Consider the following 54,083-nt stretch of genomic DNA (forward strand, 5'->3'; position numbering starts at 1 on the left):
GGGAGCGAGGTTGCAAGGATGGTGAACCCCTTGATGGCATTGATCCGTCTGACTGATCCCTGTGGTCTTTGAGCGCCCTGTAGCGAGCGCACTTTCGGTAGGAGCCACAGGAGCAGTGGACCGCCGGCAAGCGCGGTCACTGATCCCGTCGGGAAGGTTTCGCCGCTGGCGCCCGCAACGGTCTGCACTACGCCATCGCAGAACCAGAGAAACAGGCCACCCGCCAAGGGCGAAAGCGCAAGGGCGGCAAGCGGGCTGCGAACACCGCAACCCCGCACCAGCGCGGCAGCGACAAGCCCGACGAAACTGATCAGGCCGACGTTGGCCGCAACCATACCGGCAAGTAGCGTCGCCAGAACTGCGACCGCCAGCCGCACGCCGCGCAGGTTAATGCCGAGCGAGCGGGCACTTGCATCGCCAAGCCCGAGGATCAGCAGGGGTCGAAGGAGAACTGCCGCAGCCGCCATCGCAAGAAACAGTTGTAGCGACAGGGCGTTCAATACCGACCAATCCTGCTGGCCGAGCGAGCCGCCATTCCAGGTCACCAGCGACATGAGATACTCGCCCTGTGCAAGTGTGAGAGACGCCGAGAGCGCTGCAGCTGTGACGCCCACCAGCATCCCCGACACAACCATCGTTACCGGTTCGAAGGATGTGCGCCATGCAAGCGCAAAGACGATGAGCGCGGCGATCGCCGCGCCCGACAGAGCGACAAGGGCACGATGCCCGTCGAGCAAGGCCGGGAAAAACAGGGTTGCGATGACGATGGCCAGCTGTGCGCCGGCTGATATTCCAAGTGTCGAGGGATCGGCGATTGGGTTGCGCAAAAGCTGCTGCAGGAGGGCGCCGGACAAGCCAAGGGCCGCCCCTGCTACTAACGCGACACCGGCACGCGGAAAAAGTCCGTGTAACAGGATGATTTCGTCCAGCCGTGCCGGCCCCAACGAGAAGATCGCAGTCGGCCATTGCGAAATGGGAACCGCGGCCGAGGCCGTGAAAAGGAAAAGGCTGGCTGCTGCCAGAAAGCCTGCAAGCGCAAAGAGGGAAGGCCGCATCATTGATCTCCCTCACCCGACGCCGCAAGCGTCTCGTGAAGCAGCCTTGCGAAGCGTAACCCGGCGAGAACCCCGCCATAGGGATTGATATTGGGAAGGGTAAGAAGCCGACCCTCCCTCACCGGTGTAAGCGCGTTCCAGATCATGCTTGCCCGAAGGCCGGCACGCGCCTCGACCGGGATTGCCGATATGATGACAATCCGTGCGTCTTCCTCTTTCGCCAATTGCTCGATCGGTACGGGAGCCGCAAACGTGTAACGCGACCTGTCCGGCCAGGCATTTCGAAGCCCAAGTCGCGACAGCACATCGCCGAACATGCTGTCGGACCCAAAAACGCGGACGTGGCGCGCATCTCCCACATTGACGAGATAGATCGGCCGTCTAGCAAACCGCGCGAGGCCGGAACGGTATTCGGCAAGCCGGCTCTCGATCTCAATCAGCACGGACGTGGCGTCTCTCTCGGGTCCAAGCCGGGCCCCAAGTGCCGACACGGCAGCGCAGGCCTTTTCGAATGGCGGCTCGCCTTTGACGTAAAAGGGCAGTGAAATAATCGGCGCGATGCGCTCCAGCGCTGCCTGATGCCGCGTATAGAAGGGCGAAAGCAGAATGAGATCCGGCTTGATGACGCTCAACAGTTCGAAATTCGGCGTTCCCCGCAAGCCGAGATCGATGACGCCGGCCGGGATCTCCGGTTCGATCGCATCCTTGCGAAACTGGATAAGCTCCGTCGCGGCGACCGGCATGACGTCTAGCGCAATCGAGGTTTCCAGCATTGCCCAATCGATCGCGGCCAGGCGCGGCATATCTGCCGCAGCCGCGAAACGCGTGGTCAAAACCGTTGCGGCGGCGCCGAGAAACAAATCCCGGCGTCGCAAAATTGTTGAAATGCCCGTCATCCAGCCGCTACCAGGTGAAGCTCAGCTTTCCCATGACGGTACGGCCGTCGCCATAGTAGCATCCAAATGAACTGCAGCTTGCCGCATATTTCTCATCAGCGATGTTCTGGACATTGAGCGAGGCCTTCAAGCCATCCTTGTGGTAGGTGAGCGCTGCGTCAAACAGCGTCACGCCATCGAGATCATAGGTATTGGCGCTGTTACCGTAACGCTGGCCGACATAACGCACACCGCCACCGACACCGAGCCCTGCCAGTGCCGTATCCTCCTGGAACGTGTAGTTGAGCCACAGGCTCGTCGCATTACGCGGCACGTTCTCAACCCGGTTGCCATTATCGGCACCGGCGCCGATTTCGGCATCGGTATAGGTATAGGCGGCGTGAAGGTCCAACCCCTGCGCCAGACTGACGACACCCTCCAGTTCAAGACCGCGGACGTGGACCTCGCCGATCTGGCTCGACACGCCGCCGACTGTGCGCAGAACATTTTTCTGTTTCAGATCGTAGAGGGCCGCCGCGAAGAACCCGTCCCACCCGTCGGCCTGATACTTGATGCCGGCTTCCCACTGCTCGCCCTCGGTCGGCTTGTAGGGATCACCGGTTACCGTGCTGGCACCGGAAACCGGTTCGAAGGAGGTCGCATAGCTGACATAGGGCGCAATGCCGCCATCGAAGAGATAGCTGATGCCGGCGCGGCCCGTCAGTTTGTGGTCATTTTGGTCGAGCGACCGCGAGACGCCGGTCAGGCCATTGCGCGAGGTGCCGGACGTCGACGCCCAATCCTGCCGCAACCCCAATGTCGCACGCCAGCGATCATAAACCAGCTCGTCCTGCACGTAGAGGCCGGCCTGCGAAAGGTCGCTGTCCACCCGCGTATCGAGCGTCGGTGAGATCAGGCTGATCGGTCCCCCGTAGGACGGGTTCAGAACATCGAGCGGCGTCGCCTGGAAGAAGCGCGTGCGAACGTTGTTGTCGAAATAGCGGTAGTCGAAGCCGAGGAGCACCTTGTGCTCCAGTTCTTCGGTCGAGAACTCGGCGGTCAGGTTGTTGTCGACATTGAATGTGTTGAGATTTTCATTCTGGAAGGTGGCATTACGGCGCAAGGTGCGCCCGTCAGCGGCAAGCCCCAGCGTCGACATGCCGAGCGACTGGTAATCCCAGTCGAGATTGGAATAGCGGACGTTCTGGTGGAAGGTCCAAGTCTCGTTGAACCGCTTTTCGAACTCGTAGCCGAGATTTGTGAGCGTGCGGCTTGAGTGATCGAAGCTCTTGTCTCCGACGTAGAAATCTCGTGGCAGCTTGAAGGCCGAACTGTCGATTACGTATTGCGGCGGCAGACCGGATGGCGTGCTCGGGTTATCATGCTGGACGCTCGTCAGAATGGTGAGTGATGTATCCTCATCGGGCTTCCATGTCAGTGCCGGCGCGATGAAATAGCGATCATTGTCCAGCTCGTCGGTTTGCGCGCCAGCCACCCGGCCAAGACCGGTCAGCCGATAGGCCAGATCGTCTTGCCCCGGAACGATGCCGCCGAGATCGAAAAAGGCGCCGTAAGTGTCATAGCTGCCAACTTGAGTGCCGACCTCACCAAAGTTGTCGAATTTAGGCCTCTTGCTGATCTGGTTTATGATGCCACCTGGATTGCCCTGGCCATACATGACCGAAGCCGGCCCACGCAGCACATCGACACGCTCAAGACCATAGATTTCGATCGGCGGTGCACCAGCCGTCCGCATCAACCTCAAGCCGTTGAGATACTGGATTTGGCGGCCATCGAAGCCGCGTACGATCGGCGAATCGAAACGCGGATCAGAGCCGTAGGGTTGTCCAAGAACGCCCGGCGTATAGTTGAGGGCCTGCCCAAGCGTCTGCGCCGCCTGCGCGTCCATCTCGTCCCTCGTCACCACTGAGATTGACTGCTGCGTTTCGAGTATGGGCGTGCCGGTCTTGGAGGCAGTGGCGCTGGTCTTTGCGACAAAGCCACCGACAGGGCCGCGCAAATCCGTATTTGCCTCACCCTGCAAAACGATCGGGGCCAGCGTGGTGCCCTGCGCTTCCTGCGCGTGTGCAATCTGGCCAGCGGAAAGAGCCGAAACAAGGGCTGTCGTGACGAAGAAATGAGATTGGATGAAACGCATGCCGCCCCGGAATAATCTAGACTAAATTATTCATCTTTCTATCGACAGCGCGGAGACAAATCCAATAAATGGGAGTAGCAATTTTCAGAACTTTAAATTCTGAAATAAAGACCCGAAGGCAACGAGTGACCTATAGCCGATGCAGATAACCGGCAGACAACGCGCCACCAATTTCGCACTGAGGCATCTAAGATACTTCGTCGCTGTGGTTAAGGAGCGAAATTTCGAGCGCGCCGCAGCAAGGCTCGGCATTGCACAGCCCGGAGTTAGCCAGCAAATCATCGCTCTGGAGGCAATCGTTGGGCTGCCGCTTCTTGATCGCAGGAAGCGCTCGGTGAAGCTGACCCCGACCAGGAACGCCCTGTTCGAAGATGCGGTGAAAATCGTCGCGCAGCCAGATGCGACGCTCACTCAGCTGAAGCGCCTTGGCTGGGGAGAAACAGGCAGGATCACCATCGGCTACGTGGCGTCTGCGGCCTATTCCGGCATCCTGACGGAGTCGCTCGCCTCCTTCCGGCGGGCTCTGCCGGATATCGAGCTGCATCTACTCGAACTGGAAATGCGCCAGCAATTGGCAAAGATTAGGCTAGGCGAACTCGATTTCGGCTACATACGCCTGCCTGCCGCCATCCCTCTTGAACTCAATGCGACGATCGTTCTCAAGGAGCGATTGGTCGCAGCACCGCAGCGAGCATGGTCGCCTGAGACTACAGGCGCCATGCTCGCACATTTCGATCCGGTCTAGCTGACAGCGGCAGTGCTCTGAGCCGTGGGCACCAAGCCATAGGATGCCTTGACCAAGTCGGCCGCTCTCTCACCGATGACTACGCAGGGTGCCATGGTGTTGCCGGTGGTGATCCGAGGCATAATTGACGAGTCAGCGATGCGTAGGCCGTCAATGCCGTAGACCTTTAGTTCGTGGTCAACCACAGACATGCTGTCGCGCCCCATCTTCGCTGTGCTGGTCTGGTGCCAATAGGTAACTGCCGATTGCCGGATGAACTCGATCATTCCTGCCCTGTCGCGCGCTCCTGGAGCTGTTTCTCCCGTCACCAGGGAAGAGAAGGCATCGCCGTTTCCAAGCTCGCGGCATAGGTCTACGGCGATCAAGGCAGCTGCGAGATCTTCCGGCTCGCTGAGAGAATTCGGTTCAATCAGCATGGGATCGTTCACATCAGCCCCGGAGAGCCGCAGCCGGCCGCGGCTTTTCGGCTGGGCGAGACCGTTGAACATTGTCCAGCCATGCTCGGGCGTCTCAAGACCGGTCTCTGCCGGCGAAGGAACGGCAAACTCCAACTGGCACTGAAGAATGTCCGGCTGGGTAAGCTGCGAATTGCTCCTCCAATAGAGTTTCGCTTCGCAGCCGGTACCGCCGACGGCCTGCGGCTCTCGATACGACCACGTACAACCGAAAGCGAGATGATCCTGATGATTGCGGCCAACGCCCGGAAGATGCTGGACAAGAGGAATGCCATGCGTGTTCAGCTCGTCTTTCGGACCGATGCCCGACTGCATGAGCACCCTCGGTGTATTGATCGCGCCGAGCGACAGGACTGTCTCGCACTGGGCCGTAAACAGACGGACCTGGCCATCGACAACGACCTCGACACCGGTTACGCGCTTGCCATCGAAGATAAGGCGCGAGACCAGCGCGTCGGTCAGCACCGTTAGGTTAGGCTGCGACATCAGCGGGCGCACATAGGATCCAAACACCGATTCACGCTTGCCGTCCCGGATGCGGAGTTCAGCAATTGATGCACCGCCCGGGCCTTCCATCATCTCACCGTTCGGCGTGTCATAGACGGGGATGCCAATCGTGGAAGCAGCACGCAACATAGCCTCGGCCACCGGCTGCGGAGCACTCGGCTGCGCGACGTATGCCGGACCTCCTACCCCTCGGCGTAGGGGGTCGGGCGTACCCTGCCAGTTTTCGATCCGGCGATAGTAACGGAGGACGGATTCATAACCCCAGGACTCGTCACCGGCCTCACTCGCGAAGTGATCCCAGTCCCCCTTATGGCCCCTCGCCCATACCAGGACGTTGATGCTCGACCCACCACCCAGGCCTTTGCCCATGCTCAGAGGAAGGCGTCGTCCATCCAGGCCAGGTGTCGGTTGACCAACAAAGCCCCAATCCCGGTTCGTTCCGAGATTAAGCGGCCACATGGCCGGGTTCGAGACGGTTTCTGCTTCATCGTCTCCACCAGCTTCAAGTAACAGAACGCTGGCATTGCCGTCTTCGGCCAGTCGCGCAGCGACAACCGAGCCACTAGAACCAGCGCCGCAGACGATAAAGTCGAAAACCTCACTGACTTGGCGCTGTCGGATTGATGTAGGTTCTGGTCCTTTTTGCTCATGAGTATTCAGCTTCACGTGGCTACCTCCGTGAATCGTTTCAAAGATAATTGAAAAAAGGCTGCAGGATCATAAAGCGAAGGCGCGACGGATTGCTCGGAGGCTGACCGGCGAGCTCTATCGCCTGAACCCTCGCCGCTCAACGCGAAGTGGTCGTCACCGGGGCAGTCGCTGTCCCGGTGACGACGCGTTCTCCGGCATTACTGCTTGGCCGAAACAGCCTTGGCGGCCTGATCTATTGTGTCGGCGACCACAGTCGGCTGCGTCATGAACAGGGCGTGGCTCGCCGATACCTTGATGATCTTTGCCTTGATGCGTTCCGCCATGTGGATCAGCATAGCCTGATCGAAGGCCTTGTCTTCGGTTGCGATGACTGCCCAGTTCGGCTTGGTGCGCCAGGCAGCGTTTTCGAGCTTCGTGCCGAAAGCGGCCATATTGATCGGGACCTGCGCATCCCGCATGAATGCCACGTCGGCGTCGCTTACGTCATGAGCGAAGCCGGCTTTGAATTTCGCAGGGCTGACATAGCCAAAACCGTCTTTCGTCGTCTCGATGACGAATTCTGATGCAGGCGCGAACCCTTCATATTGCTGGGCCGTCGTCTCGCCGGCATCTGGCGAAAGTGCAGAAACATAGACGAGGCCCGCAACCTTCGGATCGATGCCTGCTTCCGTGATAACGGTGCCGCCCCAGGAATGCCCGACCAGAATGACCGGACCATCCTGGCGTTCAAGCGCCCGCTTGGTGGCGGCAACATCATCGGCGAGAGACGTCAGCGGGTTCTGCACGATCGTGACGCGATAACCCTGCTTCGTGAGAATGTCGTAAACACCCTTCCATCCCGAGCCGTCCGCAAATGCGCCATGGACGAGCACGACGTTTCTGACGGACTGGGTTGCGGGGATGGGATCGGCGGCATTTGCCGGGATTGTGGTGGACAAAGCAGCAACTGCTGCGATTGCGGCTATGGTGGTCATGGTCTTGCTGGTCATGTTTCTCTCCTCTTATTTCGTGATAATTATTATCGTGATATATTTAAGCTGTCAGATATTAGTCATGTCGTCAACATAATTATTATCGCGATATTGGTTTCTGCGATTACACTTGTTATATGAAGCTGGACAGGAGTTCCGAATGACCAAACGCCATAACGATCCACCGCCGCTAAAAGACCAGCTATGCTATGCGATCTACACCGCCGGCATTGCCATCCAGCGCGCCTACAAGCCGCTCCTCGATGAGCTTGGCCTGACTTACCCTCAATATCTCGTCCTCAACGTGCTTTGGAGCGAGGATGGGCAAACGGTGGGTTCCATCGCCAATGCCCTCGCCCTGGAATCCAGTACGCTTACGCCGCTTCTGAAGCGTCTCGAGGTATCTGGGCTACTGCAAAGGACCAGAAACTTGAGCAACGAGCGGCAAGTGCTGGTCGCCCTGACCGACGAAGGCCGCGCCTTGCAGCACAAGGCTGGCTGCCTCAGTGATACCCTGCTTGCGGCCTCGACCCAGACACCGCCGGAATTGGCCGCCCTGAACCGCGACGTTCGTCATCTCCGCAATGCGATCTATTCCCAGATCGGCGGGTGGGACGCACCCGCCTGATCAAAAACTTGTGCCAGACCTCAGACTGTCGGGACGGTGCCCCCATCGATGACGAACTCTGCACCGTGGACCGCAGCTGCGCGATCCGAAGCCAGATAGGCGATGAGGTCGGCAACCTCACGTGGCTCGGCCGGACGCCCGATCGGAATTCCGCCGAGACTGTTCAAAACACCCTGTCGCGCGTCCTCGATTGTCCCGCCATTGGCGGCCTGCAATCGCTCAAGCAAATGGACTGACGACTCGGTCATGATCCAGCCGGGAGAGACCACGTTGACCCTCACGCCCTTTGGCCCAAGCTCCTTGGAGATCGACTTGCTATACGTCTTGAGTGCGGCCTTGGCAGCCGCATATGCAGTCGTGGCCTCGGGTAGAGGAAGTACGGACTGGATGGAGGTGACGTGCACGACGGCACCCGCACCCCGTTTGATCATCTGCGGGATCACCAGACGATCAAGACGGACCGTTGCCAGAAGGTTCAGGTTCAGTTCGGCCAGCCAGTGATCGTCCGTTAGCGCGACAAATCCACCGCCTGGCGCCGAAGATCCACCCATGACATGAGCCAGAATATCAATCCCGCCTAGGCGCTCGAGCGCCGCCTTGGCCACGCGCTCCCCGCCCTCGGCCGTGGTCAGGTCCGCCTGGACGAACTCGACGCCGTGGATCGGCTCGGGAGTTCCACGGGCGGCTGTGATAACTTGCGCGCCGCCGGCCAGGAAACGCTCGACGGTGGCGAGGCCCGCACCCTTGGTGCCGCCGCTGACAAGCACGCGTTTTCCTGCGAACTCGGTCGGATCGGTTTTTAGGGTCATGCCGTGATCTCCAGGTCTTTGATGAGGTTGTTTTCGAGCGTGAAGCGATAGGTGAAGCGGATCGGGCTGCGCGGAAAGTCGCCATGGGCGGGGCCTTCGACCACCACGTGATCGCCCTCATCGCGAACGGTATCGGGCGTAAAGATTGCCTTTACGGGAATCACCGCCTCTTCAAACAGACACCGTAGCTCGACATGGCCTTCGTGACGCACACCGTTCTCGTGGACGATGGTATCGGCCGCGAAAGGTCTCAGCATCCCGTTCACATCAAGCTGCGCATTGGCCTCGATGAAATCCGCGATTGGTCTTGGTAGAGCCTGCGTCATGAGCTTTCTCCTTTGGATGCCCAATAGCTAGCACTGGACAATAGCGCGGATAAGTGGGACGAAATCTCACGACGTGATGAACAGATCGGGACAATGGATCAGGCAAGCCTGAAGGAACTTGAAGCAGCTATTGCAATCGCGCGACGCGGGACATTCCGTGCCGCATCGATCGATCTTGGCATTTCAACGACCGCTCTGAGCCATACGATCGGCAGGCTTGAAGCTTCACTCGGCGTGCGACTGTTCAACCGCACCACGCGCAGCGTATCCCTGACGGATGCTGGCCGGCTGTTCATGGAAAACGTTGCGCCATCGCTTCAGGATCTCCATGCAGCTTTGGAGGTGGTTCGTGAGCAACGCGAGACGCCGTCAGGGACGATTAGGATCAATGCAGCGCCTTTTGCCGCTCGCGCCATCATTTCACCGCTCGCACTCGAATTCTTGCGCCGCTATCCCGACATGCATGTCGACATCGTTACGGAGGGGAAAATGGTCGATATCGTAAGAGACGGTTTCGATCTGGGCGTCAGGGTCGCAGGTCTGGTGCCCAGCGACATGATTGCAGTCTCGCTCGGCCGGCCGCAGCGCCATGCAGTTGTCGGTACACCTAAATATTTTGAGAAGCACGGGGTGCCAGCCGTTCCGCCAGATCTTCTGAACCACCGCTGTATTCGCGTTCGGTTGCCCGATGGCTCTCTATATCGATGGCAGTTCGAGAAAGACGGAGAGCAGGTACAGGTCGACGTGAGTGGCCCCATTACCCTCGATGAGGCGAGCTTGACGAGAACAGCCATTCTGGAAGGTGCCGGGATCGGCTACACCTTTGAGCAGGACATTTTGCCAGATATCGATACGGGTCGAGTAATTCGCATTCTGAAGGCCTGGACGCCGCCATATCCGGGGCTGTGTCTGTATTATCCGGGGCGCCGAAATTTGTCTGCCGGCGTGCGGGCTTTCCTGGATCTTGCGCGCGAATTTTCGCGAAACGGTAAAGAATGACACGTCCTCGATGTCTTCGCCTTGAAGGGATGCGAACCGTCGGCCACTTCAATTCCGACATTGAGGCAGCTAATGTTTCTTCGCGATTTCAGTGAATTAGCACGTCAGCAGAGCTAACGCGCAGGCTCCCCATCACCCCATCGCAAATTCCTGCTTGCGATTGGCCCATCCGCACACCCGCTGCTCGATGACCGCAAAAACGCTATAGAGCGCGATCCCGAGAAACGCCAAGGCGAACAGGCCCGCGAAGCCAAGTGGTACATCGAAGCTTGAGGTCGCCATCATTATCACCGTGCCAATGCCGAGGTTCGAAGCAACGGTCTCAGAAAGGACCGTGCCGACGAAGGCCAGCGTGACCGCCACTTTAAGCGAGGCGAAGAAATAAGGCATGGCGCGGGGAAGGCTGACATTCCAGAGCACCTGCATGCGCGATGCCCCAAGCGCCTTCAGCACGTCTTCCATTTCCGGCTCGGTGGTTGCAAGACCTGTCGCCACGTTGACCACGATCGGGAAAATGCAGGTCGTCAGCGCGGTGAGGACCGCCGGAACCGTTCCCGAGCCAAACCAAAGGACGAAAATCGGTACGACCGCGACTTTGGGAAGGGTCGAATAATTGTTGTCAGAGCTGCCAGCTACCGAAACGGTCAGGGAAGCCTCTGATCCGGCTGACCGTCTTCCGGCCACACAACGCACTGCCGCAGGCGAACAGCATGAGGTCAGGCTGAGCACTGGTGTCATACATGTTGTTTTCCATGCGGAACTGAGCCGGTGGGGTGCGAATAACCGGCTCAGTTCCGCGTGGAAACGTATGGCCCGCCCTTCGTCGATTACGAACGATCGAGCGTGCCCGTGGAGGGATCGGCAGCCTGCTTCTTGCCGCTCGACGTGGATCAGCCTGGGTCTCGGTCGGATCGGTCGGGACCGGGTTCAAGGAACGCGATGCGGTCTATCTCAAAACGACGCTCGACAAGCTGAAGACGAAACAGCCGGTCGTGCCGATGACGGGAAAGAACCTCGTGTTCGCGCAGCCGACCTTGATTGCCGAGATCGAGTTTCGCGACTGGACCGATGACGGCAACCTTCGCCATGCCTCTTACAAAGGTTTGTGCGATGTTCAGGACAATGCCGCAGTTTTTGATATCGAGGACAAGCCCTGAAACGAAAAAGCCTGCCGCGGGAGGTGCGGCAGGCTTTTCGAATGAAGTGAACGACGACTGGGAGGAGGATGCCGCCATTCTGTCAGGAGCCCTTGGGAGGAGGAGTAGGCCACCTGAATGACGAAGCTTCGCGGGAGGAGGTGCGTCGCTTCGTTGGACATCATCTAAACCGCCCAACGCTGCTTCGAAAATAGGCGATGCGACAGAACAGCTATGCCCGAAGCACATACCGAGCTAGCGGTGGTCAGGTTGCCGCCGGCCAGTCGTTCGCAGGCTCGTCAATCACACCGGGCTCATCCGCAGGATCTGGGTCCTCGTTATACGCGCGCCGCATATCTGCCAGTTCCTTCTCCATCGCCGCGATCACCTCGGGCGTTTTCGATCCGGCGGTTACGTAATAATCGACGAGCTGTTCTAACTTAAGGCGAAGATCGCCTGCGATACTGGTCATGGTGCCACCCTCAATGTTTGGCCGGTCGATGATCACCCTTATCGCCCTCGCCCGGTTTGGCCACGGTTTTGGCCTTCTGGCGCTTGTCGGCCGAAAGCGACCGCCCAACGTCGACGCTCCCCTTGAACCGGCCCTTCTCGTCACGGCGGACGTAGCGCTTGTCGGTCCCGGTATCGATCAGCTCTCTCTTCGACATCTGAAGTCTCCGTCGGTTGCGATATGCGAATAACTCGCGCGCGGCCGAAAAGATGCATCGAATCCAGAGGCTTGATTTGAATCTCATGGTTGTGGTGGAAAAATGAATCAAGCCATTGAAAATGATTCATTTTTCGAATCGGAACTGAGTGACGACTGACGCAGTTGAATCGCATAGATTGCATCCTGTGCGAGGAGCTCGATATGGCCGGTCAGCGTGCTCAGTGGAAAGGTTTTATCAAGTTCGGTGAGGTGTCGTGTGGCGTAGCGCTTTACACCGCCGCCTCGACCTCCGAGCGGATCACCTTCAACACGATCAACACCGCGACTGGAAACCGGGTCAACCGCGTGTTCATCGACAGTGACACGGAAGAGACCGTGCCGAAAGAAGCCCAGACCAAGGGTTTCGACATCGAGAATGGCCAATACATTATCATTGATCCGGATGAAGTGGCAGCCACCATTCCAGAAAGCAACAAGACGCTGGAGGTGGAAGCCTTTATTCCCTGCTCCGACGTCGACGATATCTACTTCGACAAGCCTTACTACCTTACACCGGATAAGATGGGCACGGATGCGTTCGCCGCTCTGAGGGACGGCATGCGCGAGTCCAAGGTTGCCGCAATTGCGCGGACCGTGCTCTTTCGGCGGATGCGGACCGTTCTCATCCGGCCGCACGGCAAGGGTCTGATCGCCACCACACTGAACTATGATTACGAGGTCCGCTCGTCGAAGAAGGCGTTTGAGGACATGCCGAAGATCAAGATCCAGGGCGAGATGCTCGATCTCGCCAAGCACATCATCTCGACGAAGAAGGGCGATTTCGATCCGGCGGTCTTTGATGACCGTTATGAGGCGGCACTCGCCGAGCTGGTGAAAGCCAAGATCGAAGGCAAGGCATTGCCCAAGCGCAAGAAAGTCGAGGTCTCCAAGCCTAACGATCTGCTCACGGCGCTGCGCGAAAGCGCCGGCCTCGGCAAATTCAAGGACGACAATTCGAAACGCACTGCAGCCAATGCCAACACAGGTGCTGGCAGGCAGCGCGCCGCGCACGGGGTGGCCAAGGGGTCCGCCGCTTCAAAAGCCGCCCCGCAGAGCAAGGCTGGATGAGGAGAAAAGTTCATGGCACTTCGGCCCTATTGGAAAGGCTATCTGAAACTTTCGCTCGTCACCTGCCCGGTCTCGATGATGCCGGCGACGTCGGAAGCAGAGAAAGTTCGGTTTCATACGCTGAACAAGGAGACTGGCAATCGCGTCGTCTCCCAGTACATCGACTCAGTCACCGGCAAGCCGGTCAAGGACGACAATGAGGCCAAGGGCTATGCCCGCGGCGAGAACGATTATATCATTCTGACCGACGACGATCTTGATGCGGTGGCGCTTGATACGGTGAAGACCATCGATATCGACAAGTTTGCACCCGCTGACAGCATCGAGTGGGTCTATCTGGAAAAACCGCATTACCTGATGCCGGACGATCCGGTCGGGCATGAAGCCTTTGCCGTGATCCGGGATGCAATGAAGGCAGACAAGGTCGTCGGTATTTCGAAGCTGGTGATCGGCCGCCGCGAGCGCGCGGTGGTGCTTGAGCCCCGCGACGATGGCATCGTGCTCTGGTCGCTTCGCTTCGGCGATGAGGTACGGCCAGAGGAAAAATATTTTGAGGATATCGATGCCGAAGCGGATAGAGAACTCATTCCCCTCGTCCAGAAGCTGATCAAGCAGAAGACGGCGCGGTGGTCGCCGGCAATGGTCAGCGATCCAATCCAGGAGAGCCTGCTCAAATTGATTGAGCAGAAGAAAAAGCAGCTTAAGGCAAAGAAGCCCTCCAAGGGCAAGAAAGCGGAAGCGGAGGCACCAGCTTCGAATATCGTGAACATCATGGACGCTCTACGGAAGAGCGTTGAGGCAGATCTCAAGAAGAAGAAAGCCAGCTGATATGCAGGAAGATACCGAGATCCGTCTGTGTGAACCCGCACCGTTCATTCATTTCGAGAACGGGCAGATCGCCGTCACCGATGGCTCATCCGTCTGGCTGGTCATCGTCACGTGCGAAGCGATGAAGGCAACAGCGGCTCCACCAGAGAAATCTTTGCGGCGGCTCATCCGCTACGCCGAATTTTATCGCGACTTGGCGGCGACTGGCATAAGACGCGGCGAAGATGTAGATGGGAAGGTATGGGTGCGCGAAAGCGACGTACTCGCCGCCCGAGCATCGCGTCGCGCGATAGCCCAGGATCCGCGGGCGTTGGATAGCGTTTGAGCAGCGAGCGTCCTTCATTCCCTCGCACGCCGGACGGTCGATATATGGTCGTGCGTAGTCGGCTTTGGCGGGTCAGCAATCCACATTTAGCAGATTCCGAACGACAAGCGCTCGTCTCGGAGCTGATGGCTGCACGTAGGGCTGTCAAAGATGCGAAAGGTGATGTCGAGAAGGCGAAGATTGCTCGCCAGCGCGTGGAAGCCGCGAAAATCTGTCTCGGGGAACGTGGCCCCGTTTGGTGGAGCGATGGTGAGCCGGACTACAATCGAAAGTTTGCCAGGAACACGCCATATCGGGATTGGTTCGAAAGCTTGACGCGGTTGCCTTAAGGTCTAGACCCGCCCGACGGGTTAGAGGGAGCCGCAAGGTTTTCCGGCTCACCCTGGGCTGGCGCCGACACAGATGCGATCGTTCGAGGATCTGTCGCGGGGCCGATCAGGTAACTTGCTGCAATCGCCGCGACGACAACGATCATAGCGGTTGCTCCGAGCCGGGCTATCCGCTTGTTCGTCCGGTTGGTATCACTCATCTCGCCTCCTCATACTCATACTCAAACTGCTCTTCCTTTGGACACAGCCTCAACTCCCCGGCGACGGTTCTGCCGCCCCTGCGCCAGCCTGCCCGGTGTTCGGTACATCTTCGCTGCGGGTTGTTTTATCCCCGCTCCCTCTCTCTTCCTGCCGCTTCAGATCGCGCTCGATGGTCTCGCGCGAGCCTTCAGCAGGATCCTGCTCAGGGTGATCTTTCGGGTCGGTCATCTTCGTATCTCCTCTGTCTGTGCCGAACCCGATCCACGGCCGAAAAGTTCCGCCAGAAGACGCGGATTGATTTCGTCATCTTCAGTGCTTGACTGCGAACTGGCAGGCGAGATCTCTTGGTTATGAAACGGATATCCCCGCCCACGACCTACCAGCAGCCTGATCGATTCCTGCAATGTCAGGAAGCGATGGCGGGCGGGTTCACCAATGTCGCTATGGCCGCTGTTGAAGCCGCCTGGAAGCCTGAAGACGTTGCATGGGCTATGGTGGAGTTGGCCGATCATATGATGCTGGGCGTTATTGCCAATCGCGACCTCGACCAAGACCTTTCGATCCTCAGGAGACGATGACTCGATGTGCGGAAGGTTTACGTTCGAGCATGAGTGGCCCGGCCTTCCTTGATCTTTACCAGTTGCCCGCGGAAGAACGCGGTCGCAATACACAGGCTCGCGCCAACATTGCTCCGATACAGGATGTGCTAATCGTTCATAACGATACCGATGGCCGTCAGGAAGCAGAGACTGCTCGCTGGTGGCTGGTGCCGTTCTAGGCAAAAGAACTGCCAAAGGGCGCAATGTTTAACGCTCGGATTGAGACAATCGGGACGTCGCCAGCTTTTCGAGATACTGCGAATTCGACGACTGCAAGGAATGGGGATGCTACGGCTTTGAGAAAAGCCGTACCGTCACGTGCTGGTTCTGCTCCGAGCACCAGCCTCGCCTTTATCGCGGACTGCCTCGGCATGGTGAGGCAAGGCTCGCTGCAGCCGAGATCGCCGACATACTGAAGTGAATTACCCACCAGGCCGGAGAATTGCGTGGACTGGGTTGTTTAAATGCAAGCGCATGTGCCAACTTAAACAATCGTCTAGGAGGAGGTGAACGGATGAAACCATGGATTTTGTCTGCGGCTTTGGTTGCCGCGTTGGGAACGTGCACGGTTGGAGCGGTCCACGCCGAACAGGTGGCGACGACATCGACAGCAGCCGTGAAGAGCGACCTCAACTACCTTATGTACACGCCGGATGGATATGAGGCTTCGAAGGACACCTACCCGCTCGTTGTATGGCTCCATGGAGGGGATCAGGGCGGAAACGACATCGAGAAGGTCAAATCGAGCGGCATCCCCAAGCTGATTGCAGGTGGAAAGCAATTGCCGTTCCTTGTCTTCTCGCCTCAGAACCCGAGCGAGGAACTGCTCTATCCAATAGAGAAGGTGGAAGCGGCGCTTGAAGAGGTTATCTCGAAATACCGGGTCGATAGCTCCCGCATCTATGTCATTGGCTATAGCCGGGGCGGTTTTGGGGCGTGGGCCTTGGCTGAGCAGTTCCCCGAAAGGTTTGCCGCCGTGGTTCCTATCGCAGGCGGTGGAAACCGCCACTATCTGAACAGGACGAACGAGAAGGCTGCCTTCTGGGTCTTCCACGGCACAAACGACGACGTCATTCCGCTGTCTGATTCGGTAATCATGTATGAGCGCCTCAAGTCCCTGAAACGTGATGCACGGCTCTCGGTCTTGGAAGGTGTAAGCCATTCTGACGTAGAAATGTCAGCGCTTAATGACCCGGAACTATGGGATTGGCTGCTGAAGCAACGTCTTGCGGTTGCCCCCAAGTAGTCTGCCCGCCGCTGTGTCCTCTCTACGTGGCTGGTAAAGTTCGATCTCGATGGTCTTCTCTGGTAGCAAATCCTACAAGGACGGTGCCAATTGCAGTCTCTACCCATGGGTTTCCGAGCAGTAGTGATCGGCGCAAGCGGAGGGATTGGTTCGGCTATCTGCAGCCATTTGAGCGCGCAGTTGAACGTTGGCGACGTCGTAGCGTTGTCTCGAAGCAGTGGCGGCCTTGACCTACTTGATGAGGGAACGGTTGCCGCTGCGGCTGAAAAGCTATCGGGGAAGGCATTGGATCTTATTGTCTGTGCGACTGGAGCCTTGACGATAGACGGCCGCGGGCCGGAGAAATCTCTTCGGGAAATAGACCCAGACGCAATGCTTCGTCAGTTTCATATCAACGCAGTTGGTCCGGCACTCGTCGCAAAGCACTTCTTGCCACGGCTCAATCGTCAGAGCCGATCCATCGCGATTTTCCTTTCGGCACGAGTAGGCTCGATCGGCGACAACCGACTTGGTGGCTGGATTTCGTACCGATCTTCAAAAGCCGCGCTCAATCAGATCGTAAGGACGGCCTCTATCGAGCTATCGCGGACTCATCCTCAGGCAGTGATAGCCGCCGTGCATCCAGGCACCGTGCAAACAAGGCTATCAGCCCCTTATTCTGACAAACACCCGACAGTCAGTTCGGATGAGGCCGCAACATCAATCCTTCAAGCTGCCGACCATCTTGATGAAACTGGCAAGTTCATCGCCTATGACGGGAGGAGCATCGAATGGTAACGATGACCATCGGAGACCTCATCGATCTGTACCGTCCACATTTACTCGATGAGACAGTGGGGGTGCAGAGGAGTTGGGAGGATACGTTCAAATACACGCTCAAAGTCTATCCGAAGGACACGCCGTTGGAGGCCTTTGATCTCAACCATCTGGCTGCTGAAATGAAGGCCTCGGGCGTGAATAACGCTTTCGTAAACGGCTATATCGAACGTTGGCGTCGCGTGATCGCGCACATCAGAGTTTGAAGGGTGATGTCACCTTAACTTGAATTCGGATGCGTGGGAGACTTCTGCCTTGAGGATCAATCTCAGGCCATGGCTCCGGCTGCAACTTTCCACTCTGCGATCGCCTGGATACGGTGAACGCGGTTTTGGAATGCGGAGCGTTGCGAAAGGGTTTGGACGAAGTGGTTACGAACGGCGGAGAAGACAGACACGAAGCGCTGAAGGCCTCCTGGTGATCGGAAACCCTGCATCATCCGCTCCCGCTTTCGCAGCGGCACATGAGAATTCTCGGCCCGGTTGTTCAAACCTTTGTGGGATCGGTGTTCGACCTGCGGCATGACCTGTCGCCGGGCTGCTCCATAGGAGCGCAATTTGTCCGTTATCATACGCTTCGGTGCGATACCCTGCTTCTTCAGAAGGCGGGTCAGCAATCGCCTGGCGGCCTTGGTGTCACGTCGGGGCTGGACGATTTCGTCAAGCACATACCCATCGTGATCGAAGGCCCGCCAGAGCCAGTGTCTCCTGTCAGCAATGGTGATGACGACCTCGTCCAGATGCCACACATCGCTCCCGTTGGGCTTCTTGCGGTGAAGGCGACGCGCATAATCCGGGCCGAACTTCTTTCCCCAGCGGCGGATCGTTTCATAGGAGACGGCGATGCCGCGCTCCAGCAGCAATTCCTCGACAAGGCGCAGGCTTAGCGGAAACCGAAAGTAGAGCCAGACCGCGTGGGCGATGACCTGGGGTGGGAAGCGATGGCGCTTGTAACTGACTGGCGAGATGGTCATGCACGTGCGTCTATCGCAACCGCTTTTCACAAGGCGTTACCGTGACATCGCCCGTTTGGCAGCAAGTGCACCGAAAACGCGGATGCCTTCTTCCGCGATGGAAATGATATCCTCTTCCGCTTGGACCGATAGGCTGAACGGCATCAGTCGCGTCCGCGACTGATCTCTGCTCGCGCTGTGGCTACAGCAAACAGCTCGTCCGCCGAATGGCTTCCAACGCCGCTTTCAATACCGTCGTCGACAAAGCGCTGCATCTCGGCAACCTTGTCCGTACGAGCTTGGTCTCTGCGTATCAAATCTCTGACGTAATCACTCGCATTGGAGTACCTACCGGTCTTGGCTTGAGCTTCAACCCGATCTTTCATGGGGTCCGGCAGGGATACATTCATCGTCGCCATTCGGGTCTCCTAGATAGGCTAAAGATACCTGTCGATGGCAAAATTTTTCAAATCGACTATGAGTCTCGATCAAGCTCTTGAACCGATACGAACCGCCAACCCCGTAATTCTCCTGCTGCGTCAGCTGAAATCGTAAGCCTTTGGGTCCGTCGGAAACGAGCACGCAGGTTCCTTTACAACGGCCCGCGCCAGAATGTCAGCTCTCACATTGCCGGGAGTGGCAGCATGTCCCTTGCACCATTTGATGTGGACACTGGAATTGCGCTCGAGTAACGCATCGAGCTGCCGCCAAAGATCGGCGTCCGGAATGCGTCTGCGACGAGCATGAACGTTGGCATTTATTCGCTTCCAACCGTTCGTCCGCCAGATCTCTCGCCAACGATGACAACCCTCCATGACGTGAAAAGAGTCTGTCCACAGCACAACGTCTCTGGCTGCCGCAGTAGTTTCGATCCATGTGAGGGCCTTGATCATCGCAAGCACCTCGAACCCGTTGTTGCCTGTCCCGGTTTGGCGACCGCGTTCATCGTGAATTTCCGTGCCATCCTCCATGACCACAAAAGCCCAGCCTCCCCGACCGGCTAGAGGGTCGAATGAACCGTCGGTGTAAACGTGAATACCATTGATCGGATCCGCGAAGAATACATTACTGTGCAAGGATTGCACCCCCGAGTCTGAACGGCGCCGAGATCGCGCCGCCCACTCCATTCAATACGACCGCACCGGTTCCCGCTACAGGATTTGAGAAGCCTTGCCGTAACTGCGGATAGACAGCTGCCAGTGATGCAAACCGATCATGGTTGGTGCCGTTCAGCGAGGGGATCTTTGATATGTCGACGATATCGAGATTTTCCGCTATGGCAAGTTCTCGCGTTCTTGGATCATCGATATCCAGCGAGCCCGCTGTCGCGGCGGATCCTGCGAGCCGTTTGGAGAGTGCCAGTGCAATGTCGTCCTTCGACGCCAGTACGACAATTGGCTTAGTAAGCCTGTCAGTGACCGACAATTGTTTGCGTAATAGGTCGATGTCGATGTCAGGCGCCGCAAGAACCAGCTGATCGATCGCGTGAATAACCTCCGTCTTCCCCATGAGCGACAATTGCCGGATCGACTCGACTGCCAGCCACGCACCCATGCTGTGCGCCATAATCGTGGGACGCACGCCGGCGGCCGAGAGATTTGACAGGACCTGCGCAAAGTCGTCCCGCGCGAAAGCGGCCGAATCCTTGTCAGCGACATAGCCCGTTACCTCTGCCTGCGATGGCCAATCGAAAAGAATGGCCCTTTCCTTGACCTTCGAATCTGCCGCCATCTGCGCCAGTCGGAACAGCGCTTCCTGATGGCTGTAATTGTAGCCATGTACAAAGATACCCGCACGGCCGTAGGTAGGCGATACGGACACCCCACGCGCAAGCCTCGCGAATTCATTAGCTGTCAGTTCACGTCTGCCGATGACCGCGAATGATGTATGAGGATCGGGCTTGGAGACAGGCCACTCGATCTTCGATAGCTGATGTGTAGGCGGAATGGAGATGGTCACTTCGGAGTACCGCAAGCGATCACCTCGCCCCGCAGTATAGGCCCCGCTCTTGTCACTGTCCGGAACGCGGTCAGTCGCGACGAGGATTGCAACACGCGTCGCGTGATTTACAGGTGCGACCACCTTCAGGGTTTCGGGTCCCGGACGGGCGCAGGAGGAAAGCGCCGAAATGGTAACAAGGAGCAGGAATATGATACGCAAAGGGCGGAACTCGTGAATCAGATAGCGAGATCTAATCCCAATCGCGTTTCTAAGACGAGGCGGAAAAAAGGGAAAAGAGTATTTTTCCACTGTGGGGCCCTTGCGGGGCGCATTTCGCTATCCGGTCCGCCGCACGTCGTGAGCGGCTGCATTCAATGCATTGGGGTTAAGCGAGGTTACCAGTAAGCCAACGCGGGACCGCCAGGACATGGCAGTGGGCCAGTATTCGCCGAAACCTCCTGATTCGTCGTTCTCCACGATCCAAATCTCAAGACGCCGCGAACGAAACTGCTCTTTCCTCTCTGTCGGGGGACAGATCTTAGTCCGCCACGAGTATGCTTCATAAGCCCAGGGGTTGGACGTCATTGGACGTCCAGATTCAATACGGCGTTATCATTGCGAGCTCGAGAACAGTCCAATGCCGCTCACCATTCATCTTGAGCAAGCTTTGACGCTCAGCGGCTGCTCGTCGAACACGGAATGTTCGGCCATCTTCGGGCTATGCGCGAGGTCTTTGAGGCCCTTGTGCCGCTCCGCTGCGCAAAGCAAATCTGTGACGGACGAGTGGCCTTCCCGAAACAACGTGATCAACACTGCAGCAGCGATCTCCCGATCAGGGTCGAGTCGTGAGATGGAATTGATCTCGCACCATTCTTCCAACGCGGTATGGAGGATATTGAGTTCTGCCGGTCCAAACTTGGTTTCGAGAAAATTGCGCATGTCATTGTTCGTATCAGTTTTGAGCGCGATATGGGACCGCCGGATAGAGTTTCAAGGAAGAGATGCCTGTCGGTGAAAGGCAAATTTTGAATTCGCACATTCTTATAGAAGCCTTGGCTTCCATCCCTCTTCCCCGCGAACTTTTACCCTTGAGCACCTGCATAACATAGAAGGCTTCGGTGACAAACGCTCCGTCTTCCGTGTTTGGGACAGACATCGCACACGGACGCCGGAGACCGGCGAGGCTTCGTCTATTGCCAAGGCCGAAGGGGAAGCTTTCCTCAACATGCACAGATTAGGCGATGTCACCTTAACTTGAATTCGGATGCGTGGGAGACTTCTGCCTTGAGGATCGATCTCAGGCCATGGCTTCGGCTGCAACTTTCCACTCTGCGATCGCCTGGATACGGTGAACGCGGTTTGGAATGCGGAGCGTTGCGAAAGGGTTTGGACGAAGTGGTTACGAACGGCGGAGAAGACAGACACGAAGCGCTGAAGGCCTCCTGGTGATCGGAAACCCTGCATCATCCGCTCCCGCTTTCGCAGCGGCACATGAGAATTCTCGGCCCGGTTGTTCAAACCTTTGTGGGATCGGTGTTCGACCTGCGGCATGACCTGTCGCCGGACTGCTCCATAGGAGCGCAATTTGTCCGTTATCATACGCTTCGGTGCGATACCCTGCTTCTTCAGAAGGCGGGTCAGCAATCGCCTGGCGGCCTTGGTGTCACGTCGGGGCTGGACGATTTCTCAAGCACATACCCATCCTGATCGACGGCCCGCCAGAGCCAGATGCCACACATCGCTCCCGTTGGGCTACTTGCGGTGAAGGCGACGCGCATAATCCGGGCCGAACTTCTTTCCCCAGCGGCGGATCGTTTCATAGGAGACGGCGATGCCGCGCTCCAGCAGCAATTCCTCGACAAGGCGCAGGCTTAGCGGAAACCGAAAGTAGAGCCAGACCGCGTGGGCGATGACCTGGGGTGGGAAGCGATGGCGCTTGTAACTGACTGGCGAGATGGTCATGCACGTGCGTCTATCGCAACCGCTCCTCACAAGGCGTTACCGTGACATCGCCCCACAGGCGGCTATGTCGGCGGCGGGAAAACCGAAGAAGGAGGACATGGACACCATGTCGGGCTTTTCTTCCAATGCGCCGACCAGTGCATAGATGGACTTTGCAGGCTCCACCATCGTGCATTGCCAGGAGATGGGGATGAGATAATCGATCTGTCGGTAGGCCTTGGCGAAACGCTCTCCTCAACCTGTCAAGAAGTTCGGCCGCTCTTCGCCCCGTCACGGCCATATCGATATGCGGATAGGTCCGATAGCCGACAAGCATGTCGGCATCGGTCATCGACTGCTCGGTTATGTTTCCGTGCAGATCGAGGCATACGGAAATGGGAACATCGTAACCGATCGCCCGGCGAATACGGGAAAGCAGCTCCCCTTCACCGTCATCGACATGCTCAGCCACCATGGCCCCATGCAGATCGAGAAAGATGCCGTCGAGCGGCAGGCTTGCAACGAGACAACACTGGGCCGGACTCTTGCGCCTTGCGGCCTCCATCACCACGCGTACCGTCGCACCGTCGGCTAGGATCTCAAGACCAAGTAGCATCCTAGATGCACCGGGTCCTCAAGTTGTTGCCTGCGGCTTGCTGCCTCTCGTCTTATGCGCACCAGCCGCCCTTCCCAGAAGCCAACCGCCAGCATGACGAGCGTGGTGAGCCAACCCATGGTCAGCAGATCGACGAATGGCGCGACGGGAATGAACGCCAGAAGCGCCACTACACCGGTTGTCCGTCATCAAATGATTTGAGACTTTTGGGGCTCTGGAAGAATGGAGTTTCCGGCTCGGTCTGCATGGGCGTGGCAAGCGTCGCGGCAACGTTTTTGGAGAGATCCTCTACTCAAAACGATCCGGGTTCAATTTCTGTGAGAGACAATTTGGCGGGCTCAACGAACTACCGTGCCCTCGAGCGGATACAGACCTGCCACCCTACAATTCGCCTGATTTTTTTTGGTCCGTCCGCCATGACCGTTCAGCGCCGACGTATGGCGGCCTGCGCTCCAAGGGCGTGGCCGCCACCACTTTACTTGTTGAGCGTATCTTTCAATGCCTTTGCCGGCGAGAAGGTCAATTTCTTTGCGGCCGCGACTTTGATCATTGCTCCTGTGGCTGGATTTCGGGCCTCGCGCTCCGGAGTATCTTTAACCTTGAACTTTCCAAATCCCGGGATCGACGTCTCGGCACCGGACGTTGCTGCTGATGTGATAGCAGCGAATACTGCCTCGACTACCGCTTTGCCCTGAGCTTTTGTCAGGCTATGCTCAGAAGCAATCTTGTCGGCGATTTCATTTGTTGTCGTCATAACAGTCCTCGTTCAATTGACAGATCAAAGCTTTCTCCAGTTGGGATCAACTGTCAGCAGGAACTGCGATAGATGAGCCTAGAGGGCGACGATTTCCACAGCTTAGGTGCCAAACCGGCCGAAGACTTCGCCCGTAACCGATCCAAGCAAATAAGTCCAACTGCGTGGTCGGCCGGAACGATTTCCGTGGCTCGAACTTGAGTCGCGTCACATGGAAGGGAGTTCCGTAATGCGTCAGTCCCGGAAGCGTCGCACCAGCCCACTGTTGCAGAGCGACCAGATTGCCCAATCGCAGCCGCGTCGTCGACGAGACCCCGCCCAACCCAACCTCCCGTTCGACCCGATGCCTAACCGGATCGAGCCCTGTCTGGCGCTCCTCAAATCCTCCCCTCCTACCGGACCCGACTGGATATATGAAGTTAAGTGGGACGGTTACCGGCTCGCAGTCCATGTAGAGCCGGACGGCGTCAGGATCATCACGAGAGGCGGTCACGATTGGACGAGCAGATTTCCGGCAATCGCTGACGCGGCAAAGCGACTTGGCGTTCGCAGCGCGATCCTTGACGGCGAGGCCGTTGTCCTTGATGGAAACGGCCGGTCGGATTTCGGGGCGCTGCAGAAATCGCTCGGAGGACGTGGCGGAAAGAGGGCGTCGACTGAAGCGATCCTATATGCCTTCGATCTGATGTATTTCGATGGGCATGACCTGACAGGAACGGAACTCTCGGTGCGCCGGCACCTGCTCGGTGACCTTCTTGATGGCTTCGATAGCGCCATCCAGTTTTCCGAAGACGTTTCCGGTGATCCGGACGAGGCTCTTGCGAATGCCTGCAGCCTGGGTCTTGAAGGCGTGATCGCCAAGCATCGTGACAGACCCTACCACACCGGCCGAACCGGGGACTGGCTGAAAATCAAATGCATCCAAAGCGAAAGTTTCATGGTCGTCGGTTACGAACAGTCGAGCGTCGCGCGCGGCGGAATTGGAAGCCTGCTTATCGCCGCTCGGCGCGGCTCAGGCTGGATCTCGGTCGGATCAGTTGGAACTGGGTTCAAGGAACGAGATGCGGTCTATCTCAAGACAACGCTCGACAAGCTGAAGACGAAACAGCCGGTCGTGCCGATGAAGGGAAAGAACCTCGTGTTTGCACAGCCGACCTTGATTGCCGAGATCGAGTTTCGCGGCTGGACCGATGACGGCAACCTTCGCCACGCGTCTTACAAGGGTTTGCGCGAGGTTCAGGACAATGCCGCAGTGTTCGACATCGAGGACAAGCCCTGAAACGAAAAAGCCTGCCGCGGGAGGAGGTGCGGCAGGCTTTTCGAATGATGTGAACGACGACGATGCATAGCTGACCGTGATGGCTATTGAAGCATCGGAACCAACAATCAAAACGTTTCGGGTTGACTTCCAAAACGTTTTGGACAACTCTTCGGCGGTCTGGGAGGACAATTTGGCCAATCTCAAGCAACTCGCCCAATCGCTGGGGCTTTCGATCACCACCGTCTCGAGGGCGCTCGACGGTTATTCCGACGTATCGGCCGCCACCCGAAAGCGAGTGCAGGAAGCCGCCGACAGGGCCGGTTACCGCCCCAATGCTTCGGCCCGTCGTCTGCGCAAGCAGCGCGCCGAACTCGTGGCAGTAACGCTTCCAAGCGAACCCGGCCACATCGGCCCGCTGCATTTCCTCGACATGCTGTCGGGCTGTGCGGAACATCTGGCCGGTGCCGGCCTCAACCTAGTGATCGCGCCCGTTCCTCACGGAGAGAGCGAACTCGACATGTGCCGCCGTTTCGTCGATGGCCACAGGGTCGATGCCATGCTGCTGGTGCGTACCAAGCGCCATGACGAACGAGTCGAATTTCTGCAGTCACGCGGTTTTCCCTTCGTCACCAACGGGCGGACGGAATCGGCGATCCAGCATCCTTATATCGATGGCGACGGATTTTCCGGCTTTCACGCCGCGACGATGCGTTTCCATCGCGCCGGCCATCGCCGCATTGGACATGTCGGCGGCCCGCAGGACTATTTTTTCGCCCATGTCCGCCGTCAGGGCTGGGAGGCCGCGATGACCGAATGCGGGCTTGCCACCGATCTCTATGTCGAACGGATGCCGACCGAACAGGGCGGTTACGAAGCCGCACTTTCCCTGCTCGGACAGCCGGATCGACCGACGGCAATGGTCTGCGCCACGGATGAAATGGCGATCGGGGTGCTCAGGGCGCTGCGTGAGGTCGATGGTGGACAGTCCATCAGCGTCGTCGGACATGACGACCTGCCGATCGGCGCCTTCACCAGCCCGGCACTTTCCACCATGCGCATGACCGGCGGCAATCTCGGCCGCAGCTTCGCCTCGCTGCTTCTGCGCACAATCGCCGGAGAACCCGCCGAAGCGCTGCAGGAATTGCATGCGATCGAATTTGTCGATCGCGACAGCCACCGCCTGCCGCCGATTGCGGCCTGACATTCATTTAACAGAGAACACCCGGAGGAAAAGTAATGAAAGGACTCTTGTCCATCGCCATCCTGGCATCGACCGCCATCGGCTTCGCCGGCCAGGCCCAATCGCAAACGGTTTTCCTGTCCACCCAGCTCCGCCCGATCGAGGAGGCGACGGCGGTGCGCGAGGAGCTGTTGAGCGGTCTCGACAAGCCGGTCGACTACGTGGTCGAGGAGCCGCCACAGTTTGCCGTCCGCATGGAGGCAGAACGTCAGGCAGGCAAGCACACGATCAGCCTCGTTGGCGCATTGCACGGTGAACTATCGCCGCTTGCCGACAAGCAGATGCTCGAGCCCCTCGACGATCTGGCCAAGAAGCTAGCAGATGCCGGCATGCCGCAGTCGCTGATCGATCTCGGCAAACTCGGCAAGACCGAACAGCAATATATCCCGTGGATGCAGGCAACCTATGTCATGGCCGCCACCAAGGACGCGCTGCAATACCTGCCTGAAGGCGCCGACATCAACAAGCTCACCTATGATCAGCTGATCGAGTGGGGCAACAAGATGAAGGACGAAACCGGCGCGCCGCAGATCGGCTTCCCGGCAGGACCGAAAGGCCTGATGCCGCGTTTTTTCCAGGGCTATTTCTACCCGTCCTTTACCGGCGGCGTGGTGCGCACCTTCAGAAACGCCGATGCCGTAGCCGGCTGGGAAAAGCTGAAGGAACTATGGACCGTCGTCAGCCCCAACTCGACCAATTACGATTTCATGCAGGAGCCGCTGGCTTCCGGTGAAGTCATGGTTGCCTGGGATCACGTTGCCCGCCTCAAAAACGCCATATCCGGCTCGCCGGACAATTACGTCGTCTTCCCGGCACCGGCTGGTCCGAAGGGCCGCGGTTACATGCCGGTCGTCGCCGGCCTCGCTATCCCCAAGGGCGCACCGGACGCGGCGAACGCCACCGCCGTTATCGAACACCTCGCCACCCAGGATGTGCAGCTGCAGACGGCCTCGCTCGTCGGCTTTTTCCCGACCCTGAATGTGCAATTGCCGGAAGATCTTGACCCGGGTGTTGCCCTGCTTGCCGGTGCCGTCACCGCCACCCAGAGCGCACCGGATGCCGTGATTTCGCTGCTGCCGGTCGGCCTCGGCGATAAGGGTGGCGAGTTCAACAAGGTCTATATGGACGCCTTCCAGCGGATCATCCTGCAGAACCAGCCGGTTGCCGACGTCCTGAAGATACAGGGTGATACCATGACCAAGCTGATGGCCGACACCAAAGCCCCCTGCTGGGCCCCCGACGCCAAAAGTGACGGCGCCTGCCCGGTCGAGTGATGGTTTCGGCCTGCCTGGGCTTCGGCCCGTCGATAGCATGGCAGCCCCTTATCCGCCTGCCGGCACCTTCTCCCCGCTCGCGGGGAGAGGGCTAAGGTGAGGGCCTTTCGCCGCTCATCGCAAAATTCAAAAAAAACAAAGGGTAACCGATGACCCAAAGCCGAAGCTGGATCCCCTACGCGCTGATCCTTCCCTCCGTCGTATTTCTAGGTCTGTTGTTCGTCGTACCGCTAGTGCAGACGCTGTGGCTGGCGGTATCCGACAACGGCACGCCGTCGCTTGCCAACATGACGACGATGGTTACCGACCTCAATTTCGGTCGTTCTGTGCTGAACACGTTTGTGCTGACGCTCGCCGTCGTGCCGATCCAGATCATCATGGCGCTGACTATGGGCTCGATGGTCGCCAATATGAACGGCGGCCGCGAGACGATCCTGTGGATCTGGACCATTCCGCTCGGCATTTCCGATCTCGCCGCCGGCATGGTCTGGCTGTCGATCCTGCAGAATACCGGTTATCTCAACTCGATCCTCTTCGGTATGGGCCTGATCGAGCGGCAGACAGCTTGGCTCACCTACCAGACACCAGTCGCCCTCTTTATCGGCATCGCCATTGCCGAGATCTGGCGCGGCACCGCGATCGTCATGATCATTATCGTCGCCGGCCTCAACCAGGTGCCGAAGGAGTTCAAGGAAGCGGCCGAAATCTTCGGCGCCAGCCCCTGGACCCGCTTTACCCGCATCACCCTGCCACTGATCCGCCCTGCCCTGCAGTCGGCACTGATCCTGCGCACCGTCCTTGCCTTCGAAGTTTTTGCCGTCGTCTACGCGCTCGGCGGCCGCAATTTCCCGGTCCTCGTCGGCGAGGCCTATAACTGGCAGAACCAGAACCAGAATTATGGTGTTGCCGCCGCCTATGCGGTGCTGATCATGGTCATCTCGCTCGCCGCTACCCTCGTTTATTTGAAGGCCGTCAAGGTCGATCCGGAGCGTCTGCCATGAGCAACACCATGAACACTTCCAGCACTGCCGGTTTCATCTCGGCCCGACGACTGCTATTCTGGAGCGGCATCGTTGCGCTCTGCGCCTGGGTTCTCGTCCCGATCTATCTGGTGGCGCTCGGCGCGCTGGGCGGCCGCACCGGCGCCTATCAGTGGCCTAAGAATTTTCTGCCCACCGATATTTCGCTACAGCCCTTCCTGCTGTTCCTGAGGACGGAAGGCGTCTTCCAGTCTTTTCTTAATTCGCTGGGAGCTGCCGGCATCACTGTAGCGCTGTCGATCGCGCTCGGCGCACCGGCCGGTTATGCTCTGGCGCGCTACAATTTCCGCGGCAAGGACAGCTACCGGCTTCTGGTTCTGCTCACCCGAGCCTTCCCGCTCGCCATTCTGGCCCTGCCGCTGACGGTTTCCTATATCCGGCTCGGCCTCTACGACACGGTCCTCGGTGTCGGCCTCATCCACACCGTTCTGGCACTACCCTTCGCGGCACTGGTCACGCAAGGGATCTTTCTCGGCGTCCCACGCGAGCTGGAAGAGGCTGCCTGGGTGTTCGGCTGCACCCGCATCCAGGCCTTCTTCAAGGTCGTTGCACCGCTTGCCCTGCCCGGTCTGGTGGCAACAGCTGTCTTTGCCTTCGTCATCTCATGGAATGAGGTTTTTGCAGCCTCGGTACTTACCGTGCGGCATCGCACTTTAACGGCCTATCTGCTCACCGTGCTATCGGAAAGCCCGATGCACTACCGCTTTGCCGGCGGCCTCATGCTCATCCTCCCCTCGGTTGTCTTCATCTTCGCAGTCAGGCGTTACCTGTTTGCGATCTGGGGCGTCTCTTCAAAATAGCAGGTAAACTCATGGCCAACATTGTCATCGAAAACATCAAGAAGAGTTTTGGTGCCTTCCAGGCGCTCAAAGGCGTCTCGCTAACGATCAATGACGGCGAGTTCGTCTCGCTGCTCGGACCGTCCGGATGTGGCAAGACCACGCTTTTGCGCATTATCGCAGGTCTGGAAACATCCACCTCGGGCGACGTCCTTATCGGCGAAAAATCCGTCATCGGCTTTCCACCGAAGGATCGCGGCCTTGCCATGGTGTTTCAGAACTATGCCGTCTTTCCGCACATGACCGTTTACGAAAACGTCGCCTTCGGCCTGCGCATGCAGAAGGCGGATGATGCTCGTGTTAAAAAGCAGGTCGAAAAGGCGGCCGGCCTTTTGCATATCGAACCCTATCTCGACCGTTATCCCAACAAGCTCTCCGGCGGCCAGCGCCAGCGTGTCGCGGTTGCCCGCGCGCTTGCCGTTGAACCCGGCGTGCTTCTGATGGACGAGCCGCTCTCCAATCTCGATGCACTCCTGCGTCTGGAAATGCGCACCGAACTGAAGACCGTGCTGCAGGAGGCCGGTACCACGACCATCTACGTCACCCATGACCAGACGGAGGCAATGGGCCTGTCGGACCGTATCGCCGTCGTCCATGACGGGCGTATCGAACAGGTCGGAACACCGGTCGAGGTCTATAACCACCCCGCCACCCGCTTCGTCGGCGGCTTCATCGGCAATCCGCCAATGAACTTCATCACCATGCCGGTAACCAACGGGCAGGTCGCTGCCGGTTCGCAGCAATTTGCGGTTCCTGCCCAGGGCGGCGAGATCGTGCTTGGCCTGCGTGGCGAAACCGTCGAGCGGGCACAGAGCGGGCAGGGACTGGACATGCAGGTTCGCGTCGCCGAACCAATGGGCTCGCACCTGCTCCTCACCGGCAGCATTTTCGGCCAGCCGGCCCGCGTCATCCTGCCCGCCACCGAAACCGTGAAGAACGGCGAGACTGTCGGCCTGACCCTTGACCCCAAACGTCTGACATGGCTGTCGCCCGAGAGCGGCGTCTCTTATCCGGCAGCAGCTTAAAATTCTGGAGTTCCAAAATGACCAAGCACTTTGACGAGGCTTACCGTATCCTCGCGGCCAATGATCGCGGCGGCTACACCGTGCCAACCGATCGTCTGTATCCCTTTCAGTGGAACTGGGATTCCGCTTTCGTTGCAATGGGTTTCGCCACCTATGACATCGACCGCGCCTATCGTGAACTGGAAAGACTGGTTGAGGGCCAGTGGGAAGACGGCATGATCCCGCATATCGTCTTCCACCAGCCGAGCGACACCTATTTCCCCGGCCCCGGCGTCTGGCGCACCGGGCATACGATCCCGACATCCGGCATTACCCAGCCCCCGGTCTTTGGCATCGCGCTGCGGGCCGTCCATGAAGCCGCGGAAAAGGCCGGTACCGCAAACGCCAGGGCACGCACGCTCGCCCTTTTCCATGCCGGCCTTAAATGGCATCGCTGGTGGTATTCCGCGCGCGATCCCGAGGGCACCGGCCTCGTCGCCCTGCTTCATCCGTGGGAAAGCGGCAGCGACAATTCTCCCGCCTGGGATATCGCCCTTGCTCGCGTACCGACCACGACCGACACCGCCGTCGTGCGCAAGGATACCGGCCATGTCGATGCCGCCATGCGCCCGCGTGACGAAGATTACCGCCGTTTCATCCATCTGGTCGATACCTATGCCGCCTGCGGCTGGGAGCCGGCAAAACAGTGGGAAAAGGCCCCGTTCAAGGTTGCCGAAGTCCAGACCACCGCGATCCTGCTCAAGGCTGGAGAGGACTTGGTACATCTTGCCGGCATCCTCGGTTTGGATGAGGCGGCTGAGGAACTGGCCGTCTATAACACGCTTACCCGCGAAGCCCTGTTGGCACAGTGGCGGCCGAAGCTTTCCCGTTTCGTATCGCGCGATCTAATCTCAAACGAGGATATCGAAGCGCCGACCCATGCCGGTTTCATTCCGCTCCTTGCGCTCGATCTGGACAAGGGCATGGCCGATGCGGCGGCAGCCGAAATGAAACTCTGGTCGGATGGAATGAAGGTAGCGTTTCCGACCACCAAGCCATTCGTCGGAGGTTTCGAAGCAAAGCGTTACTGGCGCGGCCCATCCTGGGCGATCATCAACTGGCTGCTGATCGACGGACTGACGCGCAACGGACTGGCCGACATGGCTGTATCTCTACGCTCAAGCACAGTCAGCGCCATCGAGACCGAGGGTTTTGCCGAATATTTCGATCCAATCACCGGTGAGGGATGTGGCGGTCTCGGCTTCTCCTGGACGGGCGCGGCCTATCTCTGCCTGGCGGCGTAACTTCGGCGTGCCTGCCGTCGCATCAAGCAATGTTGGCAATCTAGTCCGTACAATGAACGGTGGGGCGAAGACCGCCCCACCGTTCAGGCCCAATAGCCACCGATGCTGCAAGTTATAAGGCAGAATTGATTATGTCGTGGAATGATCAAACGGTTCGAACTCTGTGCGCCGGATGTTTGACGCTGCAGTCGAAAGCGCCTCACCGTCTGCGGCGGTGTTGCGTAACCTGCCCCCGAAACCGTCAGGCAGATGCATTGTCATTGGGGCCGTCAAAGCATCGGCTGCAATGGCAGCAGCACTTAATGCAGCCTGGCCGGACGTGGCTAGCAAGCTTACATCCTTCCCTGCCTTTCGCGCCTGGAAATGGATAGGCAGGCGAGTGGATCTCAGACAGTCACGACGGAAGACAGTTTCTCTCATATTTCGGCTTCAATCGGAAAGCGGACACCGGCGTCGCCGCACCTCAAGAGCGAGCTGGCGATCGTTGCCGGCATCGCCAAGGCCACGCTTTCCGATAACCCGAAGTTGAAATGGGATGAATGGACCGCCGATTACGGACTGGTTCGCGACCTGATTGAGGCAAGCTATCCCAAGGACTTCAAAGACTACAATCAACGCATGTTTCAGCCGGGGGGCTTTTTTCGGGGTAATGATGCACATGATCGCGTTTGGAATACGGATGAGAAAAAGGCTGTGTTCACTACTCCGGAACGGCTGAATGCTCTGTCCTTCGAAGAACGTGCTGGCCGATACCGCCTCGTCACCATGCGCTCCAACGATCAGTTCAATACAACGATCTACGGCTATTCGGACCGTTTCCGTGGCATTGAAGGGACACGCGACGTAGTCATGATGTGCGAGGAGGACATCGAGGCGTCGGGCCTTTCTGCCGGACAAAGTATCCGACTGGTCAGTGATTTTGACGATGGAAAACGGCGGGGACTCGGGGGACTGATCATTACCCCCCATAATCTGCCCCGTGGTACGATTGGCGCCTATTATCCGGAAAGCAATGTCCTTAACGCGATCGATCATCACGATCGACTTTCCAAAACGCCTGCCTCGAAGGCTATCCCTGTCCGGATCGAGACGTAGCGACCTCAGCTGTCTTTATGTGACATGAACAGAGCGGAGCACTGGGACAAATGGAAACCACACGGACACTCAACGCCGTCGACGGCGATGTAACAGCGCGACGATTATCGAGGTAACTACGATGTCTGATATTGACAAGACACACCAGGGTACAGAGCGCCCATTGGGACGGCGCTTCAGCGTGGAAGCTGGAGAAAGCCTAGATCCGCAAGACGACGGCTCGTTCGTTGGAACCGAGACGAGAAAGGTTTACACCAGGTCGTTATCGGTAGTCCTGCGATGCAGAGGTATTGACTGGTTATGATTGCCTAAAACTCTGAAATTAAGACAAGCTTTCGAACGGAATCGAACCACCCGACATCGGCGATATCTGATTGGACGGCCACTAAACCGCTTCGGCGATCAAATTCTGACTATTCTTGGTAACAAACGATCGGCAAGTGCGTTCTCCCGTGGCACTGGAGAACGAACTATGCAATCTGCAAGGTCTACCGATCACTTCAAGACAGCGTCGACAACGGAAGTCGAGCTCGAACGGGCATTCTCGCCGAAAACTCTGATCACACCACCAGTTGCACCTACAGCGCTGTGGACCATCGAACGGGGCATGTCGCCTGTAATCGCAACTGCGGTCCATGAGGGACACTCTACACGACTGAACCTACAGCCTTTATTCGGCTTGGATCATCAGGAGCGGTTACGGGAGGAGGATCCCTACACCGAGTTCACCATTCGCGATGTTCCCAATCGCATCGTCTTTCATCGCTCGCGTTTCGAAGTGGACATCAACCGCAATCGGGAGGGCGCCATATATCTGACGCCGGAACAGGCATGGGGTTTAAATGTGTGGGCAGGAGCACTTGCGGACGACGAGATAGAAGCCTCCCTACAAACCCATGACGCCTATTACGATATGCTGCTGGCTTTCCTGAAGGGTATCGAGCGCCAATTCGGCCGATTTGTCGTTCTCGACATCCACAGCTACAATCATCGCCGTGATGGGCCAGCCGCTCGACCTACGCCGCCGGAGCGGGCACCGGACATCAATATAGGCACATTCTCGATGGACAGCGAGCGCTGGGCGCCGGTAGTCGATGCACTCATCGGCCATCTCCGATCGCATACGATCAATGGCAGCCCTCTGGACGTGCGCGAAAACGTAGCATTCCAGGGCAAGGGAGAACAGACCCGGTTCATCCACGAGCATTTTCCCAAAACGGGCTGCGCAATCGCGGTCGAATTTAAAAAGTTTTTCATGGATGAATGGACGGGTGAACCAAATACTGGTGTCCTCGACCAGCTTCGCCAGGTCGTTGCAACAGCCGTCCCGATACTCGAGAAGACGCTCGCGAGCCAGCCATGACCAACGCCTCGTCGCAAACTCGCAGCAGTGACGACAACTGGCTCGACGAGATCGTATTCTGCCTTGCCCACGGCAAGTCGATCCGGCGCGACCTGCCCGGCGGAGGACGGCTGCATATCGACCGGCCGCTTCCCTTCCTTTGCGTCCATATCGCCGAGGACGGAGCAGAGCCGGCCGCCCGCGACATCGCACAAGCAAACGCGTCCTATCTCATAACTCCGCATGCGGCATCCGCGATCATGGTGATCGAGGCGATAGAGGCTCCGCTGCGCAAACAGTTCGGCGCATTCATCCTGTTCGACATCGGCGAGTTGAAGCAGGATCGGTTCCTGACCGACGATGCGCCTTTCCTGCCTCCATTCGAGATTGCTATATGGGCGAGCGCGGACATGGCGGAGGCGGCTGAAACATTTTCCGCCGCGATAAGCGACAGCGAGACAAGGTTTCGAACGCCGCGAGTCGAACGCGCGGAAGCGCCTCCGGCGCGCGAAGATAAGGCGTTGGGGCGTGACCTCGGCTGTTCGACACTTGCCGTCAGGTTTGCCCCCGTCTACCGGCAACCCGGCAGCGACCAGATTTATCCGGAACTTCACGACCAATTGGTGTCGGTCCTGTTCGACGCGGGTCTGCGAGCCATCGCGTGTGTCGTCGAAGCCGGAAAAATCCTCCAGCCGAAGACGCATCGGGCACTCGGACGCAGGGCCTTCGTGGATGCGGTCTCGCGTGTCGACCGAAGCTTTGACGAGGTGGCCTCGACATTCGATTTCCTGCTGGCGGTCACGCCGATCAATGCCGAGTCGGCTTTCGAAGCGTTCAAGCGAGAGGGCCATCAACCCGTCTTTCTGTACCGTCCTCTTGCCCTGCAGGTCGAGGCGGCAAAACGGAAGCTCTTTTCGATTTCCTTCGACCATCTCGAAGACCCGGTCCTGTACCAGCTTTATCGCGAAAAACAACAGGAACTCGATCTTCAGCTCTCGCTCCTTTCCTCCCGCCAGAAACCGCAGTTCGTCGAATTCGGTCGCGCGCTATACGGTCCGGTGGAACCCTCGCTGCTGCGCGAGGCGCAGATCATTCTGTCGCAGCTTACCAATACGGAACCCAGCGGTGACGACGACGGGGCGGCACAGGGCCGGATGGCCGACTGCTTTCAGGTGGAACGACGTGCCCGCACGATGATTGCCGCCTATCATCGCCGGCTGAAGGAGTTCGACGTCTCCGTCGAGCTTCGCGACGACCTGCCGTCCGGCCTCATGGTATCTGGCCATCGCTTGTTGATCGCACGCAGCACCGTGATGGACATGGCTCGGGTCGAGCCGCTGCTGTCGCATGAGATCGGTGTCCACCTGCTAACCTATTTCAACGGATCGGCCCAGGGCCTGCGGCTGTTTCGCTCCGGCCTTGCGGGATATGAGGGCATGCAAGAAGGTCTGGCCGTTTTCGCCGAATACCTGTCGGGCGGCATGACGCCGGCGCGCTTGAGGCTGATTGCCGGACGGGTGGTTGGATGTGCGTCGATGCTGGACGGAGCAACCTTTACCGAAACCTACTCTCTTCTTGTCGAGCAGCATAATTTTACGCCGCCGGCCGCGTTCAATATCGTTCTGCGGCTTTATCGCGGCGGCGGCCTGGCCAAGGACGCGATCTATCTGCGCGGTCTGCTTGCCCTGCTCGATCATCTGCGCACCGGTGGCGCACTCGAACCCTTCTGGATGGGTAAGATAGCCGCCTCGCATTTCGGTGTGATGCAGGAGTTGGCAGAGCGCGGCCTGCTGCGCCTGCCGGCGGTTCGTCCCCTCTTTCTCGAAACCGAAGACGGCCGCACCCGACTGGCACGCGCCAGAGACGGCATGCGTCCTCTCGACATGATTCAACGACAGGAGGCGTGATGCGGATTGCATTTTTTGTGAACTCGATTGCCGATGAGGCCGCATTCTATACGACTACGGCGCTAGCGCTTGCCGCAATCGCCCGCGGCCATGAGGTTTGCTACCTGACACCCGGCGATTTCGTGTTGCGCCCCGATGACAGCCTGATGGTGCGCGCGACCACTGTCAAAAAAGGCAAGACCAGGAAGCCAGATACATTCATAGCGGCGTTGCAGGGCGAGCAGGCTGAGATCCATACGATCCCAATCGAGGAGATTGACGTCCTGTTGCTGCGGAATGACCCCTCTCAGGACGCTGATGAGCGGCCTTGGGCAGCCCATGCCGGCATCATTTTCGGTCGTCTAGCGGCCGAACGCGGCGTGCTTACGCTCAACGACCCTGACGGCCTGGCCCGCGCGCAAAATAAGCTTTATTTCCAGGGTTTTCCTGAGGCCGTTCGCCCAACAACCCTTATCTCTAAAAGCATCGAGGAGATCCGCGCCTTTATCGACGAGCAGAAACAGGGCGCCATCCTCAAGCCGCTGCAAGGTTCCGGCGGGAAAAACGTTTTCAAGATCGCCTCCAGCAAGGAAGCCAATCTCAACCAGATATTCGAGGCCGTCAGCGGCGAAGGTTACCTGATCGCGCAAGGCTATCTTCCCGACGCGACGGCCGGCGACATTCGTCTTTTCCTGATGAACGGTCGCCCGTTGCAGCGGGACGGCGCCTACGCCGCGCTGCGTCGTGTTCCGGCGAAGGGCGAGGTGCGCTCCAACATGCATGCTGCTGGTACTGCGGCAACCGCCGAGATCACATCCGAAATTCTTGCGGTGGCGGAAATGGTTCGCCCTAAACTGATAGAAGACGGCATGTTTCTGGTCGGACTAGACATCGTCGGCGACAAGATCCTCGAGATCAATGTCTTCACTCCAGGCGGCATTCCGGATATTACCGGGCTTCACGGAGTGGATCTGTCGGTCGACGTCATCATTGCGTTGGAACAGAAGGTCGAAATCCGGAACAATTACGCAGGTCAGATCAACAACCGTGCTCTCGCCACGCTGTAAAGTGGCTGATATCTTTCATAGATCGAGCACTGCGGTCTAGAAGGGATCAGACGTATGACCCGTCATTCCGACCAAGCGACGCTTCTAAAGCTCAGCAATCGCTTAGCCGCGGTATCAACCGCATTTTGAATTGGCATCACCAATTGTCAAAAGGATCGGCCGTGTCACGGCCAATCCGGCCAAATTACACCACCGGTGTTGTGGCGTCATTGTGGACAAGTCCGTGCGACTTCAGCTCCTGCCAGAATTTGTTCGAGATCTTGGTTTGCATCGCATTCCAGTCCTCACGGATCTGGCGATCGCTACCGGCGCCGATGACAAGCGCAACGGCGACATCTGGAGCCGCGAAAAACTGGATAGCGGCAGTGCGAAGGTCAACGCCATTGCGTTCCGCGACGTCGCGGAGTTTCGCCCGCTTTTCGATGACCTCGGGTGGGATCTTGTAGTTCTCCGCGCCGTAATTGTAGCGCGGGCTACCGCCAAGGAAACCGGCATTCAGGCTGGAGCCGATGACGAGCGAGACGCCTTTTTCGCGCACGGCCGGAAAAAGATGGTCGATGGTCTCAGCGTGGTCGATCAGCGAATACTGTCGTGCGCAGAGGCACACGTCCGGATCGGCATCGTCCATCACCTTGTGGATCGCCATCGGTGTGTTCACGCCGACGCCCCAGCCCTTAATCATCCCTTCGTCGCGCATTTTCGACAGCTCCGGAAACGCTCCCTTGCGGGCGATCTCGTACTGCTCTTCCCAAGGCGTCGGGAAAAACGCGAAATCCGGCGACAGGTCGTGGACGAAAGCAATGTCGAGGCTGTCGACACCAAGCCTCTGAAGACTGTCCTCGATCGAGCGGCGGACGCCATCCGCGGTGTAATCGATGACAAGATCGTTCGGAGAATCCGACAGAGGATACATCTTCTCGTGGCTGTTGGATTTTGACGCCTTGAGAAGCTTGCCGACCTTGGACGACAGAAGATAGTCGGAGCGCTTCTGATTGTGCAGGAAGTGGCCAAACCGACGCTCAGCCAGACCGAGGCCGTACCAGGGAGCGACGTCGAAATACCGGACGCCCACGTTCCAGGCCGTTTCAAGCGCGGCATGCGCCTCCTTGTCGGTGATCTTGTTGAACTCGTTTCCGAGCGAAACGCCGCCCATCCCGAAGCGGAATTCCGGCTTGAAGATATCTTTGGCACGTCCGGTCTTTGTCATTGCTGGCTCCGTCGCTGTTTGGATAGGGCACTGACTAGGCACCGCCCTTCGGATCAAAACGTTAAACCGGCGATGAGTTCGAGAGAAAATGATCGCCCGGCGGCAAGGTCCGTCGAGCGACATCCCGCGCTTGGCGCCGGAACCATTCGGCCGTTCGCCCGGTTACTCCGCCTCAACAAAGCGAGGAAGCAATCATGGCATTTATCGAAGCGAAGGACGGCGTTCAGCTCCACGTGAAGGATATCGGCAAGGGCCAACCGGTCGTACTGATCCATGGCTGGCCGCTGACCGGCGACATGTTCGAGTATCAGACGCTGGCGCTCCTCGAGGCCGGCTATCGCGTCATCACCTATGATCGCCGCGGCTTCGGTCAGTCAGGCCATCCAGGCGACGGTTACAACTACGATGTCTTCGCCGACGATCTGGCTGCTGTCCTGGAAGGCCTCGATCTGCAGCAGGCACATCTCGTCGGCTTCTCGATGGGCGGCGGTGAGATCGCGCGCTATCTTTCGCGGCATGGCGCAGGCCGCGTGTCGAAGGCGGTGCTGGTGTCATCGGTCGTCCCCTATTTGTTAAAGGACGACTCCAACCCCGACGGCGTCGATGCCAGCGTGTTCGCCGATATGAAGCAGCAGGTGCGCGAGGATCGGTTCGCGTTTCTGCAGAGCTTTGCCAAGACGTTTTACGGCGTGGGGCTCGTCAGCAAGCCTGTCAGCCAGGGCGTGCTTGACTGGTCCTTCGTCCTCGGCGTCATGGCAAGTCCGAAGGCGACGATCGATTGCATCGATGCGTTTGGACGAACTGATTTCAGGCCGGATCTGCAAGCCTTCACGGTCCCGACGCTCGTTGTCCACGGCACGTCGGACAAGACCGTTCCCATCGACCCTGCCGGACGTGCTGCCGTTAAAGGCATCGTGGGTGCGCGCCTGATCGAATACGATGGCGAACCCCATGGCCTTTTTGCCACCGCACCGGAAAGGTTGAACCGCGATCTCATCGAGTTCCTGGCCTGACCATCCTCGCTACCAGCCATGTTCATCGCAACATGGCTGGTAGCGCGCGCCCCCTTTGAACCAACAGGTGTGTCATGACGACATCAGCACGCAAACCGCCGGAAAAGCCTAGCGACGAAGCCGATCGCCACCAGGCGTTCTGCACTGGGTTTCACCCGGCTCGATCTGGCTTTCCTCTCACATTTCGATCGCGATCATATCAGCGGTTTTTCGCGCCTCGTACAGACATCTCGAATTCGTGTGATCCTTCTCCCCTATCTCACGCCCATCCAGCGCCTCGTCTTGGCGCTTCAGCAGGGCGTTTCAACCGACGACGCCGAGTTTGGCTTCTACGTTGACCCGGTCGGCTATCTCAGGGGCTTAGACGGAAGCGATATAGGCGAGATCGTGTTTGTGCTGCCCTCCGGACCAGAAGACGCCCGCCGCTTTCACCTATCGAACCGGGTCCAGATCTTGAGGGACCAGAAGAGCCCCCCATCAAGTTTCCCGAGGACACGCCACCGGAAGGGTCACAGGACGAGCTATTCAGTTCACAACACAATGCGAATGTTCGCTATCTGAAGCGAGGCGGAACGATATCAGTACCGTTCGACTGGGAGTTTCTTCCCTATAACGACCCCTCAGTGTTGCCCAAGGTCACGAAAAAATTTCAGATCGCAGCTTCGAAGTTGGTAAGGGAGATCCTGAACGTGCCGACGACGCGCAGCGCCACGCTCGACAAACTAAAGAAGCTCTACGATGCGCACTTTGGGACATCGCCCAAGAACCGGAATATCATCTCGCTCTTCGTCTATTCCGGCCCTGTCGATCAGTCTGCGATTCTCCTTTGGCAATCCTCTACGTGAGCCTGATTGCGGGACAAAGCGGTTTGCGGCGACTGTCGGACGAGATCGTCGCAGACCTGCCTTCGAAGATCGGAGGCGTCGTCCCCTCAATCATTGAGGATCCGGAAGGCGGCTTCGATCCGGATACGGTCCTCGCTCCGAAGGACCAACGCAAGGTCGACCGGTTCATCATCTTTGCACTGGCGGCCGCCGAAGAAGCCCTCGCGCAGGCGAACTGGAAACCGACGTCGAACGAGGACCGGCTGAGAACCGCGACGATCATCGCATCCGGCATTGGCGGCTTTCCTGCCATCACCGAAGCCGTCCGCACCGTCGATCAACGCGGTGTGCGCCGTCTTTCGCCCTTCACCATCCCGTCGTTTCTCGTCAACCTCGCAGCGGGACAGTTCTCGATCCGCCATGGCTTCAAAGGTCCTCTGGGGGCACCAGTCACGGCGTGTGCTGCTGGTGTCCAGGCAATCGGCGATGCTGCCCGGCTAATTCGATCTCATGAAGCAGACATCGCAATTTGCGGCGGGACAGAAGCCTGCATGAACATCGTGAGTTTGGGCGGTTTTGCCGCCGCCAGATCGCTGTCGAGCGGTTTCAACGAATCGCCCCGCCGCGCATCGCGCCCCTTCGACACATCACGCGACGGCTTCGTCATGGGCGAAGGAGCCGGCATGCTTGTCATCGAAGCTTTGAGCCATGCGCTCGCGCGCGGTGCAACGCCACTTGCCGAACTGGTCGGATATGGCACGACCGCTGACGCCCATCACATCACCTCTGGACCGGAAGACGGCAACGGCGCACGCAGGGCGATGGAGATCGCCATTGCGCAGGCCGGAATTTCTTCGTGGGAGATCGGCCATTTGAACGCTCATGCGACGTCTACTCCGGTCGGGGATCTTGGTGAAATAAGGGCCATCAAGAGCGTATTCGGGTCCGACAAGACGGTCGCCGTTAGCGGGACCAAATCGGCAACAGGGCATTTGCTCGGTGCGGCCGGCGGTCTCGAAGCTATCTTCACAATTCTGGCGCTTCAGAACCAGATCGCGCGCCGACGCTCAACCTGAACAGTCCCGATCCTGAAGCCGACGGCATCGATTTCGTTGCGAACCAAGCGCGTCGTTTGGACGCTGAGTACGCCATATCGAACGGCTTCGGCTTCGGCGGTGTTAATGCCAGCGCACTCTTCCGGCGTTGGCCAAAGGTAAACGGCACTTCGACATCTGCCATCGCCTGACAGTTAGCGTCGAGCGACGATCTCCTGAACAGCCTGATCGATCGAAGAACAACAGCTTCATCCGGTCACGCCGGCGATTGCTAGAAGGCAAACACCGCAGGGGCAAACGGGTCCAACGCCATCGTCTCGTGGACCAGGACCGCAAGGCTGTTGATGCCGGCCCGGAAGTCGATCGGCTCCCGATGCAGGTAGACCTTCAGATCAGCGCCCAGTCTGAACATGACCCAACGCTCCTATGATTTCCAGCCCATTCTCATCGTCATACTCAAGGGTCAGGCTGATCCCGTTCGGCAGGAGCGCACTCACCTTGGACGTCTGATACGGCTTGCCCAACGGCACGCTCTTTGTCAGTAAATCGCCGCCAGAAGTCGGAGGCATATCTGGAGCAATCTGAACCGGAACGAATGCCGAGACCAAAGGCAAAGGACGCTTCTCCATGGCCTTCTTTTTCCACTTGCGAACGAGATTAGCATTCACGCCATGTTCCCGAGCAAGTCGAGAGACCGAAACGCCGGGCTCCAACCACGCTGCGACGAGCTGATCACGCGAAGCAGGGTCATATCGACGGCGGCCGTCGCGACCAACAAGCAGCACCTGCAATTTAAGAGCATCTTCATCCATGATTTGGTGTCCACCTATTTTGGTGGACACCTCATGCCTTAGAGCGCTGCGCTTCAGAAGGTGCGCAGAAATTCGCGCTTACCTTCAATCATGCGCGATCGTATGTGAAGGATGTGAGTAGCGTGGTGACGAAATTGCTTGCCCGTTCCTTGACCAGCGTCTCCGTCCACTCGCTGGTGCCGCGGAGCCTCAAGTCTGTCTGGATGCTGTCGACGGCAGCTTCCTCAATTCGCTTGACGTGGGCGTTGAACGTAGCCTCTCCGCCGCCGTGGTACATGTCACGAATGACCATGCGCAGAATTTCCTGGATCGCAATCTGCCAGGCCGTATTGATCGCCTGCAGGTCTTTGGTGTTAGTTTCCATAGCTGCGGTCCTTGGGAGTTATGACTGAATGACGGGCGCGCCTCGAGTGAGGGCGCATCGCTGGATCGGCAGAAGCGTAGATCCGCCATCCTACAGGCCTAAGCCTGGCGGGACTTGCGGGCGGCGTAGCGTCGGTCGCGCTCAGCCTTGCGAGCGGCCTCGTCCTGAACCACCCGCGAGATTCGGGCATTTTCGGCCGAATTTCGCGCCTCGATCTCGGCCACGGCGGCCGCCTCGATGGCTGCCTGTTCTTGAGCGGCAAGGGTGACGATCCGGGTCTGTTCCTCGTGCTTTAGTCGTTCCCGCTCTGCACGGCGCGCCTCACGAGCTTCAACGAGGGAGATCCGCTCGGCCTGTCTGGCGGATCGTGAAGGCTCGGCCGCCTTCTTTGCTGAGCGGTAGGCGATGAGAAGGGCAGCTTTGGCGTCTGCAGCAGCCGAGCGTCGATCGGTGAGTTCGTTGTTTCTGGCGTGTCTCAAATCTTTATCCTGAGTTATCGTTTGGGATGTTCAGCTGAACTTCGATCGTTTGGCAAGCAGTGCGGATGTTGCAGATGCTCTGTCGGCGCGTTCCTTGGCGAGGCGCGCTTCGCGCAGCCTCATAGTCTTGGCGTCGCGAGCCTGAGCCATCGATGCGAGCTCTTCCGCCGCATTGTTCTTGGCGAAGAACTCCGTCTGAATATTGCCAAAGGCAGCCTCAGCCTGTTGTCGAGATTTACTGTATGTCTCTGTCATTTGTCGTCGATCTGGCTATGAGCCGAGATGAAAAAGGCCAGGCGAACCGCCTGGCCTCAAAATGATAACTGCTTCCGGCAGTGCCAGTACATCCGTGGTCAAAGGGAAGCAGATATCGATCAAGCGGACTGCAGATTGCAGGCTGACATCTTGCCCGACTTCATGTCGCGCTCGAGTTCGAAGCCGATCTTCTGGCCTTCGACGAGTTCGCGCATTCCTGCGCGCTCGACAGCCGAGATATGAACGAAGGCGTCAGCGCCGCCGTTGTCAGGCTGGATGAAGCCGAAGCCCTTGGTGGAATTGAACCATTTTACTGTGCCAGTGGTCATGAAGAACCCTTTCAAAGCATAGAGTGAGGGACCGCGAAGCAAGCACCACGCAGCGGAAAACCGACTATTTTTGAGAGAGAAGTTCGCTTAAAGCGCGGTGCCAATCGCGCGGTAGACAAAGCTCGGCAAGCAAAAGATCGATGAAGCAGAATTACCGAATAAAGAGTGCTACGTCAACGTTTAGTTTTCAAAATGATACATTTACAGCCTCGGGTTGCGTTATCTTTAAAACCGTGCGGCGCTTCGGCTGGATTAATTCCGGCGCACAGTATTCAGATCAGGGCATGGTCTGGCAACGAACCTATCCCGCAGTCTCTGTGGGCGGGAAAACGGCGGCAGCGCTCGCCTGATCATTCATGAGCTTGCGACGAACTCAGCGAAATATGGCGCTCTGTCTACGGTTAATGGTTACATCAATTTAGAGTGCCATCACGACGACGACACCCTAAACATCGTCTGGCGTGAGACAGGGCGGACCGCCTTCGCCCGGCGAGCCTACGAAAAGAGGCTTTGGCACGAAAATGGTCAACAGGACGGTGGAGGCCCAACTTATGGGCAAGATCGCGCGACAATCTAAAGGACTCGGCTTGGTGATCACACTTGCCGTGCCGCTAGCTGTCATTAGACGCTAGCGGTGGCTCGGAACAGCGGTCCCAACAGGCCCGCGCGAGGCTAAAGCCGAAGCTCCGGGAAAGTACATTTGTCCAGGGATCGACCATTGCAATTCGCGCGTACATGCGTTTATCGATTGTCCCGCCGATTTCCACCACACCAGGAGCCACCGTGCTTATCCTCGTCCGAGACAATAACGTCGACCAAGCCCTGCGCGTCCTCAAGAAGAAGCTGCAGCAGGAGGGCATCGTCCGGGAAATGCGTTTGCGCGAGCACTTCGAGAAGCCTTCGGAGAAGCGCGCCCGAAAAAAGGCAGAAGGCATTCGCCGCGCCCGCAAACTCGCTCAGAAAAAGCTGAACAAAGAGATGGGTCTAAGTCCTGCGAAGAAGTCGAAACCATCACGATCTAAATAATCGTCTCCTGATTTCGTAGGGCCGGTCACCTAGCCAGCCAAAGCATCGCCATATACGTCCGGTGATAGACAATGAACCCCCATCACCCGCACTCCGAACTTTCTGGCCGCTACACCGAGAACGGCATCACTGTCATTGTGGAAATCTTCCGCCCGTCCGGGGGAGATGATTGGCGGATGGAAGTCACAAGCCTAGAAGACCAGCTCACCGACTGGGATGAACGTTTCGCATCCGCCCATGAGGCATGGGAAGAGTTCATCTACGTCGTCAATACGGAGGGGATCGCGGTTTTTCTTTAGCGCCTCCCGACCTTATGGAGGAACTGAGATTGGCGTTCGACAGCGAAAGACGGCGAATGATTTTCGATCAGGTTCGCAGCAAGGCGATGTCGCGGGGCACGCCTATCGACGATGACCCAGAGTTTTTGGCTTGGGTCGAGCTGTGGATCAGCGGTGAGTTCGACATGTCTGAACTCAGGTCTCGATACAATGATCTCGCGATCCGCCGAGCTCAACGATCCAAGTCTGCCGCTGGTGCATTGGAACCCGTCGCCTCCGAAGCCACTACCTTGGATACCGATTGAACTTGATGGCGTCTTTTCCGGCAGCCTTCGCATCGTAAAGAAGCGGGTCGGCTTGCTTGAGGAGTTCGGAAACATCACGCTTTTCGCCCGTCCAGATACCGCCAATGCTGGTGCGGACGTCAGCGATCTCATTGGAAATTGCGGTAGGCTCCTTCATCCGTGCGAGTATCCGCTCAGCAGCCGCTTCGCCTGTGGACTGGTCGCCCGCGACGACCACAACGAATTCATCCCCGCCCGTGCGTGCCACAAGATCGCTTGCTCTGACGGCTGAGGTCAGGCGCGCGGCTGTGGTCTGCAGGACGACATCTCCCATCGCATGCCTATGAGCATCATTGACCTCCTTGAAGCCATCGAGGTCGAGTGCGAGGACAGCAAAACCGTCCGCAGACGTTAATGCCGCGAATTGCATGGACAGTTCACGCCGGTTCAGCAACCCAGTCAATACGTCAGTGCGCGCTGTCTCCTCCAGCATCTCGATCCGGCGACGCTCTTCGGTAGAGTCGATTGCCATCCCGACAATCTTGATCGGATGGCCGTCGTTGTCACGCAAAAGCCGCCTATCACAGCGCATCCAGCGTTCGCCGTGGACGGTGTCCAACCGGTACTCGGCGACATTCTGATCGAGCTTACCAGCGATCAGCGGTGTAAGATCGGCCTAGGCGCCGTCGTTTACGTTGACCCTGTTGACATAGCACTCAAGGTCGAGCCGCACAGCAGTCGGCCCACCGATGAACTGAGCCAGTCGATCCGAGGTCTCGAACTTGCCTGTCAGAATGTCCATCTCCCAATTAAGTGCCATAACCTGCCGGAACGGGCGCATTCTTACGGTTAAATGCCAAACGACACGGGTTGATCGACGGAGATCCGGGGCCGGACTAGGAAGCCATCCATCAAGAGCGGGATTGGGACGCCTCCATGGACCCACCGCACCAACAGAGACCTCGCTGGTGCGGGTCCATCGTGGCCCCGATATTCTGATCCTCTGTTGGTTCGCTTAACAGATGAGTCAGAGTTGACGCTACGAAAGGTGGAGAAGGCAGCGCAGGCTCTGACAACCGTGGTCAAGTCTGCATTGCAGCCGAAGCTATATTCAGCTCACTCGTGGGAGATCCGGAACCAGACACGCGACCGAATAGCGAGCGCGAGAACGACGGAGTAGATGACCAGAGCCGCCGCCAGTGCGACGTACAGTCCCGTCAGGCTGCCGGTGACCTTCAGCGCAATCCATCCGCCGCCGATTGCGATCAACAATCGAAGCAAGCCACATGAAAGAGGCCACAGCAGTTTTCCCGCACCCTGCGATGCAAAATAGAGCGACAATCCCAAACCGAAAAAGCCGTATACTGGGCCGACGATGCGAAGGTAGCTCACGCCGGCGTCCATGGTTCCCTGTTGTTCGCTGAACAAGGATATCCAGGCCGCTGGGAACAACGCCGCGACAATGCCGATAGCCTCTGTGATCACGAAGGCGATTGCTGCGCCGGTAAAAGCGATCTGTATCGCCCGGTCTCTTTTTCCCGCGCCGATATTTGCCCCTACCAGAGCCACCATGGGAGCACCGATCCCGAAGATGACCGGGATGAGCAGGAATTCAAGCCTTGCGCCAGTGCCAAAGCCCGCAACCGCCTCTACCCCGGCGGTTGTCGCAACAAATGCGGTCGCAATACCGATCGTGACGTTCGTCAGGACGGAATTGATGGATGAAGCTCCACCAAGCCGGAATATCTCACCGAACACGCTCTTCCGGTAATACCCTGTCCTGAAGCCAACCGTATTGCGTCCGGACAGAATATACCAGCCGAGAACCATGGTACCGCCCAGGCTGAACATGAGCAGCGCGAGGCCGCCACCCGCGATACCAAGAGCTGGCATAGGCCCGAAGCCAAAGATCAGCAGTGGAGACAATGGAACGAGCATGACCGCGCCGACGCAGGTTACGAGCGCCGGGAAAATTATGTTGCCTGTGCCGCGAATAATGCTGGCGAGGCCATTCATAAGCCATACCAGGATCATTCCACTGAACACCACTCTCGAGTAGGTGACGGCCGCTTCGAGTTCGCCACCCTGCCCGCCGAGTGCGCGGTAGATCGGACGGCCGAACATCAGCATGATCGCGGTAAAAACCAGACCCATGAAGATGTTGACGATCACGGCATGGGTTGCGATCAACTCGGCGTCTTTGTGCCTTTCCCCCCCCAAAGCACGACTGATGCCAGAGGATATAGACCCACCGAATGCGCCAGCCGACATCATCTGCATGAGCATGACGGGAGGAAATACCAATGCCATGCCGGCCAGAGCTTCCGTGCCGAGGTGAGAAACCCACCATGTCTCGATCAGGCCAGTCGACGCCTGCGCCAGCATGATCAAGATGTTTGGCCAAGCCATCCCCACAAGCATGGGAAGGACCGGATCGTTGAGCATCCGCTGGAGGCGTGGGTTTACCACGGGAATATCGTCGGTTATCGCCGCAGCACTCATGACCGAGCCTCATCGCCGGGTTTGAAATCTTGGATTGACGGATAACGTCGGCGGACACGATCTCCGGCAGCTGGACCAGCCGCGTAGACGAAAATCGGATCGTCCAGCCGCTGTCCTGTCCGCTCGTCGACGACGACTGGCTTGGCCACCTCGCCAGTTATCGAATTGACGACGACCACGCTCTCACCTTCTGGGGCAAGGTGACGATTGCCCCATGCCAGCATCGCCTGAAGAACCGGTTTGAAATCCAGACCAAGTTTCGTCAGGTGGTATTCCTCTCGCGGCGGGCGGACTGAATACCGACGACGTTCAAGCATTCTGCTCTCGACGAGGGCGTTCAATCTGGTCGTCAGAATGTTTGGCGCGATATCGAGGTTTTTCTGAAACTCGTCGAACCGCGTAGAGCCGGCGATTGCGTCGCGCATCACCAGAAACGTCCACGCGTCTCCGACGTGCTTCAAGCTTCTTAAGATAGGACATCCGGTGTCTGTGGGACCAGTGCGCTTCATTCATATCTCCATGAAGAAGGCACCGTGTCTCAGTTACTTTCATTTTGCAAGTGACATATTTCGCTGCTGCCGGATGATCCACTCTCCCGAGAGGAGCGTTGGACGCCTTGCGCAAGATCGCTGCCGACGAACTCAAAAGCAGGAAAACTGGATGATATCGAACGACGGCGAAATTCAGCTCTGCGAGTCAGCACCCTTCCTGTATTTTGAGAACGGTTAGATGGCTGTGACCGATGGCGCGTCCGTCTGGCTTGTGATCGTCACCTGCGAAGCCATCAAGGCCACGACATCCCCGCCGGAAATGTCGCTTCGACGGCTCGTTCGTTCTGCCGAGTATTATCGCGACCTGGCCGCAGCCGCGATCCGCCGAGGTGAAGACATCGATGGCAAGGTCTGGGTGACGGAGGCGACGGTCCTTTCGTCGCCAAGGACATTTGGATTGCGCAGCGAACCGATCTCGTCGCGACGTCGTTCGCCACGCGCAATTCGGCAGGAGCCGGCCGATGCCAGCCACGGTGCATGAATACAAAAGATATCGTATAGCGATCTACAGCCCGAGTTCGCATTTCGCCGTGATCACCGCGCCGAGAAGCAACCGGGTAATCGACCTCCAGGAGAAGCATCTTCGGTCGACCGTAGTCGAAGGGCCGCTTGTCTGCCTTGATCGAGCCAAGGCGTTGGTAGATGCTCTCATCGCAGAAGAGCCACCAAGGGTGACCATCTCCGAGTAAACCACGCGGCGGCTAGAAGCTCACGCCGAGACGATCACGGCGACAGGCATTTCTCGCAGATCCCATAACAGTCTTCTTCAGTCGACGCGGGCCGTCCACACCAGTCGCATGGAGGAGCCGCCGGATCGGCCGAATGGATCTCCGGCGGCAGGATCTCAATGTCGGCGTCTGCAAAGAGGCTTGGGGTGTCTTCTCCATCTCGATGCTCCAGGTCGAGGGTCCCGACGCGAGATAATTACGCGGGCGGCAATTGTCGTTTTGAATTTAATCGGGGTCTTCCTCAATTTGTGCGGAGATCGGTCAATTTGATTGGCATCATTCGCGCCCTGAGCAGCTCTGGTTCCGCCCGGCCATACATTGCGCGCTTGTTCGTCTTCAGTCGGTTGATCTGGCCTTCTGCCTGACCGTTGCTCCAGGGCAGGTAGAGGAAGACCCAATTAAATGCCAAACGACAAAATACGATTCATGCTGATCTTCGTGCCGCCGCCGAGCACCTCGCGCAAGTCGGGTTGTTGCTTTTTCACGTCGTCAATCTTCTCTGCGCGACCAGATTGCCGACGGAGACCTGCACGGGTTCGTCATTCTGGTTGAGCGTAGTCGTGCGCACTTTGACTATTCCCCGGTCCGGCTTCGAATGGGAGGGACGTATCTCCACCACCTCGATCAACAGATGCAGCTCGTCGCCCGGCCGGACCGGCCGCGGCCAGTTCAACTCATCAAAGCCCGCGCCGATGATGCCGCCAGCCAACGAAAAACCGCTATCAACTGTCAGCCGCATGGTGATCGCCGCAGTGTGCCAGCCGCTCGCGGCGAGCCCGGCGAATAGTGTAGTCTTTGCAGCCTCGGCATCCAGGTGAAACGGCTGCGGATCATATTCCCGGGCAAAGCGATGAATCTCTGCTTCGTCGACCCTATGCCGCCCGCTGGTGAAGCGCTGCCCCTCGCACAGATCTTCCAGATAGAGCTTCGTCATGCTTCCTCGCTCCCTTTCATCATTCAGTTGTACGCACTCCGCCAGCCTTCGGGTACACGGCCATGCAGGTCGATGTTCGCTGTCCGTACAACTTGTCGGCTGCGCTCTCCGCCTGCCCCGATCGGATGGGTGAGGACGATATCGGTCTGGCCATATCAGGTCTACTGCAAGCCCGCACGTCCGGCCTTAAACTCCAGTGTCAGGCAACGGCGCGCCTCGTCGCGCGAGGCGGCGCACCCGCCGGCGCGCTGGCCGCATCCAAGCGCGCGATCTGCTCTGCCGAAAGGGTCAGCGCCGCGGCGCCGATATTGCTCTCCAGTTGGGCAAGCGATCGCGGTCCGATGATTGGCACTGCGCCATGTGTCATGGCCCAAGCGATGGCGACCCGATCGGGACTGGCGCCGGTATCTTCCGCCACCTGCAGAACAGCATCGACGGTGGCCGTGCGAAGCGGCGTGTTCTCCGCCTGGAAAACGCGGCCCCCAAAGCCTTCAGCACGCCCGGTCTCGCCTTTGCGATATTTGCCGGTCAACAAACCGCCACCCAGCGGTGACCAGGTGACCGTGGCGATCCCGAGCGCTTCGCAGGCTGGGAACAGGTCGGCTTCGGGCTCCCGATGGACGAGGCTATGTTCGAACTGTGCGGCGGCGACCGGCACGGCGCGCGTCAGCTCAGTCAGCGTCGCCGCGCGGGCCAGCCGCCATGCGGGAAAGTTGGAGAGGCCGGTATAGAGGATCTTGCCGGCGCGGGCGAGATCTTCCAAGCCGCGCACGATCTACTCGATCGGCGTCAGGTTATCGGGGTGATGCACCCAATAGAGGTCGATCCGTTCGGTTTTCAATCGCCGCAGGCTCGCCTCGACCGAGGCGGCCATCGCTTTGCGGCTGTTGCCCGTCACCAGCCGATTGGCATTCGGCGTTGAGCCGCTGCTGAACTTTGTGGCAAGCACAAAATCCTCCCGCCGTCCTTCCAGCGCCTTTCCCAATATCTCTTCCGACTGGCCGAACTGATATACATCGGCCGAGTCGATGAAATTGCCGCCTGCCTCGGCGTATGCGTCCAAGATGGCGACCGCCGTCTCGGGATCGGCGCCATATCCCCAGCCGGTACCAAAATTGCCTGTGCCCAACGCCAGTTTTGAAAGCTGAAGGCCGGTCCGGCCGAACGTCGTATAATCCATCAAATTTTTCCCATTTTGGTGCGGTGCTGGAAATCAAGCAGTGAAGAATGCCTTGGCCTTCGCAAGGAAGGTGTCGTGATACTGGAATATGCCGCCATGGCCTGCGTCCGGGTAAAGGACGAGTTCGGCGCCGGGGATGCGGCGCGCCAGATCGGCCGAGTTCTCGCTCGGCACCATGATGTCATGATCGCCATTCGCCACGAGGACGGGCGTGCTGATGGTGTCCAAAGGTTGCTGCGCCTGGAGGCCCCAGGCCTTGATCGCCGTCAACTGACGGAGGAAGGCTCTCAGCGGGACCGTCTTGTCGCGATCGCCGGTGCGCTCCTTAAGCCGTGCGAGGAATGCTTTCGCCGCTTGCCTGCTTTTGCTGCTCGACGTGAAGAACAGATAGAATTTTGGATCACGGAAGGTCAGCAGGCCCTTAACGATAAGCGGCCATGACACCGGGCCAACCCGCTCGATCCCAGTCCCGCCCGCAGGCCCCGTGCCGGCAAGAATGGCGCGGCGGACGAGATCGGGTGCGTCGAAGAGGATTTGCTGCGCGACGAAGCCACCGAGCGAGAAGCCGATCAGATCGACCGATGCCAGTCCCAGCGCGCGGATCGTGGCGATCGTGTCGGCGGCCATTTCGGCCACGCTGAGCGGCGCGGTGCCGCCGGACGCGCCGATGCCGCGATAGTCGAGCGCATAGACCGCCCGAACCGACGCCAGACCCCCGACGATCCTGGGATCGAAATTGTCGAGGTTGGCGCCCCAGTGGTTGAGCAGCACAATCGGCACCCCAACATCAGGCCCGAGCCGGCGATAAGCGAAACGCGTGCCGCGAGCCTCAACGTGTTGGGTTGGTGTTATCTTCCAGTCTGCATTATGCGTGTTGGTATTCATATTGCGGTCCTTGTTTCGAGATATCGCGTCACTTGAGCGTGACGACGACCTTCCCTTTGGCGCGACCGGTATCGATGTAGGCGAAGGCTTCGTTCAGTTCCTCGAACGGGAACGTGCGATCCACGACCGGACGGATCGTGCCGTCTTCGATGAGTTGGGTGATCTGCTCGAGCTGTCTTCCGTCGGCGCGCATGAACAGAAAGGAATAGTCGACGGCCGCGCGCTTCGCCTTGCGACGGATGGCCGAGCTTAAAAGGCGCAGCACCAGCCTAAGCAACGCATTGAGTCCCTGGGCGCGTGCGAAGGCAGGATCGGGCGGACCGGAGATCGAGATCAGCTTGCCGCCGGGCTTGAGGACCTTCAGAGATTTTTCGAGCGTTGTTGCGTCGAGGCTGTTGAGGACGACGTCGTAGCCCGGCAACTCTTCCTCGAACTTTTGGGCCCGATAGTCGATGAGGACATCCGCTCCCAGTTCCTTCAGCATCGCGGCATTGGCGGCGCTCGCCGTCGTCGCAACGATCGCGCCAAGATGTTTGGCGAGCTGGATCGCGAACGTGCCGACCCCACCCGACCCGGCATGGATCAGCACTTTCTGTCCCGGCTTGATCTGCGCGCGCTCCACCAGTGCTTGCCAGGCGGTCAGCCCAACCAGCGGGATGGACGCGGCTTCCGCCATCGATAGGTCAGCGGGCTTGACCGCCAGATCGCTTTCCTTAACCGCTATGCGCTCGGCAAACGCGCCGATCTGCCCGTCACGAGGGCGAGCGTAGACCGCGTCACCGACTTTGAAGCGCCGCACATTTGCGCCGACACGGATAACTGTGCCGGCCACGTCATGGCCGAGCACAAGCGGCGGCTTGTAAGGCAGGATCGGCTTGAACGCGCCGTCGCGGATCTTGGAGTCGAGCTGGTTGAGACCGGCTGCCTCAACCTCGACCATCACGTCATCGGGACCGGGCACGGGTTCGGGCATGTCGCCATAACGCAGCGCCTGTTTTTTGCCGTAGCGCTCGAGGATGAAGGCCTTCATGATGCTGCTCCTCCGGATCAGGCGTCAGTAGATACGATAGCGGTGGGATAGTCAGTGTAGCCTTCCGCGCCACCGCCATAGATCGTGGCAGGGTCCATTTGAGCAAGCGGGGCGCCGCTTTGCAGGCGCTCGACGAGATCGGGATTGGCGATGAAGTGATGGCCGAAGGCGATCAGATCGGCCTTGCCCTGGCTGAGGCGCAACTTCGCCAGCTCAAGGTCATAACCGTTGTTGGCGATGTAGGTGTTTTGAAAGCGCTGCTTCAGCGCGTGGAAATCGAACGGCGTCGCATCGCGCGGCCCGCCCGTCGCACCCTCGACCACATGGATGTAAGCGATGTCCAGTCCGTCGAGGGCTTCGACGACATGGTTGAACTGCGGTTGCTCGTCGCTTGCCGGCACGATGCCGCTGGCCGGCGACACCGGCGAAAGGCGGACGGCCATGCGATGTGCGCCGATCTCGCCTGCTACCGCGGCCGTCACTTCGATCAGCAGCCGGGCGCGGTTTTCGATCGAACCACCGTGGGCATCGGTCCTGACGTTTGCGGTTTCCCGCAGGAACTGGTCGAGCAGATAGCCATTCGCGCCATGCACCTCGACACCGTCGAACCCGGCTTCGATCGCATTGGCGGCGGCCTTGCGGAAATCCTCGACGATTACAGGGATTTCGTCCAGCGCCAGCGCACGCGGCTCCGATACATCGGCAAAACTATTGTTCACGAAGGTCTTGGTCTCGGCGCGGATTGCTGACGGCGCAACCGGAGTTTCACCATCGTGAAGGTCCACATGGCTGACGCGGCCGACGTGCCAGAGCTGGACGCAGATGCGCCCGCCCTTGGCATGAACCGCGTCGGTCACCTTGCGCCAGCCGGCGATCTGCTCCGGCGTGTAGAGGCCGGGCGTATTCTGGTAACCTTGGGCTTGCCGGGAGACCTGCGTTGCCTCGGTGATGACGAGTCCTGCACTCGCGCGCTGGGCATAATAGTCCGCCGCAACTGGCTGGGTACGAGGCCTGCGCCAGCGCGGTTGCGCGTCAGCGGCGCCATGATAATGCGGTTGGCCAGCGTAAGGCCGCCAAGGTCGTAGGGGCTGAAGAGGTCTTTATCTGTCATTGTCGGTTCTTTCGTTTTTGTCTCGGTTTGTCTAGGAGGCTGGAAGCGGGCTCAGGCGTCCGCGAGATAGCGAGCGGCCGGCCGGGATTGTCCAAAGCCCGGGATCATGGCCTGACGCGCCGTCTCGAATGCGTCCCATTGGCCGACATCGTGCAGTGGGGGTATGGTAACGGCCTCGCGTTGATCGAAACCTGAGAGCGCGGCATCCACCAGATCGCTCACTTCCATCACTGCCTGCAGTGTA

The 54,083-nt window shown here is 58.5% G+C and carries 62 protein-coding genes and 8 pseudogenes (2 of these 70 cut by a window edge); 32 read left to right on the forward strand and 38 right to left on the reverse strand.

Features of this window, described 5'->3' with window-relative positions:
- The 3 genes in view from fhuB to MRBLMR1_RS08920 are tightly spaced (at most 7 nt apart) and all read right to left on the reverse strand, a layout consistent with a single transcriptional unit that may run on beyond the window.
- A protein-coding gene (fhuB, locus tag MRBLMR1_RS08910; protein ID WP_500064142.1) for a Fe(3+)-hydroxamate ABC transporter permease FhuB crosses the window boundary here: on the reverse strand, positions 1–1,058 show its 5' portion. The gene continues 901 nt to the left of window position 1, outside the view; 1,058 of the gene's 1,959 nt are visible here — the first part of the coding sequence; it begins with the start codon at positions 1,056–1,058; its stop codon lies beyond the left edge, outside the window.
- On the reverse strand, positions 1,055–1,951 hold the full coding sequence (locus MRBLMR1_RS08915) for an ABC transporter substrate-binding protein (protein ID WP_500064143.1): 897 nt from the start codon (positions 1,949–1,951) through the stop codon (positions 1,055–1,057). Before MRBLMR1_RS08915 ends, fhuB begins: the two co-directional genes overlap by 4 nt.
- Positions 1,952–1,958: 7 nt before the next feature.
- The gene (locus MRBLMR1_RS08920) at positions 1,959–4,088 is read right to left on the reverse strand and encodes a TonB-dependent siderophore receptor (protein WP_500064144.1); all 2,130 of its coding nucleotides are present in this window, start codon (positions 4,086–4,088) and stop codon (positions 1,959–1,961) included.
- Between the two features lie 139 nt (positions 4,089–4,227).
- Here MRBLMR1_RS08920 and MRBLMR1_RS08925 point away from each other — a divergent pair, with 139 nt between their 5' ends.
- Positions 4,228–4,833 (forward strand): LysR family transcriptional regulator, encoded by a 606-nt coding sequence (locus tag MRBLMR1_RS08925; RefSeq protein ID WP_148148396.1) that lies wholly within the window; start codon positions 4,228–4,230, stop codon positions 4,831–4,833.
- On the opposite strand, the gene MRBLMR1_RS08930 is transcribed toward MRBLMR1_RS08925, so the two are convergent.
- Positions 4,830–6,461, reverse strand: coding sequence for a GMC family oxidoreductase (locus MRBLMR1_RS08930; RefSeq protein WP_500064145.1), 1,632 nt, complete (start codon positions 6,459–6,461; stop codon positions 4,830–4,832). The two genes, MRBLMR1_RS08925 and MRBLMR1_RS08930, sit on opposite strands and share 4 nt — an antisense overlap.
- A gap of 182 nt (positions 6,462–6,643) precedes the next feature.
- A complete protein-coding gene (locus MRBLMR1_RS08935; protein WP_183687414.1) occupies positions 6,644–7,435 on the reverse strand; it encodes an alpha/beta fold hydrolase in 792 nt (263 codons plus the stop codon).
- 142 nt (positions 7,436–7,577) lie between these two features.
- Here MRBLMR1_RS08935 and MRBLMR1_RS08940 point away from each other — a divergent pair, with 142 nt between their 5' ends.
- Complete coding sequence (locus MRBLMR1_RS08940) at positions 7,578–8,045, forward strand: MarR family winged helix-turn-helix transcriptional regulator (RefSeq protein ID WP_500064146.1); 468 nt, start codon at positions 7,578–7,580, stop codon at positions 8,043–8,045.
- A 20-nt stretch (positions 8,046–8,065) separates the two neighbouring features.
- On the opposite strand, the gene MRBLMR1_RS08945 is transcribed toward MRBLMR1_RS08940, so the two are convergent.
- Complete coding sequence (locus MRBLMR1_RS08945) at positions 8,066–8,854, reverse strand: SDR family oxidoreductase (RefSeq protein WP_500064147.1); 789 nt, start codon at positions 8,852–8,854, stop codon at positions 8,066–8,068.
- Entirely contained in the window at positions 8,851–9,180 is a 330-nt protein-coding gene (locus tag MRBLMR1_RS08950; protein ID WP_500064148.1) for a nuclear transport factor 2 family protein, read from the reverse strand. Before MRBLMR1_RS08950 ends, MRBLMR1_RS08945 begins: the two co-directional genes overlap by 4 nt.
- Before the next feature lie 93 nt (positions 9,181–9,273).
- Here MRBLMR1_RS08950 and MRBLMR1_RS08955 point away from each other — a divergent pair, with 93 nt between their 5' ends.
- A complete protein-coding gene (locus MRBLMR1_RS08955) occupies positions 9,274–10,179 on the forward strand; it encodes a LysR family transcriptional regulator (protein ID WP_500064149.1) in 906 nt (301 codons plus the stop codon).
- Positions 10,180–10,311: 132 nt separating this feature from the next.
- Here the strand turns inward: MRBLMR1_RS08955 and MRBLMR1_RS08960 are convergent, their stop codons facing one another.
- Positions 10,312–10,917, reverse strand: a complete 606-nt coding sequence (locus tag MRBLMR1_RS08960; RefSeq protein WP_500064150.1) for an ABC transporter permease — start codon at positions 10,915–10,917, stop codon at positions 10,312–10,314.
- A 107-nt stretch (positions 10,918–11,024) separates the two neighbouring features.
- On the opposite strand from MRBLMR1_RS08960, the pseudogene MRBLMR1_RS08965 reads away from it, so the two are divergent.
- Positions 11,025–11,336: pseudogene (locus MRBLMR1_RS08965) on the forward strand (ATP dependent DNA ligase); the annotation flags it as partial.
- Between the two features lie 244 nt (positions 11,337–11,580).
- Here MRBLMR1_RS08965 and MRBLMR1_RS08970 read toward each other — a convergent pair.
- Both MRBLMR1_RS08970 and MRBLMR1_RS08975 read right to left on the reverse strand, forming a co-directional pair.
- Positions 11,581–11,787: a hypothetical protein gene (locus tag MRBLMR1_RS08970; RefSeq protein WP_148148403.1), complete on the reverse strand. Its 207-nt coding sequence runs from the start codon at positions 11,785–11,787 to the stop codon at positions 11,581–11,583.
- Between the two features lie 10 nt (positions 11,788–11,797).
- A complete protein-coding gene (locus MRBLMR1_RS08975; protein ID WP_500064151.1) occupies positions 11,798–11,983 on the reverse strand; it encodes a hypothetical protein in 186 nt (61 codons plus the stop codon).
- Positions 11,984–12,186: 203 nt separating this feature from the next.
- On the opposite strand from MRBLMR1_RS08975, the gene ku (MRBLMR1_RS08980) reads away from it, so the two are divergent.
- From ku (MRBLMR1_RS08980) to MRBLMR1_RS08990, 3 genes are read left to right on the forward strand one after another with little or no spacing between them, the layout of a single operon-like run.
- Positions 12,187–13,092, forward strand: a complete 906-nt coding sequence (gene ku, locus MRBLMR1_RS08980; RefSeq protein ID WP_500064152.1) for a non-homologous end joining protein Ku — start codon at positions 12,187–12,189, stop codon at positions 13,090–13,092.
- A 12-nt stretch (positions 13,093–13,104) separates the two neighbouring features.
- A complete protein-coding gene (gene ku / locus MRBLMR1_RS08985) occupies positions 13,105–13,920 on the forward strand; it encodes a non-homologous end joining protein Ku (protein ID WP_500064153.1) in 816 nt (271 codons plus the stop codon).
- 1 nt (position 13,921) lies between these two features.
- A complete protein-coding gene (locus tag MRBLMR1_RS08990) occupies positions 13,922–14,245 on the forward strand; it encodes a hypothetical protein (RefSeq protein ID WP_148148407.1) in 324 nt (107 codons plus the stop codon).
- Between the two features lie 325 nt (positions 14,246–14,570).
- On the opposite strand, the gene MRBLMR1_RS08995 is transcribed toward MRBLMR1_RS08990, so the two are convergent.
- Positions 14,571–14,774 carry a hypothetical protein gene (locus MRBLMR1_RS08995; RefSeq protein WP_183687426.1) on the reverse strand — a complete coding sequence of 68 codons (204 nt, stop codon included), beginning with the start codon at positions 14,772–14,774 and terminating at the stop codon, positions 14,571–14,573.
- Positions 14,775–14,823: 49 nt separating this feature from the next.
- Positions 14,824–15,003, reverse strand: coding sequence for a hypothetical protein (locus tag MRBLMR1_RS09000; RefSeq protein WP_183687428.1), 180 nt, complete (start codon positions 15,001–15,003; stop codon positions 14,824–14,826).
- 122 nt (positions 15,004–15,125) lie between these two features.
- Between MRBLMR1_RS09000 and MRBLMR1_RS09005 the strand changes: the two genes are divergently transcribed.
- The 5 genes from MRBLMR1_RS09005 (at position 15,126) to MRBLMR1_RS09025 (ending at position 17,642) form a co-directional block, all read left to right on the forward strand.
- Positions 15,126–15,353: a hypothetical protein gene (locus MRBLMR1_RS09005; protein ID WP_500064154.1), complete on the forward strand. Its 228-nt coding sequence runs from the start codon at positions 15,126–15,128 to the stop codon at positions 15,351–15,353.
- Between the two features lie 29 nt (positions 15,354–15,382).
- Entirely contained in the window at positions 15,383–15,553 is a 171-nt protein-coding gene (locus MRBLMR1_RS09010) for a hypothetical protein (RefSeq protein WP_500064155.1), read from the forward strand.
- Positions 15,554–15,888: 335 nt separating this feature from the next.
- Positions 15,889–16,620, forward strand: a complete 732-nt coding sequence (locus MRBLMR1_RS09015) for an alpha/beta fold hydrolase (RefSeq protein WP_148148412.1) — start codon at positions 15,889–15,891, stop codon at positions 16,618–16,620.
- 105 nt (positions 16,621–16,725) lie between these two features.
- Entirely contained in the window at positions 16,726–17,397 is a 672-nt protein-coding gene (locus MRBLMR1_RS09020; protein ID WP_183687430.1) for an SDR family NAD(P)-dependent oxidoreductase, read from the forward strand.
- Positions 17,391–17,642 carry a hypothetical protein gene (locus MRBLMR1_RS09025; RefSeq protein WP_148148414.1) on the forward strand — a complete coding sequence of 84 codons (252 nt, stop codon included), beginning with the start codon at positions 17,391–17,393 and terminating at the stop codon, positions 17,640–17,642. Before MRBLMR1_RS09020 ends, MRBLMR1_RS09025 begins: the two co-directional genes overlap by 7 nt.
- A 62-nt stretch (positions 17,643–17,704) precedes the next feature.
- Here the strand turns inward: MRBLMR1_RS09025 and MRBLMR1_RS09030 are convergent, their stop codons facing one another.
- From MRBLMR1_RS09030 to MRBLMR1_RS09075, 10 genes and pseudogenes are all read right to left on the reverse strand, one after another.
- Entirely contained in the window at positions 17,705–18,409 is a 705-nt protein-coding gene (locus MRBLMR1_RS09030) for an IS6 family transposase (RefSeq protein WP_500064156.1), read from the reverse strand.
- A gap of 51 nt (positions 18,410–18,460) precedes the next feature.
- Positions 18,461–18,553: pseudogene (locus MRBLMR1_RS09035) on the reverse strand (type II toxin-antitoxin system RelE/ParE family toxin); the annotation flags it as partial.
- On the reverse strand, positions 18,553–18,807 hold the full coding sequence (locus tag MRBLMR1_RS09040) for a type II toxin-antitoxin system ParD family antitoxin (protein WP_206829635.1): 255 nt from the start codon (positions 18,805–18,807) through the stop codon (positions 18,553–18,555). The pseudogene MRBLMR1_RS09035 and the gene MRBLMR1_RS09040, both read right to left, overlap by 1 nt.
- Positions 18,808–18,927: 120 nt before the next feature.
- A complete protein-coding gene (locus MRBLMR1_RS09045) occupies positions 18,928–19,464 on the reverse strand; it encodes a ribonuclease H family protein (RefSeq protein ID WP_500064157.1) in 537 nt (178 codons plus the stop codon).
- A complete protein-coding gene (locus tag MRBLMR1_RS09050; protein ID WP_206829633.1) occupies positions 19,454–20,347 on the reverse strand; it encodes an alpha/beta hydrolase in 894 nt (297 codons plus the stop codon). The genes MRBLMR1_RS09045 and MRBLMR1_RS09050 overlap by 11 nt, the downstream gene beginning before the upstream one ends.
- Positions 20,348–20,980: 633 nt before the next feature.
- A complete protein-coding gene (locus tag MRBLMR1_RS09055) occupies positions 20,981–21,268 on the reverse strand; it encodes a hypothetical protein (protein WP_183687439.1) in 288 nt (95 codons plus the stop codon).
- 358 nt (positions 21,269–21,626) lie between these two features.
- Positions 21,627–22,291, reverse strand: a pseudogene (locus MRBLMR1_RS09060) (IS6 family transposase).
- A 51-nt stretch (positions 22,292–22,342) separates the two neighbouring features.
- Positions 22,343–22,790, reverse strand: a pseudogene (locus MRBLMR1_RS09065) (M81 family metallopeptidase); the annotation flags it as partial.
- A gap of 71 nt (positions 22,791–22,861) precedes the next feature.
- Positions 22,862–23,056, reverse strand: a complete 195-nt coding sequence (locus MRBLMR1_RS09070; protein ID WP_500064158.1) for a hypothetical protein — start codon at positions 23,054–23,056, stop codon at positions 22,862–22,864.
- Between the two features lie 305 nt (positions 23,057–23,361).
- Complete coding sequence (locus MRBLMR1_RS09075) at positions 23,362–23,640, reverse strand: HU family DNA-binding protein (protein ID WP_148147172.1); 279 nt, start codon at positions 23,638–23,640, stop codon at positions 23,362–23,364.
- Positions 23,641–23,869: 229 nt separating this feature from the next.
- Between MRBLMR1_RS09075 and ligD the strand changes: the two genes are divergently transcribed.
- The 12 genes and pseudogenes from ligD (at position 23,870) to MRBLMR1_RS09135 (ending at position 36,992) form a co-directional block, all read left to right on the forward strand.
- Positions 23,870–24,919, forward strand: a complete 1,050-nt coding sequence (ligD, locus tag MRBLMR1_RS09080; protein ID WP_500064159.1) for a non-homologous end-joining DNA ligase — start codon at positions 23,870–23,872, stop codon at positions 24,917–24,919.
- Positions 24,920–25,091: 172 nt separating this feature from the next.
- Complete coding sequence (locus tag MRBLMR1_RS09085; protein ID WP_183687445.1) at positions 25,092–26,102, forward strand: LacI family DNA-binding transcriptional regulator; 1,011 nt, start codon at positions 25,092–25,094, stop codon at positions 26,100–26,102.
- 35 nt (positions 26,103–26,137) lie between these two features.
- Positions 26,138–27,415: an ABC transporter substrate-binding protein gene (locus MRBLMR1_RS09090; RefSeq protein ID WP_148147169.1), complete on the forward strand. Its 1,278-nt coding sequence runs from the start codon at positions 26,138–26,140 to the stop codon at positions 27,413–27,415.
- Between the two features lie 149 nt (positions 27,416–27,564).
- Positions 27,565–28,416, forward strand: coding sequence for a carbohydrate ABC transporter permease (locus MRBLMR1_RS09095; RefSeq protein ID WP_500064160.1), 852 nt, complete (start codon positions 27,565–27,567; stop codon positions 28,414–28,416).
- An 8-nt stretch (positions 28,417–28,424) separates the two neighbouring features.
- Entirely contained in the window at positions 28,425–29,255 is an 831-nt protein-coding gene (locus MRBLMR1_RS09100; RefSeq protein WP_148147177.1) for a carbohydrate ABC transporter permease, read from the forward strand.
- 11 nt (positions 29,256–29,266) lie between these two features.
- The gene (locus MRBLMR1_RS09105; protein WP_500064161.1) at positions 29,267–30,319 is read left to right on the forward strand and encodes an ABC transporter ATP-binding protein; all 1,053 of its coding nucleotides are present in this window, start codon (positions 29,267–29,269) and stop codon (positions 30,317–30,319) included.
- A gap of 17 nt (positions 30,320–30,336) precedes the next feature.
- Positions 30,337–31,602 carry an MGH1-like glycoside hydrolase domain-containing protein gene (locus tag MRBLMR1_RS09110; RefSeq protein ID WP_500064162.1) on the forward strand — a complete coding sequence of 422 codons (1,266 nt, stop codon included), beginning with the start codon at positions 30,337–30,339 and terminating at the stop codon, positions 31,600–31,602.
- A 131-nt stretch (positions 31,603–31,733) separates the two neighbouring features.
- A pseudogene (locus MRBLMR1_RS09115) lies at positions 31,734–31,924 on the forward strand (DUF4147 domain-containing protein); the annotation flags it as partial.
- Positions 31,925–31,965: 41 nt separating this feature from the next.
- Positions 31,966–32,697, forward strand: coding sequence for a molybdopterin dinucleotide binding domain-containing protein (locus tag MRBLMR1_RS09120; protein ID WP_500064163.1), 732 nt, complete (start codon positions 31,966–31,968; stop codon positions 32,695–32,697).
- A 472-nt stretch (positions 32,698–33,169) separates the two neighbouring features.
- Positions 33,170–34,060, forward strand: a complete 891-nt coding sequence (locus tag MRBLMR1_RS09125; protein WP_206828856.1) for an N-formylglutamate amidohydrolase — start codon at positions 33,170–33,172, stop codon at positions 34,058–34,060.
- Complete coding sequence (locus MRBLMR1_RS09130; RefSeq protein WP_500064164.1) at positions 34,057–35,946, forward strand: flavohemoglobin expression-modulating QEGLA motif protein; 1,890 nt, start codon at positions 34,057–34,059, stop codon at positions 35,944–35,946. The genes MRBLMR1_RS09125 and MRBLMR1_RS09130 overlap by 4 nt, the downstream gene beginning before the upstream one ends.
- The gene (locus tag MRBLMR1_RS09135; protein WP_500064165.1) at positions 35,946–36,992 is read left to right on the forward strand and encodes a glutathione synthase; all 1,047 of its coding nucleotides are present in this window, start codon (positions 35,946–35,948) and stop codon (positions 36,990–36,992) included. Before MRBLMR1_RS09130 ends, MRBLMR1_RS09135 begins: the two co-directional genes overlap by 1 nt.
- A gap of 184 nt (positions 36,993–37,176) precedes the next feature.
- Here MRBLMR1_RS09135 and MRBLMR1_RS09140 read toward each other — a convergent pair whose 3' ends face one another.
- Positions 37,177–38,199: an aldo/keto reductase gene (locus MRBLMR1_RS09140; RefSeq protein WP_500064166.1), complete on the reverse strand. Its 1,023-nt coding sequence runs from the start codon at positions 38,197–38,199 to the stop codon at positions 37,177–37,179.
- Positions 38,200–38,393: 194 nt separating this feature from the next.
- Here MRBLMR1_RS09140 and MRBLMR1_RS09145 point away from each other — a divergent pair, with 194 nt between their 5' ends.
- From MRBLMR1_RS09145 to MRBLMR1_RS09155, 3 genes and pseudogenes are all read left to right on the forward strand, one after another.
- Positions 38,394–39,212, forward strand: coding sequence for an alpha/beta fold hydrolase (locus MRBLMR1_RS09145; RefSeq protein ID WP_500064167.1), 819 nt, complete (start codon positions 38,394–38,396; stop codon positions 39,210–39,212).
- 623 nt (positions 39,213–39,835) lie between these two features.
- The gene (locus MRBLMR1_RS09150) at positions 39,836–40,057 is read left to right on the forward strand and encodes a hypothetical protein (RefSeq protein WP_500064168.1); all 222 of its coding nucleotides are present in this window, start codon (positions 39,836–39,838) and stop codon (positions 40,055–40,057) included.
- A gap of 2 nt (positions 40,058–40,059) precedes the next feature.
- Positions 40,060–41,282 (forward strand): annotated as a pseudogene (locus MRBLMR1_RS09155) (beta-ketoacyl-[acyl-carrier-protein] synthase II); the annotation flags it as partial.
- Positions 41,283–41,362: 80 nt separating this feature from the next.
- On the opposite strand, the gene tnpB reads toward MRBLMR1_RS09155, so the two are convergent.
- From tnpB to MRBLMR1_RS09185, 6 genes are all read right to left on the reverse strand, one after another.
- Entirely contained in the window at positions 41,363–41,503 is a 141-nt protein-coding gene (tnpB, locus tag MRBLMR1_RS09160; protein ID WP_500064169.1) for an IS66 family insertion sequence element accessory protein TnpB, read from the reverse strand.
- The gene (tnpA, locus tag MRBLMR1_RS09165) at positions 41,484–41,903 is read right to left on the reverse strand and encodes an IS66-like element accessory protein TnpA (protein WP_500064170.1); all 420 of its coding nucleotides are present in this window, start codon (positions 41,901–41,903) and stop codon (positions 41,484–41,486) included. The genes tnpB and tnpA overlap by 20 nt, the downstream gene beginning before the upstream one ends.
- A gap of 88 nt (positions 41,904–41,991) precedes the next feature.
- Positions 41,992–42,267 (reverse strand): hypothetical protein, encoded by a 276-nt coding sequence (locus tag MRBLMR1_RS09170; RefSeq protein WP_148147148.1) that lies wholly within the window; start codon positions 42,265–42,267, stop codon positions 41,992–41,994.
- 98 nt (positions 42,268–42,365) lie between these two features.
- On the reverse strand, positions 42,366–42,746 hold the full coding sequence (locus MRBLMR1_RS09175; protein ID WP_148147147.1) for a DUF6481 family protein: 381 nt from the start codon (positions 42,744–42,746) through the stop codon (positions 42,366–42,368).
- A gap of 30 nt (positions 42,747–42,776) precedes the next feature.
- Positions 42,777–43,001: a hypothetical protein gene (locus MRBLMR1_RS09180; RefSeq protein WP_148147146.1), complete on the reverse strand. Its 225-nt coding sequence runs from the start codon at positions 42,999–43,001 to the stop codon at positions 42,777–42,779.
- A 119-nt stretch (positions 43,002–43,120) separates the two neighbouring features.
- Complete coding sequence (locus MRBLMR1_RS09185; RefSeq protein WP_018902430.1) at positions 43,121–43,330, reverse strand: cold-shock protein; 210 nt, start codon at positions 43,328–43,330, stop codon at positions 43,121–43,123.
- 140 nt (positions 43,331–43,470) lie between these two features.
- Here MRBLMR1_RS09185 and MRBLMR1_RS09190 point away from each other — a divergent pair, with 140 nt between their 5' ends.
- From MRBLMR1_RS09190 to MRBLMR1_RS09205, 4 genes are all read left to right on the forward strand, one after another.
- Positions 43,471–43,680, forward strand: a complete 210-nt coding sequence (locus MRBLMR1_RS09190) for a hypothetical protein (protein WP_500064171.1) — start codon at positions 43,471–43,473, stop codon at positions 43,678–43,680.
- A 433-nt stretch (positions 43,681–44,113) separates the two neighbouring features.
- The gene (gene rpsU / locus MRBLMR1_RS09195; RefSeq protein WP_500064172.1) at positions 44,114–44,356 is read left to right on the forward strand and encodes a 30S ribosomal protein S21; all 243 of its coding nucleotides are present in this window, start codon (positions 44,114–44,116) and stop codon (positions 44,354–44,356) included.
- A 71-nt stretch (positions 44,357–44,427) separates the two neighbouring features.
- Positions 44,428–44,655 carry a hypothetical protein gene (locus MRBLMR1_RS09200; RefSeq protein WP_148147144.1) on the forward strand — a complete coding sequence of 76 codons (228 nt, stop codon included), beginning with the start codon at positions 44,428–44,430 and terminating at the stop codon, positions 44,653–44,655.
- 29 nt (positions 44,656–44,684) lie between these two features.
- A complete protein-coding gene (locus MRBLMR1_RS09205; protein WP_500064173.1) occupies positions 44,685–44,939 on the forward strand; it encodes a hypothetical protein in 255 nt (84 codons plus the stop codon).
- On the opposite strand, the gene MRBLMR1_RS09210 is transcribed toward MRBLMR1_RS09205, so the two are convergent.
- The 3 genes from MRBLMR1_RS09210 to MRBLMR1_RS09220 form a co-directional block, all read right to left on the reverse strand.
- Complete coding sequence (locus MRBLMR1_RS09210) at positions 44,920–45,450, reverse strand: GGDEF domain-containing protein (protein ID WP_500064174.1); 531 nt, start codon at positions 45,448–45,450, stop codon at positions 44,920–44,922. The genes MRBLMR1_RS09205 and MRBLMR1_RS09210 overlap by 20 nt on opposite strands.
- A 584-nt stretch (positions 45,451–46,034) precedes the next feature.
- On the reverse strand, positions 46,035–47,420 hold the full coding sequence (locus MRBLMR1_RS09215; protein ID WP_500064175.1) for an MATE family efflux transporter: 1,386 nt from the start codon (positions 47,418–47,420) through the stop codon (positions 46,035–46,037).
- The gene (locus tag MRBLMR1_RS09220) at positions 47,417–47,929 is read right to left on the reverse strand and encodes a winged helix-turn-helix transcriptional regulator (RefSeq protein WP_183687476.1); all 513 of its coding nucleotides are present in this window, start codon (positions 47,927–47,929) and stop codon (positions 47,417–47,419) included. Before MRBLMR1_RS09220 ends, MRBLMR1_RS09215 begins: the two co-directional genes overlap by 4 nt.
- Before the next feature lie 220 nt (positions 47,930–48,149).
- Between MRBLMR1_RS09220 and MRBLMR1_RS09225 the strand changes: the two genes are divergently transcribed.
- Entirely contained in the window at positions 48,150–48,452 is a 303-nt protein-coding gene (locus MRBLMR1_RS09225; protein WP_183687479.1) for a hypothetical protein, read from the forward strand.
- Between the two features lie 728 nt (positions 48,453–49,180).
- Here MRBLMR1_RS09225 and MRBLMR1_RS09230 read toward each other — a convergent pair.
- The 6 genes and pseudogenes from MRBLMR1_RS09230 to MRBLMR1_RS09255 form a co-directional block, all read right to left on the reverse strand.
- Complete coding sequence (locus tag MRBLMR1_RS09230) at positions 49,181–49,678, reverse strand: MaoC family dehydratase (RefSeq protein ID WP_500064194.1); 498 nt, start codon at positions 49,676–49,678, stop codon at positions 49,181–49,183.
- Positions 49,679–49,832: 154 nt separating this feature from the next.
- Positions 49,833–50,813 (reverse strand): annotated as a pseudogene (locus MRBLMR1_RS09235) (aldo/keto reductase).
- Between the two features lie 33 nt (positions 50,814–50,846).
- Entirely contained in the window at positions 50,847–51,698 is an 852-nt protein-coding gene (locus tag MRBLMR1_RS09240) for an alpha/beta fold hydrolase (protein ID WP_500064176.1), read from the reverse strand.
- A 28-nt stretch (positions 51,699–51,726) separates the two neighbouring features.
- Entirely contained in the window at positions 51,727–52,728 is a 1,002-nt protein-coding gene (locus MRBLMR1_RS09245; protein WP_500064177.1) for an NADP-dependent oxidoreductase, read from the reverse strand.
- Between the two features lie 17 nt (positions 52,729–52,745).
- Positions 52,746–53,839: pseudogene (locus tag MRBLMR1_RS09250) on the reverse strand (alkene reductase).
- A 51-nt stretch (positions 53,840–53,890) separates the two neighbouring features.
- A protein-coding gene (locus tag MRBLMR1_RS09255; protein ID WP_183687491.1) for an SDR family NAD(P)-dependent oxidoreductase crosses the window boundary here: on the reverse strand, positions 53,891–54,083 show its 3' end. Its footprint extends 596 nt past the window's final position; 193 of the gene's 789 nt are visible here — the last part of the coding sequence; its start codon lies off the right edge, out of view; its stop codon occupies positions 53,891–53,893.

This window comes from Neorhizobium sp. LMR1-1-1.1 (assembly GCF_040675795.1).
GTDB lineage: Bacteria > Pseudomonadota > Alphaproteobacteria > Rhizobiales > Rhizobiaceae > Neorhizobium > Neorhizobium cellulosilyticum.

Excerpts from the sequence above, each read along its gene's own strand:
- MRBLMR1_RS08915 (WP_500064143.1), bottom strand. The coding sequence starts at position 1,951 with ATGACGGGCATTTCAACAATTTTGCGACGCCGGGATTTGTTTCTCGGC.
- MRBLMR1_RS08920 (WP_500064144.1), bottom strand. The coding sequence starts at position 4,088 with ATGCGTTTCATCCAATCTCATTTCTTCGTCACGACAGCCCTTGTTTCG.
- MRBLMR1_RS08925 (WP_148148396.1), top strand. The coding sequence starts at position 4,228 with ATGCAGATAACCGGCAGACAACGCGCCACCAATTTCGCACTGAGGCAT.
- MRBLMR1_RS08935 (WP_183687414.1), bottom strand. The coding sequence starts at position 7,435 with ATGACCAGCAAGACCATGACCACCATAGCCGCAATCGCAGCAGTTGCT.
- MRBLMR1_RS08940 (WP_500064146.1), top strand. The coding sequence starts at position 7,578 with ATGACCAAACGCCATAACGATCCACCGCCGCTAAAAGACCAGCTATGC.
- MRBLMR1_RS08945 (WP_500064147.1), bottom strand. The coding sequence starts at position 8,854 with ATGACCCTAAAAACCGATCCGACCGAGTTCGCAGGAAAACGCGTGCTT.
- MRBLMR1_RS08950 (WP_500064148.1), bottom strand. The coding sequence starts at position 9,180 with ATGACGCAGGCTCTACCAAGACCAATCGCGGATTTCATCGAGGCCAAT.
- MRBLMR1_RS08955 (WP_500064149.1), top strand. The coding sequence starts at position 9,274 with ATGGATCAGGCAAGCCTGAAGGAACTTGAAGCAGCTATTGCAATCGCG.
- MRBLMR1_RS08960 (WP_500064150.1), bottom strand. The coding sequence starts at position 10,917 with ATGACACCAGTGCTCAGCCTGACCTCATGCTGTTCGCCTGCGGCAGTG.
- MRBLMR1_RS08970 (WP_148148403.1), bottom strand. The coding sequence starts at position 11,787 with ATGACCAGTATCGCAGGCGATCTTCGCCTTAAGTTAGAACAGCTCGTC.
- MRBLMR1_RS08975 (WP_500064151.1), bottom strand. The coding sequence starts at position 11,983 with ATGTCGAAGAGAGAGCTGATCGATACCGGGACCGACAAGCGCTACGTC.
- ku (WP_500064152.1), top strand. The coding sequence starts at position 12,187 with ATGGCCGGTCAGCGTGCTCAGTGGAAAGGTTTTATCAAGTTCGGTGAG.
- ku (WP_500064153.1), top strand. The coding sequence starts at position 13,105 with ATGGCACTTCGGCCCTATTGGAAAGGCTATCTGAAACTTTCGCTCGTC.
- MRBLMR1_RS08990 (WP_148148407.1), top strand. The coding sequence starts at position 13,922 with ATGCAGGAAGATACCGAGATCCGTCTGTGTGAACCCGCACCGTTCATT.
- MRBLMR1_RS08995 (WP_183687426.1), bottom strand. The coding sequence starts at position 14,774 with ATGAGTGATACCAACCGGACGAACAAGCGGATAGCCCGGCTCGGAGCA.
- MRBLMR1_RS09000 (WP_183687428.1), bottom strand. The coding sequence starts at position 15,003 with ATGACCGACCCGAAAGATCACCCTGAGCAGGATCCTGCTGAAGGCTCG.
- MRBLMR1_RS09005 (WP_500064154.1), top strand. The coding sequence starts at position 15,126 with ATGAAACGGATATCCCCGCCCACGACCTACCAGCAGCCTGATCGATTC.
- MRBLMR1_RS09010 (WP_500064155.1), top strand. The coding sequence starts at position 15,383 with ATGAGTGGCCCGGCCTTCCTTGATCTTTACCAGTTGCCCGCGGAAGAA.
- MRBLMR1_RS09015 (WP_148148412.1), top strand. The coding sequence starts at position 15,889 with ATGAAACCATGGATTTTGTCTGCGGCTTTGGTTGCCGCGTTGGGAACG.
- MRBLMR1_RS09020 (WP_183687430.1), top strand. The coding sequence starts at position 16,726 with ATGGGTTTCCGAGCAGTAGTGATCGGCGCAAGCGGAGGGATTGGTTCG.
- MRBLMR1_RS09025 (WP_148148414.1), top strand. The coding sequence starts at position 17,391 with ATGGTAACGATGACCATCGGAGACCTCATCGATCTGTACCGTCCACAT.
- MRBLMR1_RS09030 (WP_500064156.1), bottom strand. The coding sequence starts at position 18,409 with ATGACCATCTCGCCAGTCAGTTACAAGCGCCATCGCTTCCCACCCCAG.
- MRBLMR1_RS09040 (WP_206829635.1), bottom strand. The coding sequence starts at position 18,807 with ATGGCGACGATGAATGTATCCCTGCCGGACCCCATGAAAGATCGGGTT.
- MRBLMR1_RS09055 (WP_183687439.1), bottom strand. The coding sequence starts at position 21,268 with ATGCGCAATTTTCTCGAAACCAAGTTTGGACCGGCAGAACTCAATATC.
- MRBLMR1_RS09075 (WP_148147172.1), bottom strand. The coding sequence starts at position 23,640 with ATGACGACAACAAATGAAATCGCCGACAAGATTGCTTCTGAGCATAGC.
- ligD (WP_500064159.1), top strand. The coding sequence starts at position 23,870 with ATGCGTCAGTCCCGGAAGCGTCGCACCAGCCCACTGTTGCAGAGCGAC.
- MRBLMR1_RS09090 (WP_148147169.1), top strand. The coding sequence starts at position 26,138 with ATGAAAGGACTCTTGTCCATCGCCATCCTGGCATCGACCGCCATCGGC.
- MRBLMR1_RS09095 (WP_500064160.1), top strand. The coding sequence starts at position 27,565 with ATGACCCAAAGCCGAAGCTGGATCCCCTACGCGCTGATCCTTCCCTCC.
- MRBLMR1_RS09100 (WP_148147177.1), top strand. The coding sequence starts at position 28,425 with ATGAACACTTCCAGCACTGCCGGTTTCATCTCGGCCCGACGACTGCTA.
- MRBLMR1_RS09105 (WP_500064161.1), top strand. The coding sequence starts at position 29,267 with ATGGCCAACATTGTCATCGAAAACATCAAGAAGAGTTTTGGTGCCTTC.
- MRBLMR1_RS09110 (WP_500064162.1), top strand. The coding sequence starts at position 30,337 with ATGACCAAGCACTTTGACGAGGCTTACCGTATCCTCGCGGCCAATGAT.
- MRBLMR1_RS09120 (WP_500064163.1), top strand. The coding sequence starts at position 31,966 with ATGGATAGGCAGGCGAGTGGATCTCAGACAGTCACGACGGAAGACAGT.
- MRBLMR1_RS09125 (WP_206828856.1), top strand. The coding sequence starts at position 33,170 with ATGCAATCTGCAAGGTCTACCGATCACTTCAAGACAGCGTCGACAACG.
- MRBLMR1_RS09130 (WP_500064164.1), top strand. The coding sequence starts at position 34,057 with ATGACCAACGCCTCGTCGCAAACTCGCAGCAGTGACGACAACTGGCTC.
- MRBLMR1_RS09135 (WP_500064165.1), top strand. The coding sequence starts at position 35,946 with ATGCGGATTGCATTTTTTGTGAACTCGATTGCCGATGAGGCCGCATTC.
- MRBLMR1_RS09140 (WP_500064166.1), bottom strand. The coding sequence starts at position 38,199 with ATGACAAAGACCGGACGTGCCAAAGATATCTTCAAGCCGGAATTCCGC.
- MRBLMR1_RS09145 (WP_500064167.1), top strand. The coding sequence starts at position 38,394 with ATGGCATTTATCGAAGCGAAGGACGGCGTTCAGCTCCACGTGAAGGAT.
- tnpB (WP_500064169.1), bottom strand. The coding sequence starts at position 41,503 with ATGTTCAGACTGGGCGCTGATCTGAAGGTCTACCTGCATCGGGAGCCG.
- tnpA (WP_500064170.1), bottom strand. The coding sequence starts at position 41,903 with ATGGATGAAGATGCTCTTAAATTGCAGGTGCTGCTTGTTGGTCGCGAC.
- MRBLMR1_RS09170 (WP_148147148.1), bottom strand. The coding sequence starts at position 42,267 with ATGGAAACTAACACCAAAGACCTGCAGGCGATCAATACGGCCTGGCAG.
- MRBLMR1_RS09180 (WP_148147146.1), bottom strand. The coding sequence starts at position 43,001 with ATGACAGAGACATACAGTAAATCTCGACAACAGGCTGAGGCTGCCTTT.
- MRBLMR1_RS09185 (WP_018902430.1), bottom strand. The coding sequence starts at position 43,330 with ATGACCACTGGCACAGTAAAATGGTTCAATTCCACCAAGGGCTTCGGC.
- MRBLMR1_RS09190 (WP_500064171.1), top strand. The coding sequence starts at position 43,471 with ATGAAGCAGAATTACCGAATAAAGAGTGCTACGTCAACGTTTAGTTTT.
- MRBLMR1_RS09200 (WP_148147144.1), top strand. The coding sequence starts at position 44,428 with ATGAACCCCCATCACCCGCACTCCGAACTTTCTGGCCGCTACACCGAG.
- MRBLMR1_RS09210 (WP_500064174.1), bottom strand. The coding sequence starts at position 45,450 with ATGGCAATCGACTCTACCGAAGAGCGTCGCCGGATCGAGATGCTGGAG.
- MRBLMR1_RS09215 (WP_500064175.1), bottom strand. The coding sequence starts at position 47,420 with ATGAGTGCTGCGGCGATAACCGACGATATTCCCGTGGTAAACCCACGC.
- MRBLMR1_RS09220 (WP_183687476.1), bottom strand. The coding sequence starts at position 47,929 with ATGAAGCGCACTGGTCCCACAGACACCGGATGTCCTATCTTAAGAAGC.
- MRBLMR1_RS09225 (WP_183687479.1), top strand. The coding sequence starts at position 48,150 with ATGGCTGTGACCGATGGCGCGTCCGTCTGGCTTGTGATCGTCACCTGC.
- MRBLMR1_RS09240 (WP_500064176.1), bottom strand. The coding sequence starts at position 51,698 with ATGAATACCAACACGCATAATGCAGACTGGAAGATAACACCAACCCAA.
- MRBLMR1_RS09245 (WP_500064177.1), bottom strand. The coding sequence starts at position 52,728 with ATGAAGGCCTTCATCCTCGAGCGCTACGGCAAAAAACAGGCGCTGCGT.